At 48.7% G+C, this 43,345-nt stretch carries 42 protein-coding genes and 1 pseudogene (1 of these 43 running past the window's edge); 9 read left to right on the forward strand and 34 right to left on the reverse strand.

The window, feature by feature from the left end; genetic code table 11:
* Both ACIFQN_RS21905 and ACIFQN_RS21910 read right to left on the reverse strand, forming a co-directional pair.
* A protein-coding gene (locus ACIFQN_RS21905) for a PucR family transcriptional regulator (RefSeq protein ID WP_429835165.1) crosses the window boundary here: on the reverse strand, positions 1 to 134 show its start. It extends 1,432 nt beyond the left edge of the window; the window shows 134 of its 1,566 coding nt (coding positions 1–134); it begins with the start codon at positions 132 to 134; the stop codon falls past the left edge of the window.
* 97 nt (positions 135 to 231) lie between these two features.
* On the reverse strand, positions 232 to 465 hold the full coding sequence (locus ACIFQN_RS21910; RefSeq protein WP_429835166.1) for a hypothetical protein: 234 nt from the start codon (positions 463 to 465) through the stop codon (positions 232 to 234).
* 150 nt (positions 466 to 615) lie between these two features.
* Here ACIFQN_RS21910 and ACIFQN_RS21915 point away from each other — a divergent pair.
* A pseudogene (locus ACIFQN_RS21915) lies at positions 616 to 873 on the forward strand (hypothetical protein); the annotation flags it as partial.
* On the opposite strand, the gene ACIFQN_RS21920 reads toward ACIFQN_RS21915, so the two are convergent.
* From ACIFQN_RS21920 to ACIFQN_RS21970, 11 genes are all read right to left on the reverse strand, one after another.
* Positions 811 to 2,079 carry a M20 metallopeptidase family protein gene (locus ACIFQN_RS21920; RefSeq protein ID WP_429835167.1) on the reverse strand — a complete coding sequence of 423 codons (1,269 nt, stop codon included), beginning with the start codon at positions 2,077 to 2,079 and terminating at the stop codon, positions 811 to 813. The pseudogene ACIFQN_RS21915 and the gene ACIFQN_RS21920 sit on opposite strands and share 63 nt — an antisense overlap.
* Before the next feature lie 20 nt (positions 2,080 to 2,099).
* The gene (locus ACIFQN_RS21925) at positions 2,100 to 3,644 is read right to left on the reverse strand and encodes an AbgT family transporter (protein ID WP_429835168.1); all 1,545 of its coding nucleotides are present in this window, start codon (positions 3,642 to 3,644) and stop codon (positions 2,100 to 2,102) included.
* A 98-nt stretch (positions 3,645 to 3,742) separates the two neighbouring features.
* A complete protein-coding gene (locus ACIFQN_RS21930; RefSeq protein WP_429835169.1) occupies positions 3,743 to 4,678 on the reverse strand; it encodes a 3-hydroxyacyl-CoA dehydrogenase family protein in 936 nt (311 codons plus the stop codon).
* Positions 4,679 to 4,814: 136 nt separating this feature from the next.
* Positions 4,815 to 5,477, reverse strand: a complete 663-nt coding sequence (locus tag ACIFQN_RS21935; protein WP_429835170.1) for a GntR family transcriptional regulator — start codon at positions 5,475 to 5,477, stop codon at positions 4,815 to 4,817.
* Between the two features lie 124 nt (positions 5,478 to 5,601).
* Complete coding sequence (locus tag ACIFQN_RS21940) at positions 5,602 to 7,101, reverse strand: tripartite tricarboxylate transporter permease (RefSeq protein WP_429835171.1); 1,500 nt, start codon at positions 7,099 to 7,101, stop codon at positions 5,602 to 5,604.
* Between the two features lie 25 nt (positions 7,102 to 7,126).
* Positions 7,127 to 7,585 (reverse strand): tripartite tricarboxylate transporter TctB family protein, encoded by a 459-nt coding sequence (locus tag ACIFQN_RS21945; RefSeq protein WP_429835172.1) that lies wholly within the window; start codon positions 7,583 to 7,585, stop codon positions 7,127 to 7,129.
* 66 nt (positions 7,586 to 7,651) lie between these two features.
* Complete coding sequence (locus ACIFQN_RS21950) at positions 7,652 to 8,569, reverse strand: tripartite tricarboxylate transporter substrate binding protein (protein ID WP_429835173.1); 918 nt, start codon at positions 8,567 to 8,569, stop codon at positions 7,652 to 7,654.
* Between the two features lie 44 nt (positions 8,570 to 8,613).
* Entirely contained in the window at positions 8,614 to 9,093 is a 480-nt protein-coding gene (locus tag ACIFQN_RS21955) for a 2,4'-dihydroxyacetophenone dioxygenase family protein (protein ID WP_429835174.1), read from the reverse strand.
* A gap of 31 nt (positions 9,094 to 9,124) precedes the next feature.
* Positions 9,125 to 9,907 (reverse strand): SDR family NAD(P)-dependent oxidoreductase, encoded by a 783-nt coding sequence (locus ACIFQN_RS21960; protein ID WP_429835175.1) that lies wholly within the window; start codon positions 9,905 to 9,907, stop codon positions 9,125 to 9,127.
* A gap of 200 nt (positions 9,908 to 10,107) precedes the next feature.
* Complete coding sequence (locus tag ACIFQN_RS21965; RefSeq protein WP_429835176.1) at positions 10,108 to 11,529, reverse strand: SpoVR family protein; 1,422 nt, start codon at positions 11,527 to 11,529, stop codon at positions 10,108 to 10,110.
* 184 nt (positions 11,530 to 11,713) lie between these two features.
* Positions 11,714 to 11,896, reverse strand: coding sequence for a hypothetical protein (locus ACIFQN_RS21970; protein ID WP_429835177.1), 183 nt, complete (start codon positions 11,894 to 11,896; stop codon positions 11,714 to 11,716).
* A 196-nt stretch (positions 11,897 to 12,092) separates the two neighbouring features.
* Here ACIFQN_RS21970 and ACIFQN_RS21975 point away from each other — a divergent pair, with 196 nt between their 5' ends.
* The 5 genes from ACIFQN_RS21975 to helD all read left to right on the forward strand — a co-directional run bounded on the left by ACIFQN_RS21975 (position 12,093) and on the right by helD (position 17,013).
* Positions 12,093 to 12,467, forward strand: a complete 375-nt coding sequence (locus ACIFQN_RS21975) for a DUF423 domain-containing protein (RefSeq protein WP_429835178.1) — start codon at positions 12,093 to 12,095, stop codon at positions 12,465 to 12,467.
* Between the two features lie 70 nt (positions 12,468 to 12,537).
* Complete coding sequence (locus ACIFQN_RS21980) at positions 12,538 to 12,780, forward strand: hypothetical protein (protein ID WP_429835179.1); 243 nt, start codon at positions 12,538 to 12,540, stop codon at positions 12,778 to 12,780.
* A gap of 76 nt (positions 12,781 to 12,856) precedes the next feature.
* A complete protein-coding gene (locus ACIFQN_RS21985; protein ID WP_429835180.1) occupies positions 12,857 to 13,480 on the forward strand; it encodes a DUF6143 family protein in 624 nt (207 codons plus the stop codon).
* 158 nt (positions 13,481 to 13,638) lie between these two features.
* Positions 13,639 to 14,400: an SDR family oxidoreductase gene (locus tag ACIFQN_RS21990; protein ID WP_429835181.1), complete on the forward strand. Its 762-nt coding sequence runs from the start codon at positions 13,639 to 13,641 to the stop codon at positions 14,398 to 14,400.
* A 279-nt stretch (positions 14,401 to 14,679) separates the two neighbouring features.
* Positions 14,680 to 17,013 carry an RNA polymerase recycling motor HelD gene (gene helD / locus ACIFQN_RS21995; protein ID WP_429835182.1) on the forward strand — a complete coding sequence of 778 codons (2,334 nt, stop codon included), beginning with the start codon at positions 14,680 to 14,682 and terminating at the stop codon, positions 17,011 to 17,013.
* Between the two features lie 44 nt (positions 17,014 to 17,057).
* Here helD and ACIFQN_RS22000 read toward each other — a convergent pair whose 3' ends face one another.
* The 4 genes from ACIFQN_RS22000 to ACIFQN_RS22015 all read right to left on the reverse strand — a co-directional run bounded on the left by ACIFQN_RS22000 (position 17,058) and on the right by ACIFQN_RS22015 (position 21,286).
* The gene (locus tag ACIFQN_RS22000) at positions 17,058 to 17,429 is read right to left on the reverse strand and encodes a DoxX family protein (protein WP_429835183.1); all 372 of its coding nucleotides are present in this window, start codon (positions 17,427 to 17,429) and stop codon (positions 17,058 to 17,060) included.
* A gap of 79 nt (positions 17,430 to 17,508) precedes the next feature.
* Positions 17,509 to 18,675 (reverse strand): bis-aminopropyl spermidine synthase family protein, encoded by a 1,167-nt coding sequence (locus ACIFQN_RS22005; RefSeq protein ID WP_429835184.1) that lies wholly within the window; start codon positions 18,673 to 18,675, stop codon positions 17,509 to 17,511.
* A 428-nt stretch (positions 18,676 to 19,103) separates the two neighbouring features.
* A complete protein-coding gene (locus ACIFQN_RS22010) occupies positions 19,104 to 20,342 on the reverse strand; it encodes an MDR family MFS transporter (RefSeq protein ID WP_429835185.1) in 1,239 nt (412 codons plus the stop codon).
* Positions 20,339 to 21,286 carry an ArsR/SmtB family transcription factor gene (locus ACIFQN_RS22015; protein WP_429835186.1) on the reverse strand — a complete coding sequence of 316 codons (948 nt, stop codon included), beginning with the start codon at positions 21,284 to 21,286 and terminating at the stop codon, positions 20,339 to 20,341. Before ACIFQN_RS22015 ends, ACIFQN_RS22010 begins: the two co-directional genes overlap by 4 nt.
* 75 nt (positions 21,287 to 21,361) lie before the next feature.
* Here ACIFQN_RS22015 and ACIFQN_RS22020 point away from each other — a divergent pair, with 75 nt between their 5' ends.
* Entirely contained in the window at positions 21,362 to 21,577 is a 216-nt protein-coding gene (locus ACIFQN_RS22020) for a hypothetical protein (RefSeq protein ID WP_429835187.1), read from the forward strand.
* A 67-nt stretch (positions 21,578 to 21,644) separates the two neighbouring features.
* On the opposite strand, the gene ACIFQN_RS22025 is transcribed toward ACIFQN_RS22020, so the two are convergent.
* The 9 genes from ACIFQN_RS22025 to ACIFQN_RS22065 form a co-directional block, all read right to left on the reverse strand.
* Positions 21,645 to 22,829, reverse strand: a complete 1,185-nt coding sequence (locus tag ACIFQN_RS22025) for a M20 metallopeptidase family protein (RefSeq protein WP_429835188.1) — start codon at positions 22,827 to 22,829, stop codon at positions 21,645 to 21,647.
* Between the two features lie 99 nt (positions 22,830 to 22,928).
* A complete protein-coding gene (locus ACIFQN_RS22030; protein ID WP_429835189.1) occupies positions 22,929 to 23,954 on the reverse strand; it encodes a type II asparaginase in 1,026 nt (341 codons plus the stop codon).
* A gap of 317 nt (positions 23,955 to 24,271) precedes the next feature.
* A complete protein-coding gene (locus ACIFQN_RS22035) occupies positions 24,272 to 25,978 on the reverse strand; it encodes an adenine deaminase (RefSeq protein WP_429835190.1) in 1,707 nt (568 codons plus the stop codon).
* Positions 25,979 to 25,995: 17 nt separating this feature from the next.
* Positions 25,996 to 27,471 carry a sodium:solute symporter family protein gene (locus ACIFQN_RS22040; protein ID WP_429835191.1) on the reverse strand — a complete coding sequence of 492 codons (1,476 nt, stop codon included), beginning with the start codon at positions 27,469 to 27,471 and terminating at the stop codon, positions 25,996 to 25,998.
* Positions 27,468 to 27,665, reverse strand: coding sequence for a DUF3311 domain-containing protein (locus ACIFQN_RS22045; protein WP_429835192.1), 198 nt, complete (start codon positions 27,663 to 27,665; stop codon positions 27,468 to 27,470). Before ACIFQN_RS22045 ends, ACIFQN_RS22040 begins: the two co-directional genes overlap by 4 nt.
* Before the next feature lie 179 nt (positions 27,666 to 27,844).
* Complete coding sequence (locus ACIFQN_RS22050) at positions 27,845 to 28,186, reverse strand: DUF2294 domain-containing protein (protein ID WP_429835193.1); 342 nt, start codon at positions 28,184 to 28,186, stop codon at positions 27,845 to 27,847.
* A 445-nt stretch (positions 28,187 to 28,631) separates the two neighbouring features.
* The gene (locus tag ACIFQN_RS22055) at positions 28,632 to 30,422 is read right to left on the reverse strand and encodes a M3 family oligoendopeptidase (protein WP_429835194.1); all 1,791 of its coding nucleotides are present in this window, start codon (positions 30,420 to 30,422) and stop codon (positions 28,632 to 28,634) included.
* A 276-nt stretch (positions 30,423 to 30,698) separates the two neighbouring features.
* Positions 30,699 to 31,643, reverse strand: a complete 945-nt coding sequence (locus ACIFQN_RS22060; protein WP_429835195.1) for an MBL fold metallo-hydrolase — start codon at positions 31,641 to 31,643, stop codon at positions 30,699 to 30,701.
* A gap of 125 nt (positions 31,644 to 31,768) precedes the next feature.
* Positions 31,769 to 32,158: a hypothetical protein gene (locus tag ACIFQN_RS22065; RefSeq protein ID WP_429835196.1), complete on the reverse strand. Its 390-nt coding sequence runs from the start codon at positions 32,156 to 32,158 to the stop codon at positions 31,769 to 31,771.
* Positions 32,159 to 32,566: 408 nt separating this feature from the next.
* Between ACIFQN_RS22065 and ACIFQN_RS22070 the strand changes: the two genes are divergently transcribed.
* Positions 32,567 to 33,079, forward strand: a complete 513-nt coding sequence (locus ACIFQN_RS22070; RefSeq protein ID WP_429835197.1) for a Crp/Fnr family transcriptional regulator — start codon at positions 32,567 to 32,569, stop codon at positions 33,077 to 33,079.
* Positions 33,080 to 33,097: 18 nt separating this feature from the next.
* Here the strand turns inward: ACIFQN_RS22070 and hmpA are convergent, their stop codons facing one another.
* The 7 genes from hmpA to ACIFQN_RS22105 all read right to left on the reverse strand — a co-directional run bounded on the left by hmpA (position 33,098) and on the right by ACIFQN_RS22105 (position 41,052).
* Complete coding sequence (gene hmpA / locus ACIFQN_RS22075; protein WP_429835199.1) at positions 33,098 to 34,324, reverse strand: NO-inducible flavohemoprotein; 1,227 nt, start codon at positions 34,322 to 34,324, stop codon at positions 33,098 to 33,100.
* 130 nt (positions 34,325 to 34,454) lie between these two features.
* Positions 34,455 to 34,922, reverse strand: coding sequence for a DinB family protein (locus ACIFQN_RS22080; protein ID WP_429835200.1), 468 nt, complete (start codon positions 34,920 to 34,922; stop codon positions 34,455 to 34,457).
* Positions 34,923 to 35,009: 87 nt separating this feature from the next.
* A complete protein-coding gene (gene mobB, locus ACIFQN_RS22085) occupies positions 35,010 to 35,507 on the reverse strand; it encodes a molybdopterin-guanine dinucleotide biosynthesis protein B (protein ID WP_429835201.1) in 498 nt (165 codons plus the stop codon).
* Positions 35,508 to 35,510: 3 nt separating this feature from the next.
* Positions 35,511 to 36,770, reverse strand: coding sequence for a molybdopterin molybdotransferase MoeA (locus ACIFQN_RS22090; RefSeq protein ID WP_429835202.1), 1,260 nt, complete (start codon positions 36,768 to 36,770; stop codon positions 35,511 to 35,513).
* 47 nt (positions 36,771 to 36,817) lie between these two features.
* Positions 36,818 to 39,166: an FdhF/YdeP family oxidoreductase gene (locus tag ACIFQN_RS22095; protein ID WP_429835203.1), complete on the reverse strand. Its 2,349-nt coding sequence runs from the start codon at positions 39,164 to 39,166 to the stop codon at positions 36,818 to 36,820.
* A 193-nt stretch (positions 39,167 to 39,359) separates the two neighbouring features.
* Entirely contained in the window at positions 39,360 to 39,725 is a 366-nt protein-coding gene (locus tag ACIFQN_RS22100) for a DUF2294 domain-containing protein (RefSeq protein ID WP_429835204.1), read from the reverse strand.
* Positions 39,726 to 39,777: 52 nt separating this feature from the next.
* Positions 39,778 to 41,052: an L-lactate MFS transporter gene (locus ACIFQN_RS22105; RefSeq protein WP_429835205.1), complete on the reverse strand. Its 1,275-nt coding sequence runs from the start codon at positions 41,050 to 41,052 to the stop codon at positions 39,778 to 39,780.
* Positions 41,053 to 41,417: 365 nt separating this feature from the next.
* Here ACIFQN_RS22105 and fdhD point away from each other — a divergent pair, with 365 nt between their 5' ends.
* Positions 41,418 to 42,215, forward strand: coding sequence for a formate dehydrogenase accessory sulfurtransferase FdhD (gene fdhD, locus ACIFQN_RS22110; protein WP_429835206.1), 798 nt, complete (start codon positions 41,418 to 41,420; stop codon positions 42,213 to 42,215).
* Between the two features lie 39 nt (positions 42,216 to 42,254).
* Here fdhD and mobA read toward each other — a convergent pair whose 3' ends face one another.
* The gene (gene mobA, locus ACIFQN_RS22115) at positions 42,255 to 42,878 is read right to left on the reverse strand and encodes a molybdenum cofactor guanylyltransferase (RefSeq protein ID WP_429835207.1); all 624 of its coding nucleotides are present in this window, start codon (positions 42,876 to 42,878) and stop codon (positions 42,255 to 42,257) included.
* Positions 42,879 to 43,345: the final 467 nt, after the last annotated feature.

Here is a 43,345-nt window from a genome sequence, read left to right on the forward strand (position 1 = left end):
GTCAGGTCAGGCATTTCCATGGAACTGATATAGTAAATCTCCTTGGAAATGCCTTCGTCACCAGCCATTACTTTTGCTCCATGAAACACTGGTAGTTGCAGCAGCCGCTCCACCGTAAAAGGAGTGATTTGCATGTACTTCACCTCGTCACTCTTACTATTTCCTTGATGCTACCATTAGAAAACTTGGATTTGTCAAGCCTATTGGCGCAGGCAGTGGCCGTAGTTGCACTTACACCATCATCCTTAAAATTTTATACTCCGATAGTACAAAACAAAAAAGGCCATCTTCCCTTTGAGAGGAATACGACCTTTTGTGCTTTTGTTGGTGCAGTTTTTCTGCTTTCGTCTTCGTTCTCCGCGATCTCATGTCTGCAAAGGCAAAGATACTCCTGTTTTGATCCGGGTTTCGCTTTCCTTCCCTCTCGAGCTTTTCCCGCTCTTTGCGAGCGCTGCTTTTTGCCATATGACTCACTCCTTTTTGACGAGCATTCAAACGAGGTGACTATGAACGCTGTTCTTGCTGTTATCATAGTACGCTTCGCGCATGGATGCAACCAAAATAGAGAGATATCCAGGAGCACTTGTCCATTCCTTTAGAATGTCAGTGAATAAAATGGTAGGGAACGGGAGGTGGTCATACACAGTGAAAAAAATCACAGCATCACGCATCGAAAATCAAGTTTATTCTAACCGGGTTCTGCGGTCTGAGTTCGATAAAAACTGGCGTACCTTCTTGTCCAGAAGCGGGTATGTCGTCTATATCGCAACAGCCAATCGGGCAAAAGCAATCGTCCTGTTATCGAATGGATCAAGAAAATTGCTCATCTTTAACAGAGGCGGGAGAATATTGGTCGGCGGCGGGGGAACGAGTGCTCTCCTCAGCTTCGCTCATGTATTTCTGTTGGTACGCGAGGATAATGGAGCAAAATCCCTTTGCCGAAATCGCCATGGCTCGCTCGTCAAAATCGAATCTGGCATTGTGATGCGGGTAAATGTCGGACGGATTCTGCATCTGCGCACCTGTAAAAAAGAAGCTGCCTGGCACCTTTTGCGTGTAGTAAGAAAAATCTTCACCTGGCATTACCGGAGGAGTCTCCACCACTTCCTGCACACCGTCGACATTGGCCAGTGCCTGCTGCGCAATCCTGGTTTCTTCTGGGTGATTGTACAGGGCATCATAGCCTCTTTCGTAATGAACCTTTGCTACTGCGTCGTTCGCTTCCGCTACCGTGGTGGCTATTTTAATCAAGGTCTGCTCCGCCATATCTCGGACTTGTGGATCATAGGAGCGCACCGTCCCCGTCAGCTCTGCTGATTCAGGGATCACATTAAACGCATCGCCCGCATGAAACGCCCCAATCGAAACAACCAGTTGTTTCAGTGGATCAACTCTTCTGCTCGCAATCGTTTGCAGGTTTAATGCAATCTGGGAACCAATGATGATGGGGTCGACGGTTTCGTGAGGAATGGCTCCATGGCCCCCTTTACCCGTCACTTTGATCGTAAACTTGTCAGCAGCAGCCTGGATATAACCTTCGCGATAATAAACATTGCCAAATGGCATTGTGCTCTGCAAATGGCATCCATAAATGACGTCTACTCCGTCCAGGCAGCCGTCCTCAATCATCGGTCTTGCTCCTCCTGGGGCTAGTTCCTCTGCAAATTGATGGATGAAGACGATAGTACCTGGGAGCTGGTCCCGATATTTCGCAAGAGCCTTTGCTGTTCCGAGCAATGCGGCAGTATGCCCGTCGTGACCACACGCATGCATCACTCCTGGAACGGTTGAGCGGTATTCCACTTCTTTTTCATCGTGTATGGGAAGTGCGTCAAAATCCGCTCGCAATGCAATTGTTTTTCCTGGCTTCCCGCCTTTTAATGTACCGACGACTCCTCGTCCCCCTACATTCCTTCTGACTTCCAGACCAAGCCCCTCCAAAAAGTCTGCGATCATCGCGGGTGTCCGTACCTCCTCGAAAGATAATTCCGGATGACGGTGCAAATCTCTGCGGATGGTAATCATTTCTGTCTCCAATGCTTCTACTTGTGCATGCAGTTCTTTCAAGAGTTGTTTCATCCTCGTTCTTCCCTTCGTGATTAGAGTCGAATAAAAGCGCCTGGTCCCAGTGGTAGGCCTAAATAATACCAGACGACAAACAAAATGATCCAGAATATTGCAAATGCGATCGAGTAAGGCAGCAATACGGAAATGAGCGTCCCCATTCCAATCGACTTGTCGTATTTTTTGGCAAATGTGAGGACGATCGCAAAATAGGCAAGCATCGGTGTGATCGGATTCGTAATTGAGTCTGCAATTCTGTAAGCTGCCTGAGTCAATGCGGGACTATATCCGAGCAACATAAACATCGGTACAAAAACGGGGGCGAGCAATGCCCACTTGGCTGAAGCACTCGCAATCAAGAGGTTGATGATCGCTGCCATTAAGATGAAGCCATGCAGCATGGGCAAGCCTTCAAAGCCAATGGATCGTAAAAACTCTGCGCCCTTGATTGCAATAATCGGTCCTAGGTTGCTCTTGCTGAAAAAGGCAATCATTTGGGCTGCAATAAAGGCAAGGACGATATACCCGCCCATTCCCGCCATCGCTTTTCCTAGGTGATCAGCAACATCCTTGTCCGTTTTTATCACTCTCGCACCAATTCCGTAAGCCAGCGCCGGAATGAAAAAGCCAAACAACATAATCGGTACAATCGCACTCATAAAAGGCGAAACGATTAAGGATCCATTCTCCTGATTTCGTAAAATCGCATTTTCAGGCAGAGTCATTACACAAATAATGGCTGCATAAGCGATGAGGGAGACGGTTGCCCACTTCAAGCCTCGTTTTTCCTCATTGCTAACTTTCTCTACCACTTCTGCAGGACCTGTATAAAGTCCTAATCTCGGCTCGACGATTTTCGTCGTGACAAACATGGCAACCGGTATAATGACAAAGGTGGAAACGACCATAAAGTAATAATTCATCGCGGGATTGGCTACGTAATTCGGATCAATGATATTTGCCCCAGCCTGCGTAAAGCCTGCCAATAACGGATCGAGCATGCTGATGATCAGATTCGCGGAAAAGGCTCCGCTCACTGTCGCATATGCTGCTGCCATACCTGCAATCGGGTGTCGGCCAATCGCAGCAAAAATCATGGCGGCAATCGGTGGCAGAACGACTTGCGCAGCGTCCGCAGCGGCGTTGCCCATCACCGCAATAAAGAGAATCGTCGGTAAAATAATTTTAACTGGCGCATTCAGAATCGTTGTACGCATGAAGGTGCTGACCAAGCCAGTGGATTCAGCCAATCCCACACCCAGCATGACGACAAGCACGAGACCTAATGGCGGAAAACCGGTGAAATTTCCGACAAGCGATGTAAGTACAGTCCGAATTCCCTCTCCATTGAGCAAATTCACTACCTGGATCGTTTCCTTTGTCGCCGGATTCACTACTGTAGTGCCGAGTAAAGAAAAAATACTAGACGCTACTAAAATCATAAGTGTAAAAATAGCAAACAGGGTAACCGGATCCGGCAGTTTATTCCCTGCCTTTTCAACCTGATCGAGAAACTTTTGAAAAAAAGACTGCTTTTTCTCATGCCCGATTTCTGCGACGTTTTCCGCCAATTGACTCATCTACATCCCTCCAATCTTTTGATTAATTAAACTATCACATTTTTCCATATTTTTATCAACGATTACAATTCAAATATTCTGATAATATCTCTTCCTTCCTAACATTCCCGCTTCCTTTTCCCTAAACGGATGAAATTCTCATCTCGCTCACGCAGCTTCTCCTCAACGGACGTGTTCTCATAGGAGTAAATACCCGCTCCTGTTTTTGTACCTAGCTTGCCTTTTTCCACCAATTCGGCAATCAATGCCGGGGCGCTCTTTGAATGATCCAGCACTGGAGCCAAATTGTCCATGACGCACTTCCACGTATCGAGGCCACCGAAGTCAGCCGTCTCGATTGGCCCCACAAACGCCCACCGAAACCCGATGCCATTCTTCATCACAGTATCAATTTCCTCTGCATCGGCTACACCGTCGCTAAGTAAGGAAAAGGCTTCCCTCATCAAAGCTGCCTGCAGGCGATTGGCGATAAAGCCGGGAACATCCTTTTTCAGCAAGACCGGAGATTTACCAACCATAAGCATCAGTTCTCGCGTCGCTTCAACCACTTCTTCGGAAGTTGTTTCATGCCGGACAATTTCGACCAGCGGCACAAGCTGAGCCGGGTTGAAAAAGTGCGTAATAATAAACCGGTGTGGCGCTTTTGCCACTTCGACCAAGCGTGCGATAGAAAAGGTTGAAGTATTCGAGGCGATAATGGCATCAGGTCTCGCGAACTCCTCTAGCTGCCTGAACAACTCCCACTTTAGCTCGATCACCTCAGGTACGGCTTCTGTAATCACCTCCGCCTTCGCCACAGCCTGCTGTAGATCGGTCGTCAAAACAATTCGTTCCAATGCATCGTGTTTTGCCTGCTCCGTGATCACTTTTTCTTGCACAAGAAGTGACAAGCTTTGCTCCACACTCTTTTTGGCCCGGAGCAAGAACTCTTCCTGCAAATCATAAAGAGAAACTGCAAAACCAGCCAGTGCATACACCTGAGCAATTCCATGCCCCATAACACCCGACCCGATGACGGCTACTTGTCTAGCCATGTCGCGCTCCTCCTATAGGATGACATTCATTGATGAACAAAGCTTCCATTTGCGAGCTGGCAGTTCCTGCTTTTCGCCATGGAAAAAGTAGAAAAAAAGGCCGTTATCCCTGCAACAGGATAACGACCTTTTCAACCTAATCCGTAGGATAATCACTCATGATGTCCAATTTGACTTCTTCGATATGCATCTCCATCGTTCGTTTCGCTTCGTCGATCTTTTTGTCTCTCATAGCTGCTACTATTTTTTTGTGCATTTCGATCGCCCGATACGGTCTGTCCAAGTTTTTGGTCATGATAATCCCGAACCATTTGACCTGTACCTCGAGGGAATCCATAATCGCAATCAGTCGGGTGTTATCCGAATAGCTGATCAGCGTGCGATGAAAATTACGGTCAGAAGCAAAGAATACATCCGGATTGCCCTTCTTCAACTGTTCTTCCGCCAGCTCCGCCTCTTCCAGCAGCGCGAGGTAGCACTCATCAGGAATGTAGGGAGCGGCCAATTCAACGGCCATGGATTCCAATGGCTTACGGACGTTATAGAGGTCTTCGATCGCTTTTTTATTGGGCGTACTGACAAACGTACCGGACCGCGGCCTTACTTCTATCAAATTATCCATCTGCAGTCTATTCAAAGCATCTCGCACAGGGGTACGGCTAACACCCAACTCGGCCATCAATTCATCGTAGTCAATACGTGAACCTGGCTTCAAGTCGTTATGGACGATTTTGTCACGCAAATAAAGATAGACTCTCTCATGCAGATTCAGATTGTCAAACATCCCTGTTTTGCCCACTACTATCCATCCTTCAACCATATTTCTTCATTTATTGTAACAGATCGACATGACCACTCCTATTCCCATCCTAACACGTCTCTACATTTGAAGAATTCATTTGGAGAAGAAAGAATGTTTCACTCTAAATGTTTTGTCTGGAGGCGCGCTTTTTGTTCAAAAACGATTTAATAATCGGTGTGAACAATGTAAGCAGCGATACAACCAATAAGAGACATGTGATCGGGCGTGTGAAAAAGATGTCGTAGCTTCCGTCGGATAATGCAAGTGATCTTCTGAATTGGCTTTCCGCCATCGGGCCCAGAATCAATGCCAAAACAATCGGTGATGCAGGAAAGTCTTTCTTTTGCATGAAATATCCGATGATTCCTGAGACTAACATGACTCCCACATCAAAAAAGCTGTTATTGATCGCATAGGAGCCGACGATGCACAGTACGAGAATCATAGGTGTCAAAATAGATTTGGGAATTTCCACCACCTTAGCAAAATAACGGGCTGCCAACAACCCAAGAACAAGCATCACGATATAGCAAAAGAGCATTCCGACAAACAGTGTATACACCAGGTCTCCATTGTTTGTAAAGAGCATAGGTCCAGGCTGGAGTCCCTGCACCATCAAGGCACCCAGCATAACGGCCGTTACTGCATCCCCTGGGATACCCAGCGTCAGTAGGGGGATAAAGGCTCCACCCGTACAAGCATTCGCACCCGATTCACAAGCAGCAACTGCTTCTAATTTCCCTTTTCCGAACTCTTCTTTTTCTTTGCTGAATCGCTTTGCTTCATTATATGAAACGAAAGCGGCAATATCTCCGCCTGCGCCTGGAATGATTCCGATGAGGATACCCAAGCCTGAGGAACGCAGTATGGTCGGCAGCATCTTCTTAAAATTCAACCAGGTTGGGAGAATACGTTCTATCGTAGCCTTCACTTTTTCGCTTGTCGCAGCTTCCTCCAACGTCTTAAAAGCCTCCGCTGCGGCAAACAACCCGATCATGACTGGAATATAAGGAATGCCATTCATCAGTTCTTCTATTCCGCCGGTATACCGTGGCAATCCTACGATTGGGTCCAGGCCGATCGTCGCAACCAAGAGCCCTGCCGTACCCGCAATGAGTCCTTTCAAGAGGGATTCGCCGGAGATGCTGGCAATAATGCTTAGCCCAAATACCGCCAGCGCAAACGTCTCGGGGGCGCTAAACTCAAGCGCCAGATTTGCCAGCACTGGTGACAGAAACATCAGAACAAGGACACTGAGGATACCGCCAATCGTCGAAGAAAGTGTAGCTGCGCCTAATGCTTGGCCAGCCATTCCTTTTTGCGTCAAGGCGTAGCCGTCGATGGCTGTAGCTGCGGCTGCAGGCGTACCGGGCGTACGCAACAGAATAGCCGTAATCGAACCGCCGTACACACCTCCGAAATAGACGCCGGAGAGCAGCAGTAAACCGGAGACGGGGTCCATGCCAAACGTGACAGGAAGCAGAAGCGCGACCCCCATCGTAGCTGTCAGACCGGGTAGCGCTCCTACGATGATCCCGATCGCAACACCCAATACCGAAAGTAGAAGGACCATCGGCTGCGAGAATATTTGCGTTACCCCTTGCAAAAAAAAGTCAGTCATGCTGTTCACCTCTCATCATTTGGAATCAAGAAAATAATAAGCCGGTGGGTAAAATGACATTAAGTAATAGAGCGAAAATAGCGTAGACCCCGAATGTCACTAAAGCCGCAGGAATAATCGCCGTCCACTTTCTTTGACCATCCATCATCCATTTCATAGCCACAAAAAACAACGGAGAGGCAACATAAAAGCCGACCAAGTATATGAGGATAAAATACACAATCGTCAAGAGTAGACCGATCAACGCCTTCATCCAGTTAATGGAGGCAACTTCCTGCGAGGCTTTAGCCCCCAGCATTTCTCTTCTTTCCTTGGCGATTAAGAGAATCGAGAGGAAAATCAGTAAACAGGACAGGAATGTTGGATAAAAGGCAGGTCCGACAGCCTCTGCCCCGGCAGAAGGAAACTGCTTGGCGTAATAAATAGCCAGCACTCCCACAACAATCAGAAAAACGCTTGCATATGTAGTTGCGTAACGGTTCATTTTCATCCCCCTGCAGCCAACATCATTCAAACAACGCGGAGAAGGCATCTCCGCGTCGCGCATTTTTTACTTCTTCAATCCCAGCTTATCGATCAGTTCTTTGAACATAGCTGAATCGCTTGTCATTTTCTCTTGGAAAGCTACATCATCAAGATACGTTTTTCCCAGATTCATCTTGTCCAAAACATCTTGGAAATTCTGTTCTTTTACCGTTTTCCCCGCTGCGTCCTTGAGAACGGTTACAATTTCTTGTGGAGTATCTTTTGGTACACCGAGTCCGCGCCATGTAGATACTGACAAATCAATACCCTTTTCTTTTAATGTAGGAATATCTTTCAATTTTTCAAGACGCTCGTCTGACATAACCGCCAGCATTTTTAAGTTTTCAGATGCGAGGTGAGCAGAAACCTCAGCAGGACTTACCATAACTGCTTCAACGTGTCCCCCAAGCAGAGCCGTCACCGCAGGAGCTGCTCCCTCGTATGGGATGTGGCGGAATTTTGCTCCGGTTTTATCTTCAAAAGCTGCCGCCGCCAAATGCCAGATGCCACCTGTTCCTGAGTTTGCTACACGCACTTTGTCTGGATTGGCTTTTGCGAACTCTGTAAATTCTTCGACCGTATTCCATGGCGCATCAGCCTTAACGGTGATGGCTGCAGGGTCTTGGTTGATCATCGCGATTGGTTTAAAGTCTTCCGGCTTGAAAGTAGCCAAGCCAATGTTTGGCAAAATGGTCACATCTGCTGTAAGCAAAGTAACTTTATATCCATCTGCTTTTGCTTTTGCCCCTTCTGCCATACCGATCGTTCCGCCGCCACCTGTTTTGTTAACGACACCGAAAGGCTTAGCGAAGTGAGTTTTTGCAGAGTCTGCAAATGCACGAGCAACTTTAGTGGTTGCATCACTGCCGCCTCCACCACATCCGGCCAGTGCAGCCAGAAGTGTGATGGAAACGAGTCCAGTGAATAATCGATTTTTTTTCATATGAGCCCCCGCTTTCCTCGTCTTTATCTCTATTTTAAATGAAACTAAAATTGCAAGTCTTTCATCGGGATATTGTGCTTCTCACAGTACTCTTTGTAAAGCTTTAGCTTGGTAAAGACATCGTCTTGATACGTGATCTGATCATTATCATCCAGATACTGAATGACACCTTCCAAAATGAACAGCGTAATCATGTCTTCCTCCCCGTCGACTACGAGGGTATGGATGTCTCCTGGCGGCTCGTAAACGAATGTACCTGGTTTGGCTACCCACTCTCTTTCCAGATAGCGCCACTCGCCTTGCAGGGTGAAAGCCATTACTTGTCCGCCTGAGTGGCGATGACGGTTAACAGCTCCGCCTGGCTTCACTTTCAAGAGATTAATCCAACGGCCAGTCGACAGATCAAAGCGGACTGGCTTGAACCATACACGGTCTGATTGCGGTACCCAAGGGATATCGGTGCTGTCGATGGCTTGGTCAGGCAGTTGCATCATTTCAGTAAATTCATTCAACGTCATTGTCATTGTAATTTCCTCGCTTTATTCGTGATTTATTTTAAGCAGTTGGTGTTGCAGGTGGATACAGCATCGGATCTCCGGCCAAAAGTCCCCCGTCAATCGGAAGAACGACTCCCGTCACGAAGCTGGCTTCCGACGAGGTGAGAAAGTCAATCACAGCTGCCACTTCTTCTGGCTTTCCGTATCTGCCCTGCGGTGTACGAGACAGGATACGCTCGCGGAACTTCGGATTCTGAGTGGCACCGGATGATAACGGTGTTTCGATATAGCCCGGACTTACCGCATTTACACGGATACCGTACTTTGCCCAAGATACAGCTAGTGACTTTGTCACCTGCACGATTCCGCCTTTAGAGGCTGCATAGGAAAGCAGGTTTTCACTGCCATAGTGGGCAAGCATGGAGCTGAAGTTTACGATCGCGCCTTCGCCGGCCTGTTCCATATATGGCTGAACAGCCTGGCACATGAAAACGCTGCCATGTAAGTTTACTTGGAGGACCGCCATCAATTCCGTGTCCTTCACCTCAGTGGCTGGAGTACGTCTGATTATTCCTGCGGCATTCACCAGAATGTGGATGCTCCCCATGGCTTCAGCCGCTCTTTTCGCCATGTCTCGTGCTTGCTCTTGGTCCGTCACATTGCCCGTGATAAAGTGGGCTTCTGCCCCTTGCTCTCTAAGCTGATGTACGATCTGACTTCCCTTCTCTTCGGCAACATCGACGATGGTAACTGCATACCCTTTTTCGATGAAGCGGTTTACCACTGCCAGCCCGAGGCCGGAAGCACCGCCTGTAACAATAGCTGTGCGTCTCTTTTCCATCGGAGACCCTCCTTAAGAAGACTCATCCTTGTTCGGCCGAACAATCTGAAATCTAATATCTGATGTATTAGTTGTTGTTTTCATTGATATCTTACTAGCTCTCGCTTTAAGTTGTCAATGAATATTTCAAAAATTCTTATCGGTACAAAGAAAAACCGCATCCCCGGTCTTTCTCCACCGAGCATACGGTATTTTTGCCTTTATAAAAATCTCCTATGCACCTTCTTGCCATCGTATGTGAACATGACCTGTCGATCCTCTACGATCGACTCCAGGTGAACATTTTTTCCCCACAGTGTATAGACATACGGCAGCGTTTTCTCCACATATTTGACATCCAGCTCAAGACCTTCAAAATGGTGCTTCAAAAACAGCTCGCCCGACCGCAAATAATCCCCATCATGCACGAGGACGTAGGGGAAGCCGCCATTGACGCGGGTACCAGCCAGACCGTCGCGCACCTGTTCCCACTGTTTTTCAGCTACGACCCATTCATTGCCCTGCTTGCCGAACATGTACAGATCCAGATCGCTCACCAGGTCTTTGGTCAGGAAATTACGGATAAAGCTGATATCAGATTCCAGCTCCCGCACTTCAAAAATTTTGGCCCGCCCTTCGCCTGGTTTGCGCCCAAAACGCTCCTGCTCTTCCTTGGTCGGTTTGTCCCACCGTCTTTCAATGTCTTCAAAAATTTTCAATCCTAAATGATAGGGATTAATGCTGGTCGTCGAAGGCTGAATGACCGAGGAATGCAGCTTGGCAAAATCAATGGTTTCCGCCTCTGTCAGCTCCATCTCACGCAAAATGCGCATATGCCAGTAGGTCGCCCAGCCTTCGTTCATGATCTTGGTTTCCAATTGAGGCCAGAAGTAGAGCATTTCATCACGGATAATGGTCAACACGTCACGCTGCCAATCCTCTAGCACGGTGCTGTATTCCATAATGAACAAAAGCACGTCTTTTTCCGGAGTAGGCGGGAATTTGCGCACCGGTTTTACGGGATCGACCTCTTGTTTTTCAGTACGGTCCAATCCCCACAAATCATCGTAGGGCGAGATCCGCTCTCCTTTTGACTTTTTGGCAGGCTCTTCTCCTTCTTTTTTCCACCTCAGCTTTGGTCTCAAGAGACTCGGGTCGATATGTTCCTGAACGGCCAAGCTCGCGTCCAACAGATTCTCTACTGCTTCCTTGCCGTATTCAATCTCATACTGACGAATCCGCTCCCCACTGGCTGCCATGCTTTCTACCATGTCGCGATTGGTGTTGGAGAAACGCATATTGTTTTTGAAAAAATCGCAGTGAGCGAGGACGTGGGCCACAATTAGCTTGTTCTGAATCAACGAGTTGCCATCGAGCAAAAACGCGTAGCACGGATTGGAGTTAATCACCAGCTCATAGATTTTGCTCAGATTGAGATCGTACTGCAGCTTCATTCTATAAAAGCTTTTTCCAAAGCTCCAATGTGAGAACCTCGTCGGCATTCCGTAAGCGCCAAACGTATAGATGATGTCCGCTGGGCAAATCTCGTATCGCATCGGATAAAAATCCAGATTGAACCCCTTGGCTATTTCCGTAATTTCATCAATAGATCGCTCCAGTTCTTTCCGCTCGTCATTGGTCAAGATCGTTCCCCCCATTTCCCAAAGCCTACTATATGTATATGGAGAAAGCGTGTAAAAGAAGCCAGCATTCCAATGAAAAAAACCTTGGTCGCACACTTGAAATGCAAAAAGCGACTCGATTCAAGAAAAAAGACATCCCCAGCCAGGAGACGCCCTTTCGTCGATCTTTGGAAAAATAACCACATTACCGCTGGAACCAGTCGCGTACACCAGAATAAATAAGAGCACCCGAGAAGACCAGCATAGCAATCAGGCCAATTCCGTCGACCAGCGGATTTAATCCATTAAGAAAAGTGCCATCTAGCGGAGCCTTCAACAAAGCATAGCCACCGAGCAGGCCACCAGTAAGAGAAACCCATTTGTTCATGTCCGTTTCACCTCCCGAACCAGCGGTGTAACAGCTCTACCGCTTGGATACTTCACTTTATGACGGGAGTTGACAAGCGGTCTGTACGCGAGTCCAAGCGGTGTTCATCAAATTGCAATTGGGCATTGCCTGTCCTCATACGGTAAAATAGATATCGGACACATGTGTAGGTTATGAAAAAAAGGGAGTGACTCTCATGAAGCTGTTTTTGATGCTTGGCAGTATCAGTGGATTTCTGTCTGTTGCGCTTGGAGCATTCGGTGCCCACGCACTGAAAGAAAAACTGGACGACTATTCGCTTGGCATTTTCCATACGGGTGTTACCTATCAGACAACACACGCCCTGGCTCTCGTGCTGGTTGCCTTGCTGCTCAAATGGTACCCGGACTCCTCCGGTCTGGTCTGGGCTGGATGGTGCTTTGTCGCAGGCACACTGGTGTTCTCAGGCAGCCTGTACACACTGGCTATGACTGGGATTAAAGTTCTCGGAGCGATAACGCCCATCGGTGGTGTATTGTTTCTCGTTGGCTGGGCTTTACTTGCCATTCATGCCTGGAAATCTGTATCATAGAACCTAAAATGACGTCATAAGCTAGCGCCCGATCCCTACATGGAGTAGTCGATTTGGGCGCTTTTCTTTCATGGAAGTAAACAAAGCGTCATTCCTTCTCCTGTCGAATATGTGGAAAACGCCATGTTGTATGATTATGGAGGGACATGCTACGCAAACGGAAAACGGACATGAGCAAAAAATGGTTCTTCGCTCTGTAGATGAACTGGAAGCGGCTGTTGCGGAGGAGTTTGGCCTGCCTCGTCTCCCTATACGCGAAGCTGTTGCCATCCTTTCCACAATGAGCATTGACTTATTTCGGCTTGAGTCCTGATGGTGTATCCGCACCCTACTTAAACGATTGCCATATGCTGTAGGGTTAACACACCATACGCTAAGGAGAGGAACCGATGACAAAGTCCTCCTTCACACAGCAGCCCTCCTACTTTTACGGCATGCCAGACGTATACATGCAGATGGGATACTATCCGTTCCCCACCCAGCCAGCGACCGAACAAATGAGCAGGAGTGTCCACGTTCCTTATGCCATGTCGATGGCGTCTGGGTGCAAATACTACCTTGGCCAATCTGAAAAAATCGTGGCTGGAGGCAAAGAACAGGGCTTTGGAGCCTTGGTCAATCCCCTGCGCTCTACCGCTGTCTTATACGTAAACCGCTGGTTGGTAACGAATAGCTCCGCTCAGCCACTCGAAGCACATATATGGTTTGGAAAAGCCAGCACGATCGTCGGCTCCAAAACCTCACGGCACGTGACGCCCGGCTATGTCCAGCTTCCCCCTTGTCCGGCTGTGCAAGGGCAAATTCTTTTTGGCTCTTGTCATTCGGATATCACGCGCGACGGCACCGTGGCTTCTACTCGGATCATCCCTCCCATGACGACCGTGGAACAGGAGCCAAGTGGACAGTGGATACTCGGACCAGGCATGGCGATGATGATCCACGTCCCGCCAACGTCAGAGGAAACACCCTTCTTTTTTTCGGTGGACTGGTGGGAACAATCTGTATTTGGATAAATAGAAAACCGCTCAAAAGGCGGTTTTTTCTCTTTTACAGAAAAGCGAAAGGATTTACGATACGAATGAAGTACTTATGTAGTAACAGGTTTACGATGAATATGCGATATCCATTGCTTTCATACTACTAATGGTAATGAAAACCAGAATAGGGTGAGATGTTGAATAGAAAAGTAGCTTTAATCACTGGTGGAGCCACTGGGATTGGGCATCGAATCGTAAAGGAAATGGCGAGGCATTCATTTGACCTCATCATTAACTACAGATCGAATGAAAAAGCAGCAAAGGAAGTAGCTGCCTATGTGGAAGAGCAACATCAAGTCAAAACCTTATGCGTCAAAGGCGACGTAGCCAAGATAGAGGATGTGAACGAAATCGTCCATCGCTCTCTCGAGGAGTTTGCCACGATCGACGTGTTGATTAATAATGCCGGGCCGTTTGTGTTTGAATATAAAAATCTCGTAGATTATGAGCTAGACGAATGGAACTATATGATAGACGGCAATCTTAGTTCTGTCTTTTATCTGACCAAAAAAATTGTTCCGCTGATGCGACAAAATAACTGGGGAAGAATCATTAATTTCGGCTATCATCTCGCGGAAACGGCACCTGGCTGGTCACAACGGGCAGCTTATGCAGCAGCCAAAACGGGCTTGGTTTCTTTAACCAAAAGCCTCGCGATCGAAGAAGCCCCCCATGGAATTACCGTCAACATGGTTAATTTGGGCGATATTGTCCGTCCATGGAAAGAAGCTGACATACAGGATGTTGCAGGAATAGACAGTAATGATACGCCCATTGGTCGCCTAGGGACGGGTGAAGACATTGCTCGGGTAGTCGAATTTCTCACGCAAGAGAATTCCGATTTCATCACAGGTGCGGTTATCCCTGTAACAGGTGGGAAGACAAGCTTTATTTAGGTGCAGTGTCGCTCCTAAGGGAAAAATACACACGATGATAACACAAAAAGCGGAACGCCCTCGTAGGCACTCCGCTTTATTTTTAGTCATCCGCGTTAAAATCACAAAAAAATCTTCTTAACCATGTTGAAAGCCCAACTTTCCTATGCTAAAATGGAAATTGGTCTTTTGGTGTTTGTTTTAAAAGACAACATTTTACTCCCAATATAATAGTATCACATCTATTGTTCGTTGTCAAACCTTTAGACCAAAAAAGGGGAATGAAAAAGGAGCGGTTTCATGAACGCGGCTGACCAAGACAGGCAACAAGAGCAACAGCGGGTTGAGCAAGTGATCACAGAGATCAACAAGCGACTTGACAGCCTAAAGGAGCAAGTCAGCGAGGTAAGTGCTGATATCATCGGCATCCGCAAGCATTTCTGGGATGATGTTACTGTCAACTTTGAGGATGCCACCGAAGCGGTAGAAACGTATGCCAGCATCAAACAGCAAGCGGAGGTATTGTCGGAGCGTGAGCGTATCCATTTGCATGCGCAGAATCAGTTGCGAACCCTAAACAGATTGTTGCTGTCTCCCTATTTTGGCAGGATTGATTTTCGGGAGGAAAGCGAACAGGAAGCTTGGCCCATTTACTTAGGAATAGCCTCCTTGCTGGATGAAAACGATGAAGAGTTTCTCGTTTACGATTGGCGCGCACCGATTTCCAGCCTGTATTACGATTACTCGCCAGGGCCTGTTCAGTATGAGACACCTAGCGGAACCGTCACAGGGGAAATGACGAGCAAACGGCAGTACGTCATTCGCGATGGTCGCCTGCTCCATCTGTTCGATACAGGAGTAACGATCGGCGACGAGCTCCTACAGGAAGTGCTCGGTAAACAGGCTGATTCCCAAATGAAGAGTATCGTGGCTACGATCCAACGCGATCAGAACCGCATCATCCGCAATGAGCGCAGCCGACTCGTCATTGTTTCAGGTGCCGCTGGCAGCGGAAAAACCTCCGCCGCCCTCCAACGCATCGCCTATTTGCTGTACCGATACCGGCAGACGCTGCGTGCCGAGCAGATTGTTTTGTTCTCTCCCAATTCATTGTTCAACAGCTATGTTTCCACCGTTTTGCCCGAACTGGGTGAAGAAAATATGCAGCAGACCACCTTTCAGGAGTACACAGAGCATCGGCTGGGGCACCAGTTTCAATTGGAAAATCCGCTTGCACAAATGGAGTATGTGCTGACCGCGATGCAGCAACCCGGTTACACAGAGCGTCTGGAGGGTATCCAATTTAAGTCCTCTGCCCTATTTATGCAGGCGATCGATCAATACGTCGCTACGTTAAAGCAGACTGGCATTCTTTTTTCGCCTATTTCCTTTCAAGGCAGAGTCCTGATCAGCGCAGAGCATATTCGAGACACCTTTTACTCGTTTGACACCTCACTGCCTATCCCTAACCGAATGAGCCTCGTCGCAAAAGCATTACTTGGCGAACTCAAAAAACTGGAACAGCGTGAGCGAACCAAGCCTTGGGTTGAAGACGAGATGGAGCTTCTCGATAAAGATGCGTACGCCTCCGTTTACCAGGAGCTGCGAAGGAAAAAGCAGTTTCGGGAAGATACTTTTGATGATTTTGATCGCGAACACGAAATGCTAGCTGCCAGGATCGTGAAAAAGCATTTTAAGCCGCTTCGTTCCGCTATACATGAGCTGCAATTCATTGACACACCTGCTATTTACCAACAGCTTTTTTCCCGGCCTGGGCTCCTGCACGATTTATTACCAGAACAAATGGAGCTTCCCGAGCAATGGGCAGCCATTTGCGCACAAACGCTGGAGCGGCTGGCAAAAGCCCAGCTAGCTTATGAGGATATACCTCCTTATTTGTATTTGCAGGAGCGTCTGGAAGGCTTTCAAACGAACAATCTCGTCCGTCACGTGTTTATCGACGAAGCGCAGGACTATTCACCGTTTCAATTTGCACTCATCCAGCGGCTTTTTCCCCGTGCCAAAATGACGGTGCTGGGAGACTGGAACCAGGCGATTTATGCCCATGCCTACCATCAAGACAGCTTTGACGCAGTGAGCTCGCTGTACGATCCTCTGGAGACAGAAACTTTTGTTCTGACCAAAAGCTACCGTTCTACGCGGCCTATCGTGCAGTTTACCCGTCAGTTGGTGGAGGGCGGCCAGCTGATTGAGCCGTTCAATCGGGACGGACGTGATCCTAGCGTGACCCTTGCCGAGAATACGGAAGCTCTCACTGATTTGATCACAGCACGAATCGACGAACTGACCGAGGGCGGCCATCAAACAATCGCGATCATCACGAAAACAGCCGCCGAAGCACAAGCTGCCCATGATGCTTTGCGCCACGCGATGCCGATTCGTCTCATTGGGACAAATACCACATCCTACGATACGGGTATTTTACTTATTCCTGCCTATTTGGCGAAAGGCGTAGAGTTCGACGCCGTCATCATTTACAACGCCTCTCGCGACTGTTACGGGCGGGAAAATGAGCGAAAGCTGTTTTACACAGCGTGTACCCGCGCGATGCACGAATTACATCTGTATTATATCGGGGAAAAAAGTCCGTTTCTTTCCTCCATACATGCGTAATCACTCGATAACAAAAAGAGACCTGGCTGACGATTCGCTCGCGTTCAGCCAGGTCTCTTTTCTCTTCCTTTTAATCCGACACATACGGTGACAGCAAGCAAAATCAGATCAAACTCGTAGCCGCTTTTGCCAGGTCCACCGATAAAGCCGTGCTTCCATTTTACCGTCACGATCGCTCCTGCCATAATGACCGCCAGCCCCCAAGCCGCATAGCTTGCCCCCACCCCCAGTATAAGGGCAAGCCCCCCAATTAGCTCAACCACTAGCACAGGATAGGCGAGCCAGCCCGGCAGTCCGAGATCGACAAACATGGCAGTGACCACATCCATTCCTTTTTGCAGCTTGGCGAGTCCATGCATCAGGAAAATGACACCGGTCACGATTCGCAGTGCCGCAAACGCTTTGTCTTGCGCCATCCTTGTCCCCCTCCTCACCACTACTTTATGCCGACAAATGGACAATCAGTAGAGGCTCGCCCACGAAAAATCGGATACGTTAGCTTGGTTTTCGTGTGATCAGCTCAAAGGTAACATTTTTGCAACGAGGGCAGCCTCGCTTTTTCAGTTCTTCGATTGTCGCTAGTTTCGCCTTGGCGCCCACCTGAACAGACTCATTGCAACGTTTGCATCGATACGTGCGCAGCGTTTGCTTTTCTTCTCCCGTATACAGGGCATCTTGAAAAGTGTGCGGAATGCCTGGCATCGTCATCTCTGTTGTCGATAGCACAATCATCTGTCCGCGATTCCCGATCATCTGTGCCGCTTCGTATTCATTGAAATGACTGATCACTTCGCGCACTGTTAATCCCGCCCGTACAAACTCCCGCTGCATCGCCAGCGTAAAATCAGGGGACTTGTGTGCAAAGGAGAGAAAAATGGACAAGCCCTTTTGCTTTTGCAAGGCACTGATGCCACGCGACAAAAAGAGCGTCATTCCCTGCAGCGTATACGGCGGATCGGTGAAAAAGCAGTCGTACTTTCCGTGCAATCTTTTGGGAAGCGGCTGCCGCAAATCTGCCCGGTGACACGTTATCGGCAGATCGTTTTCTGCTGCAACCCGCTCGATGTAGCTTAAAAACCGCTCGTCTATATCAATGACATCGATCCTCGCTGTTTGCCCTCCGCCAGTCGGATACAACCGCTTGAGCAGCAAGCCGAGCGATACGCTCACCAGATCGTCGTCCCCTACACACAATACATTTTTCCCCAGCAGCGCCTGATCGCGCAAGCACAATATCGCCCGGCGCAAGCTCGTCTCTACCGTGCATTTGGACTGGTCGATCAGAACATCGACCTGTGGTCTTGCTGAAAAAATTTCTTCCATGACTTCAAGCAGATCCGCCAGCTCTTTTTTCCACACCTCGCCCTCATGCAGCAGCAATTGCAGCAATTCCAGGTCAAGTCCGCCGTAGCCAAGCACCCTCTCCACGTATTCATTGCCACCCTCGGTGCACTCGACACCGCTTCCTTGCCGCAGGGCACCAGCCTTGATCAGTTCCTTTTTGATCGCTGTCGCAACAGGTATCGGCAGCAGCACTGAACGTGCCAGCTCTTTTGTCGGAATGCCGGGGTTCAGGTAGCACTGGATGAGAAACTGCTCGATTACTCGTTTTCCTTCCTGCAGACGAACTTGTTTATATGTTTCTTCGATATAATTTTTCATGGTTATGGTAGGCCCTCTTTCAAAAGGAATGTTGCTACCAGAAAGCAAAAAAGCAGAAAATGAACATCACGTTCACCTTCTGCCCCGTTAGAAAACCTGGCTACGCCATGCCTTTTGGCGGAGCCGCGGTTGCCCTTATACTGGATAGGAATTTTATAAATTCCTATCTGTACAAAAAAACCGTGCCAAAGAGCACGGTTCTGGTAGACAATAAGATAGGTGGATGACCGTTGTTCTTAACTAATCAGGCCTTTCCTTTTTTCTCCGCAACAAATAGACCACAAACAGCGTGGTTTTTGCAAAAAAATGGAACAAGCCATATGCAATTCGTTAGTTAAGAACGACCGCCGACAAAAAGACATCCCCTTTGAAAAAGTTAATTCTCATTATAGTAAGAATCCGGAAATAAATCAAGCTGGAACCATTTATTAACTGGCTGTCTCACACAATGTGATGCTTTGCTGCTGACGCTTTTCATGCAGCCTTTGCCCCCACCAGTAGAAGACGAGACTCACGATTGCTAGTGCTGCCATGCCCAAAAACATCACAGGCCCACCATACGCCGAGAGCACTATGCCGCCCGCCCACGGTCCGAGGAAGCTGCCGAGCGTGCTGACGCTTTGTGCTCCGTAATACGTCCCTCGCATGTTCGCTGGACTTATTTTATCGATTTGTGCGTACTCCGCCGGGACAATCAGGATCTCTCCCAACGTAAACACGATCATCGCCGCTATCAACCAGCTCCACGAAGCGGAAAAAGCAAAGCCCACTTCCCCAACCGCCATCAATACAGCGCCTCCTGCAATCCGGGAAAAAAGGGAATAACGCTCAACCAAGCGTGTCAATGGAATCTGCAACACTAATACCGTCATCCCATTCACACTCATCATGACACCGAACAAGGCTACCCCATCTGCTATATTTTCTCGCAAATATTGAGACAACGTAACAGACATCTGTCCATGTACCGTAACTAAGAGGATACCTCCTAAGACAAAAGAGAGTAAGGCGACATCTCTTTTGAGCACCTGCCACATGCTGCCCAGGCTTGGCTTTTCAGTATCGCCCTGCTTCGCTGTCGTATCAGTGATCGCATATCTTTTGCATGCTAACGCAAGTATTGCAGCAAAGCACACATAAGATATTGCCGTTAGCAAAAAGGCGATTCCACTACCCGCAATTCCTAAAAACGCACCGAGCATCGGCCCGATCGCCACGCCGAGATTGATGGCCAAATAACGATTGGAGAACACGCGAAATCGTTTATCCTCTGGGGTTAAATCCCCCATCATTGCTTTGGACACGGTTCCGTAAAAAGAAGCAGCCAATCCAAGCAGTAGACTGATCATAAGCAAAGCAAGAGGGTGGCTAAAGACTACAAAGCTGGCAAAGGCCACAGCCATCATAAGCATGGATAGAAGCATCAGCTTGCGCCTGCCAAACAAGTCAGATAACACGCCGCCAAGAAAGCCCCCAACTGTACCAGCGAGCGGTCCAGCTCCCACAATCACCCCGATATAAGCGGGAGAGAGCGTAGTGGTTTCACTCAAGTAAATCGCCAAAAACGGCATGCTCATGCATTGCGTCAGCATGACAAAAACCGTTCCGCCCATCAACAGGTGGACAATGGGATGATACGCCTCCCATACCTGCTTCAGCTTGTTCATTCTTTTCGTCCCTCACTTTCCAAATAAGACCTGAGCAAGGCTGGAAGCCGATCCACAAACGAGTCGCGCAGACTATAATAAGCAACAGTCGTACTGCCTGTGTAGTGAGCACGGATCAACCCAGCCCGGCGCAAGGCCGTGACGTGGTGGTGGACGGTGCTTTTGGCAAGTGATACATGCTGCTGCAATTCCCCCAATGTACATGCACTACCCGCCAGACGCCCCAAAATTTGCAGCCTTTTTTCATCAGCCAGGCATTGCGTGATCGGAAGCAGTTCCAGCAGTGGTTCAGGCTGCCTTTTCCCTGCATCTCTGACGGGGTATAGGCAAGTCGTCATTCCACGGTAAAAATCAAGCACCGAAGTAGGTGCACAGTGATATTGCGGAATGAGTATGACTTCTTGCAGATCGTTCATAGGTTCAATCCAGATGCCGTTTGTCACCTGATCAATCAATTCGACCGGAGATGTTTTTTTCGCCAGCTCCTTCATTTCGCATGCACTTCGTTCCAGACTCTCCAATATACCCGGCTCCACTTTGGAAAAATAATGCTCGTTCCACCGTGTCAGTAAGGAAAGACTATGGTCTCGTATTTCCCCCAGATTGAGTGGAATCGTCTCCACCCAAGGCGCCAGTCGCTCGTAGATTTCTCCTGGAGGAATCTCTTCCAGCCAGTCGAGAAAATCAGCCACAGAAGCTTTGCGGGGAGATTGCGCAACCAAGAGCACGAGTCGATGCAGCACTTCCCAACGCTCATCCGCGAGTTCAGCAGCAAAAGAATCGGGCAGCAGCTTCGTCGTTTCTTCTTTCCATGTAGTTCCCAAGTGTAAATTTTTACGCTCTTTTTCATGGATGTACACGTACAAGCTAATGATGCACTCGTAAGCAGCAGACCATTCGATTTTTATTGAATACATATTATTCATTCGATCACCATCGAACATTTATTTTTTCCTAGTTTATCATGTGGGGGTTTTTTTGCATAGTCTTTTGTCGGGGCGGGAGTGGAGGAGAGGAAAATGGAAAAACGCTCCAGATTCTTGGGCCACTTGCAAGGAGGCATCACTGGCCGGCTACATTCCAAAAGCGAAACCGCGTCCAAAGTAGCCGGTTCATGGCGCTTCTCAGAGGTGGACGCGAAAAGCGTGTTTCGCTTTTTCCATTCCGCCTTGGTAGGTGTCCCAAAGATCTTGCGCTTATTTCTCCATTTTCCTCTCACCGGCTTTGGGTTTTAATCGTGAAAGATTAAATACCCCCGTCGACCAGCGACGAGGGCTTGCAAATATTAGTTATTTCCATCGTTTATTCTTCACTCAAAAAATGCAGGATGCTTTGGGTTACAACAGCGACGCCGTAGGGGAGCGCCTCCAGGTTCACGTGGAATTTGGGGTGGTGCCAAGGATAGTTCTCCTGCTCAGGGGTTCCGGTTCCCCATTCGATGAATACCGCTGGCGCTTCTTTCGCCAAGTAGGAGAAGTCATCGCCGCTCATCAGGCAGTTTTCCATTTCAAAGATGCTCTCTTTGCCCAGGCATTCTTCTACCGATCTTCTGATCAAGTCTGTCATCGCTTTGTCGTTCCAGGTAGGCGGGTATCCTTTGACATACTCATACGTATAGGAGCCGCCCCAATATTCGGTTACCCCTCGCAATGCTTTCCCGATCTTTTCCGCCAGTAAATCTCTCGTTTCTTCCCGAATGGCACGAGCCGTCCCTTCCAGCACCACTCGATCTGCGAGCACGTTTGGCCTTGTTCCCCCTGTAATTTTTCCGATGGTTACAACGGCAGGGTCTGTTGGCGAGACTTGGCGTGATACGATGTTTTGGACATTGGCAAGAAACTGACCTGCCATCGCAATCGCGTCGATTCCCTCATGTGGGGCAGCAGCGTGTCCTCCTTTTCCTGAGAGGGTAATAAAAATTCGGTCCGACGCAGCCAAAATGCATCCGTCGATGAGACCGAACCTGCCTGCAGGCAAGTGCGGATTGGTGTGGATTCCGATCACAGCATCTACTTTAGGATTCTCTAAAATCCCTTCCTCGATCATACGAATCGCACCACCTGGCGGTTTTTCCTCCGCAGGCTGAAACATGATTTTGACGGTACCACATAAAGCATCCGCTTTTTGCTGCAACAGCTTGGCTACTCCCAAGCCAACGGCCACGTGGGCATCATGACCGCACGCATGCATCAAGCCGTCTTTTTGGGACGCATACGGCAGTCCTGTATCTTCCGTGATTTCCAGTGCATCCATATCGGCTCGCAGCAAAATGGTTTTTCCTGGTTTCGCACCCTTAATTTCAGCGCACACTCCCGTTTTGGCCATCACCTTGTACGAAATTTGATTGTCTTCCAATTCGCGAATAATAAATTTTTGCGTTTCCCATTCATGATTGCTTGGCTCAGGATGTCGATGCAGATGTTTGTACACCTCTGTCAAATAGTTTGCTAGCTGGCTGCGGATGTCTTCTACTAGAATCGTTCCCACGCCAGTCACCTCCTCATGTTATCAAGCAACGCACAGGTTGGTCCCGTACGGCTTGATCGTTGTATGCTTAGTTGCCTTTTTGGCTATGGCAGCTATAGATTAATAGGTTTCAAACATTTGTTGAATGGCGCTTGCGTCATTCGTTCGGGTCAATGCCAGCATCAATAAAATACGGGCTTTTTGAGGTGTGAGATTATCCGCAGAGACAAAATGGCTCTGGGTATCTGCAGGCTTTGCCGTAACCAATCCATTTCCGATTCGCGATGAGCTCACGACTACCACTCCCGCTTTCACGGCATCTACAAGCCCCATCCTTGTGAGAGGAAAAATCCCGCCATTGCCCGTCCCCGCATGGATAATCCCTTTTGCGCCAGCCTTGACAGCCGCATCCACCAAATCACGACTGTCATCGCTATGACCAAACAAGATGTCCACTCGAGGCAGACTGCCAAGCCCCGTCACATCGAATTGGGTGGCCGTCGTGTGAGCACGCAAGCTTTTGTAATAAAAAACCGGCTGCTCATCCACCATGTATCCCAAGAGGCCTGCCTCTGCGGACCGAAACGCATCTGCGGTCATCGTCTGATTTTTACTCGTATCACGTGCCGAACCGATCCGTCCATTCAGGCACAGCAAAACACCGTGTCCACGTGCCTTATCGCTTGCAGCGAGAGCAACTGCCTGATACAGATTAAGCGGGCCATCAGCGCTGATTGCGGTAGAAGGGCGCATCGCCCCGACAATCACCACAGGCTTTTCACTCTTTACGGTCAAATGGAGAAAGTACGCTGTCTCCTCCAACGTATCCGTTCCGTGCGTAATCACAATCCCGTCACACGAGTCACTCGCCAATCGCTCGTTGACCTCTGCCGCCAGTTGAAGCAGCACGTCGTTGGTCAAAGCGAAGCTGGGGATATTGGCAGCCTGATACCCGCTGATTTCTGCGAGGCTGCGAATCTGTGGAACCGCCTCAATCAGAGCATCCACACTGACAACACCTGGGTCGTATTGAGTAGTTTGGGCAGCATGCATTGCCTTGCCAGCAATCGTCCCACCCACCGCTACGATCGTAATTCGCGGCAGACGACGCTCACTGCTCTGCTTACTTCCGAGTCGATGATTCATGCCTTTCCTCCTCTTACGCGCTGCAGCCATTCTTTGGCCAGCGCCATGGACAAGCTTTCACAGTTGGTTCTATGGCAAAGGATGACTGGCCTGGCCAAGCACCGCCATCACGGTATAGCAGATGCTTTTCGAATTGTTCCAAGCATCTTGGTACCCGACGACACGATCCTGCCGTCCTGCGATAGTTGTCATTGGCCAATCAAACGAATCTCCCTGCTGGAGCTTTGCCAAATCTCGTTGGGATCGTCAGTAGTTGTTCTCCCTTTGGTGATTTCGAGCAGCCAAAGGGAGAACCGTTCTTTTGGCAAAACGATGGATTAGACGAACAAGGAGACGACCTCTCCTTTATTCACATCAACTAACCCTAAATCGGTAATCTTCAAGTCCGGGCTAACCGGCAGGGAATGCGTGCTAAACGACATAATTGGATTGTAGTGCTTGTAGCCCAGATTCTTCATTGCTTGACGGAGCTCCTTCATCTGACGAGCGATCTCTTCTAGCGGTTCTTCCGACAGGATGCCGCCTACAGGCAGTTTGACAAAAGAGAGTACTTTGCCGTCCTCGACTGCGCAGAAGCCACCTTGATTTTCAATAATCGTATTCGCAGCAAGCAAAGCATCCTGCTTATTTTTTCCGACCACCAGCAAGTTGTGGTTATCGTGAGAATACGTAGATGCAATCGCACCTCGTTTGATCGTGTCTCCGCCGATGAGTCCGAGTGCCTTGTTGCCGTTGATCCCATAGCGCTCAAAAACCCCGATGACACAGTACTTGCTCGCTTCCCACGCAAGCTGACCTTCCCGTACATCGACCTGATCGATCAGTTCCTTCGTAAAAGTGGTTCCGTCAGCCACCATCATCACACGACAAGAAACCTCTCTGGTCTGGGTAGGTGCTTCGATGACGAAATCATTTTCTTCTACATTTCCGCGTTTGATGCTTTGGTAAAAATCTTGCGGAAACGAATGTGTACTAGCAGGTTGCTCATAACTTTCGGTATGGTCGTACACTTTTTGCCCGTCTTTATAGACCGCTTGAATGTCAAAAGACTCCAAATCACCTAGCAAAATAAAATCTGCGATCTTGTTCGGTGCAATCACGCCACGATCGTACATCCGCATTCTTTTCGCAGGAGTCATCGTGCCCGCATAGATCGCATCCTCTGGCTTCATGCCAGCAGAAATCGCTTTTTTGATCAAATGATTCAAGTGTCCTTTTTCTACGAACGTATCTGGCATCACATCATCTGTCACAAAGCAAAAGTGTTCACTGCGGTCATTCTGGATCAAATACTGAATGATCTCAGGCGTCATCGACTTTTCCTGCAGCTCGATAAACATCCCCATTCGCATGCGCTCTTCCATGCCGGCAATCGTCTGTTGTGTATGGTCGGAGTCAATTCCAGCAAAGATAAAGCTGCTGAGTTCCGTGCCCATCAGTTTCGGACAATGCCCCTCGATGGGCAGGTGCGGGTATCGCTCTCGCACATGACGAACGATTCGATTTGTTTTGCTATCTGGTTCCGTAATGACCTTCATGTAATCCATGACTTCTCCCAGACAAATGACTCGCTCTTCTTTTACCAACTCGTCAATCTCTGCGATGTCAATCGCGCCACCCGTTGTTTCGAAGGCAGTGGCAGGCACTGAGCTGGGGATTCCGTAATAAATATCCGCGACACACGCATCGCCCATCCGAATCATCTCCTGAATGCCTCGAACACCGAAGACGTTTGCCATTTCATGCGGATCCGCAACAATCGTAGTCACACCGTTTTGAATCAGTCCATACGAAAAAGTGGGCGGTGTCACCATCGTACTTTCAATATGCAAATGAATATCGATCAAGCCCGGAATCATGAATCTTTCTTTTCCATCCATCACCTCCTTTGCCTGAAAGCTTTCTGTTCCCTTTTCACCGCTATACAAAAACTTTCCGTCCAAAATCGCCACGTTGCCGCTCTCGAACCGCTTTTGTACATGGTTATATACACGAACATCTTTGATGAGCAAATCGACTTGCATGGTTATCCTCCTATCTTTTAGGCCACCTGTTCTTTTTCAGTCCCTTGGCTAACTTCTCTGCGGGTCATCATACTGACGATAATGAGGACCAGCGTATTTAGCACCAGCGCGATAAATCCAGGGTTGATGTCTGTAAAGAGCGAAGGCCACTCTGGAAACATTTCTGCGAGCTTGACGCCCGTGATTGTAAAGTACGAGAGGAAAATAGCTCCCGTGATGATGCCGGAAAAGGCACCTTGCTTGGTTGCAAATGGCTTGTTCGACAAGCTGAAGATAAACGCCGGGAACAACTGCGTTAAGATAGAAGACGCGAAAATGCTCAAATCTACCAAAAAGTTACCGCCCTGAAATACAAAGTACAATGACATGAGAGCAAATAACGGAACGATCATTTTTGCAATGCGTGTAATCCGCTCCTCAGGTGCGTCAGGCACAATCGCTTGGTACACGTTTTTCGCAAGCAGCGTCGAAGCGTTCAACAAAATCATCGAGCCCGGCACCAGTGCGGTCAACAGTCCGGTACCGCCGACAATTCCAACAAACCACGGATTAAAGGTTTCTTTTACCAACCGCAGCAAGGCGAGGTCAGCATCTGTCCCTTTTAGATCTGGGACTTGCAGGATCGCTGCGAATCCGACAAAAAAGATGAGCACAATCAAAATCTGATACAGCGGCATGATGATGGCATTTTTACGCAAAGACTTGGCGCTTTTGGCGGAGTAGGTAGCCTGAAAGGAATGCGGATACATCCAGTAGCCTAATCCCACGAGCAAAATCGTCGATACGTACCAGGAAATGCTCTGGCCTTTTTCCGGCAGCATGAGCTTGTCAGGATGGGCTGCCTCAATCGCTTGGAACATCGAATCAAAGCCACCGTAAAAATGAATCGGCAAGTAAATTCCTAAAAAGAGAGCGATTGCCAAAATAATGACGTCTTTAAAAGCAGCGATGCTAGCTGAGCCGCGAATGCCGGAAACCGTCACATAAATAATCATGGCTACGACGCCAATCCAGATTGCCAAGGTCGGAGAAATCAAACCGTACGACGTCTCCGATACGATAATGCCAAGCCCCTTCAATTGAACCATCAACAACGAGTTCAGACCCAATACCGCTACAATGGATACGACAATCCCCATAGCGCGGCTGTTGTATTTACTGGCAAAGAAGTCTGAGAACGAAAGCAGGTTATGCTTTTTGGCGTACTTCCAAACGGCTGGCAGCATCCAATACGACATGACAAAAGCCAAACAGCCATATCCCAAAATATAAAAAGCGGGCGCTCCTTTGCCGTAGGTGTAGCCGCTGGCACCGAGGAAAGTAAAGGTCGTATAGTTCTCACCTGCCATGAGCAGAAAGACAAACAGCGTACTGAAACCGCGACCGCCTACCGTCCACTGCTCCAGGCTCATGTTTTTTCCTTTACTCGCGCGGATTCCCACAAACAGGGCAAACAGTAAGAAGAGAGTAATAATGATCAAAGCGCTATTCATTCTTGTTCCTCCTCGTTAGCGGGGTCGAATTTGTAAATAATCAACATGAGAACGGATGCAATTACCAACCAGATGACATGCCAGAACATCAAAAATGGCATTCCTAACACAATGGCGTCTACCTTGCTGGCAAAAATACTGCCACCTACAATCCCGATGAACGGGATCGCTCCGAGAAGATAAATCGGCTTCACAAGTACTCCTCCTTTTTGAATAGGAAAAAATTATATAAAAAAAGCAAAAAGCCCTTGATAGAAAAGTAAATTTCTAACAAGAGCTCTTTGCTTTGTAAACAAAAGTAAATTGCTGCTCGTATGTTTTATTGGTCTCAGCTCTCAAGAATCTATCAAAAGAACTGCGACACGATTATTTGTTATTCAGCCAGGATGACTTCTGTAAAGGCCCACTGGGAGACGTAATCGTAATCCCGCAGGACTACCTCGACCTTCAAGCCCAATTCCTGTTCTAGTTTTTCAGTGAAACGCTTTTTGAAAATCTGCGACATTTGCACGTCCACTTCTCGTTTTAGTGCAGGTACCTCACCCTCCAAGGCAAGGGAGTGTGGTGCCCGTCGGTGTTTCGAACGAAAAGTGAGATATCTCTCATCAATGTCTACTTTCAACAAGATCGTGCCTGCTCCAAATAGTTGCTTGCATATCTCGTTGTAATGCTGGGTCAGCTTTTTCTTGTTCTCTGAAGAATCTAGTAGATACATGCCATCACCTGTAGAGGTTAGGGTAAAATTGCGAGCGCTTTCTTTTCCTGTCCCCCATTATACTGAACTTATTTCCTTTTCGCAATAATTATTCAACTTGTGATTCCTTTTTCTATGATCGGGCTGTTGTGGAGGAGAGGAAAATGGAGAAAACGCTCCAGCTTCTTGGAACACGTCAAGGGGGGCATCCCTGTCCGGCTCCAGGGGAAAAAGCGAAACCGCGTCCAAAGTAGCCGTTTCATGGCAGCTTCTCAGAGGTGGACGCTAAAAGCGTGTTTCTCTTTTTCCCTTGCGCCTTTGTAGGTGTTCCAAAGATCTTTCGCTTATTTCTCCATTTTCCTCTCACCGGCTTTGGGTTTTTATTCGTGAAAGAATAAAAGCCCCCGTCGACCACGACAAAAAGCCTGCCGACTGCTCGACAGGCTCTCATTTATTTATTACGAGACTACGCTTCTTCCGTCAGACGCAGGAACTCGTCAATGTCTGCAACAGCGAGATCTACCGCTGCTTGCCAGAAGTCTACGGAGGTCATATCTTCACCGAGATGCTTTTTCGCCAAATCCTCGACCATCAAGCGGCCTGTGTCTTGCAGCAGCGCATCGTATTTCGCCGCGAAGCTATCGCCTTCTTCGAGCGCACGCGCATACACGCTCATGCTGAACAAGTAGCCGAATGTATACGGGAAGTTATAGAACGGATAGGTGGTGATGTAAAAATGCAGCTTGGATGCCCAGAAGTGCGGCTCATATTCTGCCAGCGCGCCTTTGTACGCTTGCTGCTGGGCTTCGAGCATGAGTCGATCCAAATCTGCCGCACTGACAAGACCATTTTTGCGCTGCTCGTAAAAGTTCTTTTCAAACAGGAAGCGAGCATGAATGTTCATGAAAAAGGCTACTACAGACTGCAGCTTGTCTTCTAACAGCACCAGCCGCTCATCATCATTCGCTGCATTCTTCACGGCTGCGTCAGCCAAGATCATTTCCGCAAAAGTAGAAGCGGTCTCCGCCACATTCATCGCATAGTTTTGAGCGAGTGGCGGCAGGTCCCACATGACTTGCTGGTGGTAAGCATGACCCAGCTCATGTGCCAGGGTAGAAACGTTGCTCGCATTGCCTGCATAGGTCATGAAAACGCGAGACTGCTTGCTCACAGGGAAGCTGGTGCAGAAACCACCCGGACGTTTTCCAGGACGATCTTCGGCTTCGATCCATGCCTCATCAAAAGCTTGCTCGGCAAATGAAGCCATGTTTGGATTGAAACGGTTAAAATGCTCCACGATCATCGCTGCCGCTTCGTCATAGGATACTTTTTTATGCGAATTGCCGACGGGAGCTGAAACATCGTACCAGCTCAGCTTTTCAATACCAAGCAGCTTCGCTTTTCTCTCCAGATAAGCGACCAGCCGATCCTTGCGATTATCAATAGCCTGCCACATCGCATCCAGTGTCTTTTCTTGCATCCGTCCGATATCAAGCGGCTCGCGTAGGACGGACTCCCACCCGCGATGGCGATACAAGGCCAGACGGAATCCACCCAAATGATTGAGTGCCTGTGCACATAGCTCTGTTTCCTTGCCCCATGCTTCCTGCCATTTGGCAAACACGTGCGCACGTACAGCTCGATCAGGGTGACTCATCAGGTTGGCTGCTTGACCCACGGACAGTTGTTTCGTTTCACCATCCAGCTCGACTTCGATCGTCATGCGACCAACGACTGCATTGTACAGGTCTTGCCAGGCGTGATAGCCGTCGACCGCCAGATCATTCGCCAATACCTCTTGCTCAGGAGGCAATTTTTCCTGTGCACGGCGACGTCTCTCCTCTAATACAAATGCGATCGGCTGCAGCTCTTCCTCTGCCAACAGCGATTTCCATGCGGATTCCTCGATGTTTACGAGCTGCTCTTCCCAACGTGTCAAAGCCGCACCAAACGAAGCTGAGATTGTTTTCACACGTCCTCCCAACAGCTTAGCGGGTTCGTCTTTCACATTTTGAGCGGTCAGGCATGAAATAAAAGCACCCGCTTGTCTTACTCGTACGGCGATACTTTGGACATCGGATACGACTTCCATAAACGTATTCTTTTCGTTCCACGCAAGGTCCGATTGCTCGACACGCGCTTTCAGGTCAGCAATATCGCCTTCCAGAAGCCCGAGAAACGCACGAAAATCCTCTGACTCGCTTCCCCCGGGAAAGAGCACATCCAAATCCCAGCGTTGTGGCAATGATTTTTTCATATGTATCCCTCCTAGACATTTGTAGCCTGCTTCTACTTTCTTTCAGTTGAAACCAAACAAAACTCTAACGGTCAATTTATTTCTATAACCGTCCTGTGATTCCTTCCTGAGCGTCCATACTGACAGTTAAGAAAACCTCTATCGAGGCCTCCTCAAGGAGGAGCGACCGCGTTTTAGCGGAAGGTTATTCTTGCTGAATCAGGAAGCGAATTCATGAGGTTTATACTTTCTGATTCAGTAGAAAAAAAGACTGCAAGGTCCGCAGTCATTTTTGAACTATGTTGCACGCCAAGAATAGGTTTCCCCTTGTCGCTCCATGACAATCCGGTCTCGTTCTTCACCCGCAGCAGCCAATAGCCGCTGCATCGGCTCCTCAACCGGCTCCCTGGAGAGGACAAACGTATTCCAGTGTATCGGCACCAGCCAGCGTCCACCGCTTTCTTTAAACATTTGCCAAGCTTGTTCAGGCGTGCAGTGTGCCAGCTGATAAGAATCCGGCTTGTAGGCGCCAATCGGCATGAAGACGAGGTCGATCTGGCCAAATTGTTCAGGCAAATTTTCCATTGAAATATAAGCTGTGTCTCCAGGATAAAGGATGCACACCCCGTTTTTTTCAATCACGTACCCATTGTAGCCGTAATCCCGATTCCATGGAAAGCGGTTGCCCCAGTGTCTCACGGGGATGGCCGTAATGGTTACGCCATCTTTGGTGGTTGTTGTTTGCTGAGGCTGCAATTCTTCATAAGAGCCAAAAGGCATTCTCTGAATCAGTCCGCTCGTATTGTGCGCAGTAATCACATGAATGGAAGGGCGGGCCAGCTTGCGAAGACTCGGCAGGTCCACATGATCCATATGCGCATGAGACAACAGAATCAAATCGATTTCACCGATCTCCTCAAAGGTAAGAGCAGGCGGCGTAAAGCGTGCAGGGCCAAAATGAAGTACCCCAGCAACACGCAGCCCCAACTTTTTGCCTAATACGGGATCCGTGAGAATTTTCGTCCCAAACAGGTTAAGCAAAATGGTCGAGTGTCCCACCCACGTGAAGGTAATCTCATCATCGCGCCAGTTTGCTGGTGTCGGCTTCGCTTCCAAATGGCGATACGGTGGTTTAGGGAGCTGCCCCATGTGGTACCAATACCGATAGCCCACATACCCTATCAACGCCAAAATCAGCACTGCGAGGAGGGAACCAACCCAGATGAAAAAGGTGCCAAGCATGGAAGACCTCCTTTAAATCTATAACTGGATTCCCTCATTATAACAAATCACATCTCTCGCTTAGCAAGGGTAAAAGCGGCGCAACCTGTAGATTTTGCAAAGCGCGCAGCATGATCTTGTGCACGCTATGGCGCAGGGATGGGAATTCGCCAGTCTACGTCTGCATGTGCTTTTTTCTCCGCTTGCAATACAAGCGTCAACTGCCCAGGCAACGCTTTTAAGTCCTTGATGAACAGCCTCTCCTGGATTTTTCCCGGTTCGCCCCACGTATTCTGATAATCGATTTCTACGGGATAGGATTTGCCCAGGTCATCCCGCAGAATCCAGCGAGGAAATCCGGATGACTGTCCTACAGCTTCTACTTCGATACTCCAGATTTTCTCATTCGTCTTCGGATGCGTCATCTCGGACATTTTTTGAATGGTATAGCTAATGCCCTCCCGCTCTCCTGTTATTGGTCCCACTGGCAGCTTCTTTGGCGCAAAGCTGACTGCAAAATACGAAGGCTCAAGCACTTCCCATGCCACCCTTTCTTTTCGGGATCGGCCATGACGGGAACCTCATCTAAATAAATCGTTCCCGTAGGATTACCTGGTCCATTTACCATAATTCCCCGGTTCATCCGTTCACGAACCTGCTCTCACCGAGAGAACCGGACTTACATTTGAGATTGGAGTAGGGAACATTTACACGATCATCAGCGATTTGCCGCTTGAAGAAATCAAAAAAATAGCCGCTTCGATGAAATAATATAAAAGCCACTGTCAGCCCTTTTCAGAAAGGAGCGACCGCTTCTTGTAAAAAAGCACCTGCTTCTCCCCTCTGAGGAAGACAGGTGCTTTTCATCGTTTTTGTGCTATACTGCTAACTGCAATCATCTTAACTGTGAACGGTTTAACACGCCATAGCCAAAGGAGGCTCCTATGATTCTTCATAAAGGAGAAACACTCTTTCGACAAGGTGAATCGGGCCCGCTTTATCATGTAAAAAGTGGTCTTTTGAAAATTAATCGGGTGCACGCCGATGGAACTTTGACATTGGTTAATGTCATCGTGCCGGATGAGATTATCCCTCACCATTCGCTGCTCAGTCCCAATCCTTATTACGGAACAGCCGTAGCACTCGTGACCTGTGAGATTGAGGTTTTGTCTGCACAACAGTGGTACCTTGAATTGGAACACAACCACGCAAAATGCCGAGAAATTGCCCTGCAGCTCCAAGGGAAGCTGCGCATGATGCAACAGCGGATTGACCAGTTGTCTGAGGTATCTCCTGCGGAAAAGCTGAACAAGCTGCAACAATGGTTCCAATCCTTTGTACCCGTCGCCTCACTATCAGAGGTGCTCACCCAAGACGAAATTGGTCAGTTCATTGGCCTTCGCCGTGAGACAGTCAACCGACTGCTGCGCGCTCAGGCTCAAGCAAGTAAGGAATAGATGGACTTTATCTCGCGGCTAAGAGAATGATTCCAAGCTTCCAGCAGGACCAAAAAACTCATAGTGAATATCCTCTGCTGGAACTCCCCATTCTTTGAGCGCCCGATTTATTGCTTTCATAAAAGGCAAAGGACCGCAGAAATAGTAGCTGGCTTCTTTTTTCGAAATCACCTGTTGCAGCCATGACAGATCCACGTATCCCTCTTTATGAAATGCGTGCTGCTCTCTATCCCGGTCTGTCGGCTTTTCATAGCACCAGTAATATGAAAGCTGCGGGTGATTGCGGGCCAGTTCCTCTACATATGCTTTCATCGCATGCAAACTCCCATTTTGGGCTGCATGGATAAAGGTTACTGTCCGTGCAGGCTGACTATTTACCAAAGTCGTGAGCATGCTGATCATCGGCGTGAGTCCAACCCCACCGCTAAGCAGCACGACCGGACGGCTATCTTCCTGGTTCAATGTAAAATCTCCTGCTGGGGCGGACAAGAGCAAGACATCCCCTTCGCCTATACACTCAGACAAATAGACCGATACTTTTCCTGCCGGTTTGTCTCCCATTCCCTCTTCCCGTTTGACCGAGATGCGATAATACGGATTCCCAGGCGCATCGGACAGACTATACTGACGAATATGCGTATTGGACTCACTTGGTATATCTGCTTTGACACTGACATACTGCCCCGGTTCATAAGCAGCCAGCAGCCCTTTGTCTGCTGGCACCAAGTAAAACGAAGTAATGACGTCGCTCTCCACTACCTTGCGCTGTACGACAAACTCCCGGAAATCCGACCATCCGCCAGGCTGTTCACAAGCCTGCTCATACATCTCGGCTTCTACACTGATAAATGCATCAGCAATGACCCCATAGGCTTCCGCCCACGCCTGAATAATCTCATCGGTAGCTGCATCACCTAATACATCCTTGATGGCAGCCAACAGATTTTCGCCGACAATCGGATAATGCTCCGCTTTGATCCCTAAACTGCGGTGCTTATGACCAATTTGTTTTACAACTGGAAGAATCGCTTCCAAATTTTCTATGTGCAAGGCCGCTGCATAAACCGCATTTGCCAGCGCCGTTTGTTGTCTGCCTTGTTTTTGATTCGCATGATTGAAAATGTTCAACAGCTCTGGATGTTTCGTGAACAACATTTCATAAAAGCGTTTCGTAATCGCTGTCCCGTGAACTTCCAATACAGGTACTGTAGATTTAATCACCTGGATAGTTTTTTGACTAAGCATGGGGAACCTCCTCGATTTCATCGTGTCGTCTATATCTCAAGTGTAGAGCAGGATTCCGCATGCATATGTGATTCTAATCACAGGAAAATCAAACGATTTGTGACTACTTCTGTATACCGTTCGCTGTCTTTCAGCGCTTTAGCAGTTTCCGTATATAGACGATTTGGCCAATGTGGAAGGCGTTATGCGTCGATACATTTCCGAGTACCGCCCACCATTTCACAGGCTCCACGAACCCATTGACATCACATTCCACTTTTTCTTCCGTAATCAATTCTTGCCATTGCAACAACACTTCTACCAATCGCGCTTTTAGCCCTTGAAACGACTCATCTTCTGGAATGATAAAGCTTTTATTGTTATCTCCGATTGAAGGGACAGCTTGGACGTCATTTTTTATGTACCTGGTTTGCCATGTTTCATTCCAAAAAAGAAGATGCTGCGTAAGCTCCGCGATGCTGTTACTCTCTTCGCTCGGCTTCCAGAATGCTTCGTCCTCCGACACATTTTGAACGGCTTCTGAAAAGGGAAGGTACCAGCTAGGGTCATTCGCATTGGCTAACAACTGATCAGACAAAACATCTTTTGCATGAGACAAGCTTCTCCACGCTCCTTATACATTTTTGGGCAAAGTTTTTCCGCCTCTGCCCGCCGATGGCCGTCGCCACAGGGTCAGCCTGTAAAATCATCTGCCTTCTGCGGTGATAAATTGAGCGATGGCTTCAACCTCATTGATGTCAAAATGCGGCCATTTTCCTTGGTTAACGGCCTCCCAGCTCACAATTCCCCTCACGTTGGAAACGATGTGAAGCAGCTGTTGATCCTGCGGCTTTCGCAATAAGACCAGCTTGGGAAAATCCTCATGCTTGAATCCTTCCACCAGAACAAGATCAGCACCTGCCTGTGTCAGCCGTTCAACGAGACTAGACAAGGAACTGGGTCTTTGCTCGACGATCGCCGTCTTGGTTTTCGAGGTGATCGCGACGAGTGAGGCTCCTGCTTCCCGATAGCGCCACGTATCTTTTCCTGGCTGATCCCACTCAAAATCATGGCCACCGTCGTGCTTGACTACTCCCACACGCAATCCGGATTGCTCTAAAAGCGGAATCAGCTTGGTTAGGAGCGTCGTTTTCCCGCTATTCGAGTACCCTACCAGTTGCAATACCCTCGGTTGTTTCCCCATAGCCTATCCCTCTTTTCTCCAGCTCGGCGTCGCATGAGAAAGTACGCTGACGAGTTCACCTGCCTGCTTGCCGCTTCCCCCAGCCGGAATGACGATGAAGCATTCACTGTCTTTCAACGTGCCGAGATTGCCTGCTTTTTCATTAAAATCAGGACGGGCGTAGAGTGCACCGTCTCGCTCGATCAGCCTTCCCCGTAAGTATCGCGGATACGGACATGGCTTGCTGTAGGTAACGTCCAGTCTGGCCTTAAGCAGACGAGGTCCCGCGTCCGGCACACCCGAAAGCTGCTGAACAGCTGGGCGAACAAACAATTCAAATCCAAGAAAGCACGCCCCTGGATTGCCGGAAAGCGCGATATACGGCCTCCCCTCCAAGAGCATGCTGGTTGTTGGACCACCTGGGCGCATCGCAACCTTGTTAAACAACAGCTCTACTTCTGGTTCGTCCACAAGCGATGCGATCACGTCAAAGTCACCCACCGAGACTCCGCCGCTGGATACGAGAAGATCCACTTCTCGCAGATATTCGCTAATTTTTTCTTTTGCGACCACGGGCTCGTCAGGAAGACCTGGAAACAATACAGGAATGGCACCCGCCTCAGCAATTAAAGCGGATAGCATGATTCCATTACTGTTGCGTATTTTGCCTGCAATCAGTGGCTGATCAATCTCCAACAGCTCACTCCCCGTGGAAAAAAGACCGACGCGCGGCTTGCGTATTACCTTGACCTGCCTATAGCCAAATGTAGCCAGGACAGCGAGGGTCCCCGCATTGATCCGTTCCCCCGCCCGCGCAATCACAGTCCCCGTCGCCATTTCTTCGCCGCGACGCGATACATTTTCTCCAGGTTTTAGTGACCGCTTGAGGCGAACCGTATCGGAATGCTCCGCAGGATTTTCCGTTTGTTCAAACATGATGACAGCATCCGCTCCTGCCGGCATCATCGCTCCGGTCATGATCCGCGTCGCGCAGCCGTCTGTTACTTCCAGTCGGGGAAACTGCCCTGCCGCAACTGTCTCTAACACTTGCAAACAGACAGGCTGATCAAAGGAGGCGCTGACCGTATCTGCAGATTTCACGGCAAATCCATCCAGCGGTGAGCGGTCAAAGTGCGGCAAATCATAAGTGGCATGAACATCTGTTGCCAGTATGCGTCCGTATGCCTCCCCGATCTGCACCGTTTCGTCCCCAAGCGTGGTCAAGCCTGCCAGCAATTTGCCCATCGCTTCCTCTACCGTGTTCATTTGTCGTGAAAAACGCATCGTCAGTTCCTCCTTTGGCTTGAACATCAGCCCCTGCTGTCATTTTGTCAGCCGATATTAACATCTAGATCTTCAATCGCTTTTTCTTTATATTTCAAATCCTTGTTTGCGTTAAATGTATCTGCTCTTTCAATTTTGACCGCTGTATTATATTCCGGAATGCCTGCATACGTTTCGTAGACACCTTTGGGAATCAACGCGTTGCCTTCTGGCCAATACACCTGGACATTGCCTCTGGTCGTATTTTCGAGCTTGGCACGACCTTGGAAGGTCCCGTAGCCATTATACACTACAATATTGTCGCCTTCTTTTATGCGCAACTCCTTGGCATCTTCTGCATTCATCAAAACATCATAGCGGTCTGCGTTGTTGAACGGATCAGTATTGCTGTAAATCATGGAGTTGAACTGCTTGCCCCGTCGAGTCGTTACGTAGAAATGGCCCTTTGCTTTGTTCAGATCAGGAACCTCAATCGGCAGCAAATTAGCCTTGCCATCCGCTGTCGGGCACACTCCATCCTCACAAAGCCACGCGCCTCCCCATTGGAATACATCGCCGCGTTTTTTCAAATGCTGAATCCCATCGTAGTTTGGATTGGCACGGGCGATCTCGGCGCGAATCTCTTCTGCACTGGAAAAATGCATGAGCTGCTTTTTCTCCGGATGTATACGCGCAGCGAGGTCTACATAAATCTCCCACTCCGCCCGTGCTTCTTCAATTCGTGGTCCTTCGATCTCAGCGCTGAAATAAATCATCCGCTCCGTGCTTGTAGAGGTGCCGCCACCCGGTTGTTCATAACGGGTCATGGCTGGCAGGACGATGACTTCTTCTTTGGCGTCGACAAGGGTAGACGTATTGAAAATGATGTCCTGGTGGACACGCACCTCCACGCTCTCCAAGCATTTTCGCATAAAATCGGGATCTGGCATCGTCTCCAGGAAATTCCCCCCGCTCGTAAAGAACAGCCGGGTTTTCCGCTCATGTCCATCTGGCAGCACGGCATTTTCCAATGTAATCCCGACAATATCCCCTTGCCATTTCGGGATCGGGAAGTTCCACAGCTTTTCAATTCGCGTCCATGTTTTTTCATCGAAATCGCCGCCAGGCAAACTAAACGGGTCTGCCCCCATTTCCCCGGAGCCCTGCACGCCAGAGTGACCGCGGATCGGCATTACACCGCAATTTTTGCGACCGAGGAACCCACGCAGGATTGCGAGATTCGCCACTTGTGAAATATTATCCGTGCCAAAACGATGCTGCGTCAGTCCCATACTCCAAACAAACACACCCGATTTCGAATTCGCCAAAAGCAACGCGAACTCTTTCATGCGCTCGCGGGTTAGGCCGGAAGACTTCTCCAGCTTCTCCCACGGTTCACTCCTTACATGCTTACGGAGCTGTTCCAAGCCGTTAGCGTGTTCTTTTACGAAAGCATGGTTGACAGCAGATCCCGGTCTCTCATCCTCCATCTCGAACCAATACTTCATCACGCCATTCATGAAAGCAATATCTCCACCGATGTTGACTTGATAAAAATCATCGGCAAGCTTGGTACCGAACAAAGCACTTTCCGCTACAGACGGAATCCAGTATTTTTCCATCGCCGGTTCTTTATATGGATTAATCAGGATGATTTTCGTTCCTGCTTTTTTTGCAGCGTACATGTACTTGGTGGAGACAGGCTGATTGTTGGCAGGGACCGATCCCCAAAAAACGAGGACATCTGTGCCGATCCAATCTTGGTAATTACAGCTCGATGCCCCAATCCCGAGCGAACGTTTCAAGGCAGTCTTGCTTGGCGAGTGACAAATACGGGAGGCATTGTCGATGTTGTTAGTACCTAGGAACCGGGCCATTTTCGCTGCTGTATAGTAGACTTCATTGGTAATCCCCCGCGCCGTCAAGAAAAAAGCGAGCTGTTTGGGATTGATTCCTTTGATTTTTTTGGCAATCCGATTCAGAGCTTCGTCCCAGCTAATGCGGGTAAATTTGTTTTCACCCGGCTTCCGAGACAATGGATAAGGAATCCGTCCAAGCTTGCGCAGTTCTACACTGGACAGCTTCCGCAATGCATGGATGTCTTCCAGCCACTTTGGCTCCATAGCGGGCATTGTGTTTAGACGCAGGACATTCAAGCGAGTCGTACACAAATGCGGTCCAGTAAGCGTCTGGTCATACAACCCCGATACACCGAGTGCACAACCATCGCACACTCCTTGTGTCAAAATCCTGTAAGCGTATCCAAGATTGTCACGATTATCAAGCATCACCTTCATGGTATCGCGGATGTGATGCGGCTTGATTTTTCCTAGTCCCATAGGCACAAGTGAAGCCCACAGAGAAGGCTCCAGTGATGTATCCAGTTTCATTGGCCCGCTGTGCTTGGTCTTCCCCATTTCCCATTTGCTCCTTTCTTCGCAATACCTCTTCGACAAAAAAACCACCATAAACCGTCCCTTATCCATCGGAGGGGAGCATGTTCACGGTGGTTGTCTGTGGCAGGTTCGCTACCTAGTCCAAGCGTCGTGTTTGTTTCGCGAGATCCGTATGGTCTATGCCGGTGAACAGGGACGCTGCTTCGCCCTAGACTTACGGTTCAATCTTCCATTTTTTCTCGATGTCCTGATCAAAAACAAAGATGGACATTCCAAAGTCACGTTCGATGTCAATGTCGACGAAAAGATCGATGAGCTTTGCACCGAGAAACGCTTCCATGTCAATGGGCTGGTGTTTGCGATACATGTCTTTGACCATTTCGGTTCGGGCAGCTCGCAGTGTCTGCTTCCCATCTTCCGAAGTGGCGATGAACTTTTCCACGGGCGAAAGGTTGCCCTCCATCTCACAGATCGCCCAATTCTTGCAGAACGTAGTACTGATCTTGCTCGGTCCCTTCCCCATATGGCGCTTACGGAAAGCTCTCACTAAATTACTGAATTCTGCTTCGAACTTATTCATCGGGACTACTCACCTTTACTTCAAGCATTCATACTTAAGACTTTACCATTAGTCAACCAGCCAATTCAACTGACTTTTCTTTTTGTTTCGTCTGTTCTTGCAGTTTTTTGATATCAAGGCGAATCAAAAGCGAAATGATAAAGGCCACTACGAACATGCCTGCGAAAATACTCATCGTCCCTGTGTAGCTTTGGGTCGTTTTGCGTACCCATGCTGCAAAGATCGGTCCGGCCAAGCCTGCTGCTGCCCATGCAGTCAAAATATATCCATGGATGGCACCAAGCTGCTTCGTTCCAAACAAATCTCCGATATAGGCCGGAATAGATGCGAATCCACCGCCGTAGCAGGTCATAATGATGAACATCGCGATCATGAATGTCACCGGATTATTCAGGTTTGGTAATAAGAAGAACAACACCATTTGGATCGCGAAAAATGCCGTATACGTATTGGGTCGCCCGATATAATCAGACAAAGATGCCCAGCCGATGCGCCCTCCCCCGTTGAACAGACCGTTTAGACCAACCATGATTGCGGCTGTCGCTACCGTCATGCCAACCATTTCCTGAGCCATTGGAGAGGCGACTGAGATCACCGCAATACCACAAGTCACATTAATAAAAAGCATCAGCCACAGCCAGTAAAAGCGGCGCGTCTTTACAGCTTCGTTGGCGGTTAATTGACAGAGATCTTTTTTGATTTGCTTGCTCCCTGCCGTTGCTTCTATTGAAAAGCCTTTCGGTACCCAGCCTGCTGGAGGTGGAGATAGGTATTGCGCTGATGCAAACATCACGACAAAATAAATAATGCCCAGAATGTAAAAAGTATTTGCTATGCCTACGCTATTTATCAGTTCATTCATGATAGGACTTGCGATCATGGATGCAAAGCCAAACCCCATAATCGCCAACCCTGTCGCCAGGCCACGGCGATCCGGGAACCATTTAACCAGAGTAGACACCGGTGTAATGTACCCGACACCAAGACCAATTCCACCTAGCACACCGTAGCAAAGATACAAGAGCGGCAAGCTGCTCATCTGAATTGCAAGACCAGATCCAACAATCCCTACACCAAAGAAAATCGAAGCCAAGGTACCTGCTTTGCGCGGTCCATGCTTTTCGACATAGTGACCCAAGAATGCCGCCGACAAGCCCAGAAACAGGATGGCAATGCTAAATGTAAACTGGATATCGGTCAATTCCCAGCCAAACTGTGTTGTAAGCGGTTTGGTAAATACGCTCCATGCATAAACCGAGCCGATCGAAAGGTGGATACCCACCGCCGCCAGTGCAATGAGCCAGCGGTTTTTCACTTTTTGTTCCATATCACACATCTCCTTTAAAATGGTCTAAGAGTGCCTTTTGAGCAGGTGGCAGTTCTCGAGAAAAAAGAAAAACTGCTGAGTCCATCAATCCCCTTTTCCTCTACAGATGGAAAAGTTGGAATGGATGAAGCACAGCAGTTAATCATCAGCAGGGTCGCTACATCAGCATCAACGCGCAAGTGTTCTTATCATTCAAGCAGAGTAACAAATGAACCGGTGACAGGATCGCTGTTCCGTATCGCATTTGCCCAGCGTATAAGGTGAAGACTAATGTTGAAAATTTTGTGACACTTAACACTTCAAGTAGTATACTACCATGGAAGCGCTCACTCGACAATATTTTCCTGTCAAATAAGGAGGGCATCATGTCAGAACTGACAAAAACCATCCGTCGCAGCGTACTCAAAATATCCGCTGGCCACCATAACTGGGAAGACGATGAGATTGTTACGGAATACCCGCTGACCATTTTTCTAAACGACGAGGAATTCGCCACAATCGTCTGTACCCCCGCCGATTTAGAAGAAATGGTGATCGGATTTCTCGCGGCAGAGGGTGCCATCAAAGCCTTCGCTGAGATCAAACAGCTCACCATCGACGAAGCACAAGGCTTCGCCTACGTCGATCTGCACAAAGAAACGATCCTGTCGCAAAGCTTTTACTCCAAGCGGCGGATAACTTCTTGTTGCGGGAAAAGCAGGCAGTCTTTTTACTTTTTCAGTGATGCCCGTACCGCAAAGCCTGTTGAAGGCACAGCATCTGTCACTTTTGAACAATGCATACAACTGATGAAGGAACTGCAAGCATCCTCTGCGATTCATAAGCAGACGGGAGGGGTTCATAACGCTGCCCTTTGTACGCCCGATCAAGTGCTCCTGCAGTACTCTGACATCGGTCGCCATAATGCCCTGGACAAAATCTATGGGCACTGCTTACGTGAGGGCATCTCTTCTGCAGATAAAATTCTCGTTTTCAGCGGTCGCATTTCCTCAGAGGTCCTGTTGAAGGCAGCCAAGATCGGAGCGGGTGTCATCTTGTCCAAATCAGCGCCGACTGATCTGGCGCTCCAACTGGCGGACGAACTAAGGATTACAGCCGTCGGGTTTGTCCGCAATGACAAAATGAACGTGTATACACAAGCGCAGCGAATTATTCTTTCCTAAAGACTTGCAGACTTGACGCCAGAGAAAACCGGGACATGCTTAGTGCTCTCCTGTTTTTCTCTTCTTTTCTTCGTCCATCGCGATCTGATACTCCTCAGGCGTATTTGCATTAAATACCGCCCAGTTGTCCAGTAAGCCGTCAGGTGTTGTGAGAAGCCGCAGCTTGTCCAATGTAGCCATCAACCGGAGCTCCCCGCTTTGCAAGGCATGTTCCCATAATGATTGTGTTCGTCGGTGATATACTGCGCACAACGGATGAACCCGATCGCCGGCTTGTGCCGCAACAACATCCCAATCAGTCAGACTACTCGCGTATCCAATGAGCCTGTCCAGTTGCTCGCGATCCATGAAAGGAAGGTCACAGGAAAGCACGAGTAGCATATCTTCCGGACACGCACGAAAAGCTGTGACAAGACCACTTACAGGACCGGCCGAAGCAACCCGGTCAACAGTCACCGTCACTTGCTCCTGCTCGATAAATTCAGCTGGCAGGCGCTCTGGATGGTTGGAAATAATGAGGCATGGCATGCCAGCTTGCGTTACTTCTTTCACTAGTTCTGTTAAAAAAGTACCCTTCCGCCACTTCAGCAGTTCCTTCGGGGACCCCATCCTGCTGCTATTTCCACCTGCTAAAATAACGGCCCGTATATTCTGTTTTTGCATGGCGATCTCCTTTTATCTGACTTTACGTCATTATGTATCTGCTAGCCTGCTTCCTGCATCCCCCGCCAACTTCGTCGTTGTCAAGCGGGAAGCCCGGACCAAATGCCCGGGCTAAGGATTATTCATTCATATTTTACTGGTATGAAATAAATAATGTGGACGCCCTTAGCGTTGTCGTAAACTGCTGCTGTCTTTGCTACCCGCTTGGTCCATCATCCACAATTGGAGTACCAAATCAAATTTGACTTGTTTCCCAAACCAGGTTACAGCAAGCTGTTGTTTCGCTTTCGCCCGTCGGATTTCAGATTGCTTACCATGCACTGGGCGGTTCGCATCTTTCATCCTCGGGGCCTATTTTTATATTTTCATTCCGCCAAAAACGTTCTTCGTTTCCAACTACAATGGCAGGTTCATCCTCAGTCTTCGTCATCCTCGCCATCTTCGTCTTCGTCGCCGTCTTCTTCTTC

This window comes from Brevibacillus sp. NRS-1366 (genome assembly GCF_050467985.1).

Coding starts and splice junctions, on each gene's coding strand:
- ACIFQN_RS21960 (WP_429835175.1), bottom strand. CDS start 9,907: ATGGAAAAGAGACGCACAGCTATTGTTACAGGCGGTGCTTCCGGCCTC.
- ACIFQN_RS22020 (WP_429835187.1), top strand. CDS start 21,362: ATGGAAAAACGCTCCAGATTCTTGGGCCACTTGCAAGGAGGCATCACT.
- ACIFQN_RS22100 (WP_429835204.1), bottom strand. CDS start 39,725: ATGAATAAGTTCGAAGCAGAATTCAGTAATTTAGTGAGAGCTTTCCGT.
- ACIFQN_RS22005 (WP_429835184.1), bottom strand. CDS start 18,675: ATGAAAAATTATATCGAAGAAACATATAAACAAGTTCGTCTGCAGGAA.
- ACIFQN_RS21950 (WP_429835173.1), bottom strand. CDS start 8,569: ATGAAAAAAAATCGATTATTCACTGGACTCGTTTCCATCACACTTCTG.
- ACIFQN_RS22095 (WP_429835203.1), bottom strand. CDS start 39,166: ATGGGGAAGACCAAGCACAGCGGGCCAATGAAACTGGATACATCACTG.
- mobB (WP_429835201.1), bottom strand. CDS start 35,507: ATGGGGAAACAACCGAGGGTATTGCAACTGGTAGGGTACTCGAATAGC.
- ACIFQN_RS22010 (WP_429835185.1), bottom strand. CDS start 20,342: ATGAACAAGCTGAAGCAGGTATGGGAGGCGTATCATCCCATTGTCCAC.
- ACIFQN_RS21930 (WP_429835169.1), bottom strand. CDS start 4,678: ATGGCTAGACAAGTAGCCGTCATCGGGTCGGGTGTTATGGGGCATGGA.
- fdhD (WP_429835206.1), top strand. CDS start 41,418: ATGTCAGAACTGACAAAAACCATCCGTCGCAGCGTACTCAAAATATCC.
- ACIFQN_RS21990 (WP_429835181.1), top strand. CDS start 13,639: ATGTTGAATAGAAAAGTAGCTTTAATCACTGGTGGAGCCACTGGGATT.
- helD (WP_429835182.1), top strand. CDS start 14,680: ATGAACGCGGCTGACCAAGACAGGCAACAAGAGCAACAGCGGGTTGAG.
- ACIFQN_RS21910 (WP_429835166.1), bottom strand. CDS start 465: ATGGCAAAAAGCAGCGCTCGCAAAGAGCGGGAAAAGCTCGAGAGGGAA.
- ACIFQN_RS22015 (WP_429835186.1), bottom strand. CDS start 21,286: ATGTTCGATGGTGATCGAATGAATAATATGTATTCAATAAAAATCGAA.
- hmpA (WP_429835199.1), bottom strand. CDS start 34,324: ATGCTTAGTCAAAAAACTATCCAGGTGATTAAATCTACAGTACCTGTA.
- ACIFQN_RS21920 (WP_429835167.1), bottom strand. CDS start 2,079: ATGAAACAACTCTTGAAAGAACTGCATGCACAAGTAGAAGCATTGGAG.
- ACIFQN_RS21940 (WP_429835171.1), bottom strand. CDS start 7,101: ATGACTGACTTTTTTTTGCAAGGGGTAACGCAAATATTCTCGCAGCCG.
- ACIFQN_RS22090 (WP_429835202.1), bottom strand. CDS start 36,770: ATGCGTTTTTCACGACAAATGAACACGGTAGAGGAAGCGATGGGCAAA.
- ACIFQN_RS21975 (WP_429835178.1), top strand. CDS start 12,093: ATGAAGCTGTTTTTGATGCTTGGCAGTATCAGTGGATTTCTGTCTGTT.
- ACIFQN_RS22035 (WP_429835190.1), bottom strand. CDS start 25,978: ATGCAAGTCGATTTGCTCATCAAAGATGTTCGTGTATATAACCATGTA.
- ACIFQN_RS22060 (WP_429835195.1), bottom strand. CDS start 31,643: ATGCTTGGCACCTTTTTCATCTGGGTTGGTTCCCTCCTCGCAGTGCTG.
- ACIFQN_RS22070 (WP_429835197.1), top strand. CDS start 32,567: ATGATTCTTCATAAAGGAGAAACACTCTTTCGACAAGGTGAATCGGGC.
- ACIFQN_RS21980 (WP_429835179.1), top strand. CDS start 12,538: ATGGAAGTAAACAAAGCGTCATTCCTTCTCCTGTCGAATATGTGGAAA.
- ACIFQN_RS22040 (WP_429835191.1), bottom strand. CDS start 27,471: ATGAATAGCGCTTTGATCATTATTACTCTCTTCTTACTGTTTGCCCTG.
- ACIFQN_RS22055 (WP_429835194.1), bottom strand. CDS start 30,422: ATGAAAAAATCATTGCCACAACGCTGGGATTTGGATGTGCTCTTTCCC.
- ACIFQN_RS21925 (WP_429835168.1), bottom strand. CDS start 3,644: ATGAGTCAATTGGCGGAAAACGTCGCAGAAATCGGGCATGAGAAAAAG.
- ACIFQN_RS21970 (WP_429835177.1), bottom strand. CDS start 11,896: ATGAACAAATGGGTTTCTCTTACTGGTGGCCTGCTCGGTGGCTATGCT.
- ACIFQN_RS21955 (WP_429835174.1), bottom strand. CDS start 9,093: ATGACAATGACGTTGAATGAATTTACTGAAATGATGCAACTGCCTGAC.
- mobA (WP_429835207.1), bottom strand. CDS start 42,878: ATGCAAAAACAGAATATACGGGCCGTTATTTTAGCAGGTGGAAATAGC.
- ACIFQN_RS22050 (WP_429835193.1), bottom strand. CDS start 28,186: ATGTATCTACTAGATTCTTCAGAGAACAAGAAAAAGCTGACCCAGCAT.
- ACIFQN_RS22000 (WP_429835183.1), bottom strand. CDS start 17,429: ATGGCGCAAGACAAAGCGTTTGCGGCACTGCGAATCGTGACCGGTGTC.
- ACIFQN_RS21985 (WP_429835180.1), top strand. CDS start 12,857: ATGACAAAGTCCTCCTTCACACAGCAGCCCTCCTACTTTTACGGCATG.
- ACIFQN_RS22105 (WP_429835205.1), bottom strand. CDS start 41,052: ATGGAACAAAAAGTGAAAAACCGCTGGCTCATTGCACTGGCGGCGGTG.
- ACIFQN_RS21945 (WP_429835172.1), bottom strand. CDS start 7,585: ATGAACCGTTACGCAACTACATATGCAAGCGTTTTTCTGATTGTTGTG.
- ACIFQN_RS22030 (WP_429835189.1), bottom strand. CDS start 23,954: ATGAATCATCGACTCGGAAGTAAGCAGAGCAGTGAGCGTCGTCTGCCG.